Here is a 55,389-nt window from a genome sequence, read left to right as displayed (position 1 = left end):
CGCCATCCCCTTCCACGTCGTTACCGCCGTGGTGCACGTAGCCAGCACGGAGTCGCGTGACCGCAGGATCCGGTGTCCCTCCGACTCCCGGATGCTGCGGTCACGCGTGCGAGTGGACGCGGCCTACTGCTGCTGGGCCTTCTTCACGGCGCGCGCCGTGCGCCACAGCTCCGCACCGATCGCCACGACGAGGAAGAACGGCAGCACCCACGTGAATAGGGAACGGTAGATGAACCAGGAGGCGTAACCGCCGGCGGCCAGGGCCAGCAGCACCTGAATCAGCATCCGACGCCAGTTCACGTGACGCAGCACCTGCGAAGCAGTCAGCACGAGACAGCCCTCCATCGCATTTGCAGAGCGAACGTCGCCGCTGAAGGATAGTACGGCATGGTTATGACGACACACTGACCGTTGGCAGCAGCGTTTGAGAACGTCTGGTGGATCGACGTCGCCATTCCTCCAATTGCCGTCAAGCAGAACGCCGTTCCCAGGCCGCCTGAAACCACCTCGCAGATCACGGTGCTGAGCATCATGTAAGGGGTCTGCTGGGCAGCGGCGCGCACCTCGTCCCTGCTGTAGTGGTAGTAGACGGCCCACCCGAACGTGACGCTCGGGTCAGCAACGACGGGGTACGCGGTGTCGGCTGTGGTGTGGACCGTCTGCACGAGCGCCCCGTTCACGATGGAGTACGACGTCGGCACCGCTCGGCCCTTCGCGTCGAACGCCCACGGCTCGGCGACACGACCGAGCGTCGCCGTGGTCGTACCGACGGTAGAGTTCAGGTCCGCGCTGCCGTCTGGGCGAAGCACGGGGACGACACCGTTACCGAACTCATAGGTGAATCGGTGCGGTGCAGCGACGCTGCCGATGACTGTCTCGAGCCGCACGGTCCCATCGCCGAGAAGCTGGACAGCAGCTGCCTCACCTGCGGTGCTGCTGAACACGACGGTCCCGTCGTCAGCGAGGACGCCGGCGTCGAGCGCCAACTCCGGGGGTAGGGAGACTGCCAGAGATGGCTGTCCCGGTCCGGCGTTCGGCACCTTGACCCCGCCGGCGTCCTGCAACACGACCGGGGCGTGCGCGTCGCGCGGGACGCTCGCCGTGCGGGTACCGGCAGCCGCCACCATCCGATCCCCTGCCGCCGCCGCCTTGACCGGGACGCCCTGGTTCGGTGCCACCTTGGCGATCAACCCCGCCACGTGCTTGGCCTTGGTTGCGGGGTCCGGCGCGCTCGCGTTGGCGACGGTAGGCACGAGTGCCACCGCCGTGGCCACCGCCACCGTCATGATCGCGCGGGTACCGAACACTGCCCTACGTGGTCTCACACCTAGTTCCTCTTCCATGTCATTAGGCCGGACGACCCAAATGCGAGGCTACCGATGGAGGGCTGGGAGTGTGACCGGTTTGAGACTCTGGTCTATATGGCTATTACCGCTGCCGTGAGGCAGAGGTGTCATACCGTGATGGCTCGACCTTCGTCGGAGGTTGCACACCAATCCGGGACCCACGCGAGTTCCGTACGGCTGGCTAGCAGCCGAGCAGGGGGGCCTAGCCGTACGGCCAGGCCCCCCTGCCGCTACCTCTCGCCGCTCAGGTGGTGCGCTGGTAGGTGCGGAACGCGCGCGTCGCCACGCCCGTCAGCACCACGGCCAGCCCGGCGAGCAGCCCGAGGTGGACGAGCACCGTCCCGGCATCGGGGTGGCGGCTCAGCGCCTCCCGGCCCACGACGACCGCCCACTCGAACGGGTTGAACCGTGCCACGGTCGCCACCCAGCCGGCCGACAGCCGCGTGTCCATCAGCGCGGAGCTGAGGAACATCAGCGGGATTGTCAGCAGCTGCGAGAGGCCGATCAGCACCGTCTGGTCCCGCGCCAGCAGGGCCGCCGCGTTCGACAGCGCCGAGAACGCCGCCGTCAGCAGCGCCGCACCGAGCAGCAGCAGCAGGATGCCGCCGGCACCGCCGCCGAACCGCGCACCGCCCAGCCACGCCACCCCGAGCACCACGACGGTCTGCAGCACGGTGAGGACCGACTGGTAGACGAGCGTGGAGACCATCAGGGCCCCGCGGCTGGTGGGCGACGTCAGCAGCCGGTCCATCACCCCGCGGTCCATGTCCTGGATGTAGGCGGTGCCGGCCCAGGCGCTGCCGGACAGGGCCATCATCATGACGATCCCCGGCGTGAGGAACTCCAGGTAGGAGCCCCCGCCGGTGAAGCCGGGGATCTTCACGACGGACCGGAACAGCTGGCCGAACAGCAGCAGCCAGATCATCGGCTGCAGCAGGTTCATCAGCACGAACATCGGCACCCGCCGGGCCGCGCGCAGGTGCCGGGCGGTCAGCAGCAGGGTGTGGCGCAGGCCGGTGAACGGCGCACGTCGCGCCTCGACCGGCACGGCCGGCGACCGGCTGGTGGTCACGGCGCTCATGCCGCCACCTCCACGTCCGCACCGGCAGCTGAGTCGAAGCCGTGCCCGGTGTGGGACCGGTACACGTCGTCCAGGCTCGGCCGGGCGACGGTCGCCGAGGCGACCACCACCCCCGCAGACTCCAGCGCCGCGAGCGCCGACGGCAGCACCGCGGCGCCGTCCGCCGTCCGGACCCGCACCTGGCGCCCCTCGACGGTCACGTCCGCGCTGCCGGCCACGCGCCGCATCACCTCGGACGCCCGTGCGACGTCGGTGGTCTCCCGCAGCTCCACGGCGACCGCGTCCCCGTGCAGCCCCGCCTTCAGCTCGTCCGGCGTGCCGGACGCCACGACGCGACCCCGGTCCACGATCGTCAGCCGCCCGGCGAGGTGGTCGGCCTCGTCGAGGTAGTGGGTGGTCAGCAGCACGGTCATCCCCTCCGCGCCGGCCATCCGCTCGATCTCGGCCCACAGCTCGCTGCGCGCCTCCGGGTCGAGCCCGGTGGTCGGCTCGTCGAGGAACAGCACGCGCGGCCGGTGCATCAGACCGATGGCGACGTCGAGCTTGCGTGCCATGCCGCCCGAGTACGTCTTCACCTGACGGTCGGCGCTCGCGTCCAGCGAGAAGCGGCCGAGCAGCTCGGTCGCCCGGGCGCGCGCCGCCGAGCCGGTGAGGCCGTGCAGCCGACCCGCCAGCTCGAGGTTCTCCCGGCCGGTGTCCATCGGGTCCGACACCTGCTTCTGGGCGACGAACCCGATCAGCCGCCGTACCTGGTCGGGGTGCCGAGCGACGTCCGCACCGGCCACCAGAGCGGTGCCGGAGTCGGGCCGGGACAGGCTGGCGAGGATCTTGACCAGGGTGGACTTGCCGGCGCCGTTGGAGCCGAGCAGCCCGAACACGGTGCCGGGCTCGACGCCGAAGCTGACGCCGTCCAGGGCCGTGACCCGCGGCTTGCCGCGTCCGCCGGGGTACGTCTTGACCAGTGATCGCGCCTCCAGCGCGAGCGCTGCTCGTGGTGCAGCCATGGTGCTCCTCCTTGCGGTCGGAGCCGTCCCGTCGTGCCGTGCGGCGATACCATCGCGGCACGGCTCTGAGCAGACTGTTCGCACAGGTTTCAGTTCACGCTGGGACGACTCGGTGCCAGGTGGCTCGGATGTTGGCGCATCCGGGCCACCACTCTTCTGCGGTCCTCCGGCCAGGCGGCCGGAGGGTGGTGCACCCGGCGGTCACGTCGACCGTCGGGAGATCGCGGGTCACGGGGCGGGGCGGTGGCCCTCCCCTGGTTCGGCCTCGGGCGCGGCGGCGGTGTCGCCCGCGGTGAGGACCGGCGCCAGCTCGGCGGCCAGCTCCTGGTGCGACCGGCCCTGCGCCAGCTGGTCGTGCAGCTGGGCCCACAGCCCGAAGCCGCCCAGCTCGCGGCGCTCGATGCGACCGGCCAGCTGGGCGACGTAGTCGCGCTCGGCCCTGAGCATCGCGATCCGGTAGGTCAGCTCGACGACGAACAGCTCCGGCAGCCGGCTGACGACGTCGCCGGCCGCGAGCGCCTCACGCTCGGTGAGGTCGGCGTCCAGGCGGGCGAGCCGCTGCTGCAGCAGCCGAGCGGCGTCCGCCGGCGGCAGCATCGCGAGCAGCGAGAGGCCCGTCTCGAAGGCCGGGTACTCCTTGACCGGCTGCGCGATCAGCTCCCGCAACCACGCGTCGGTCTCCTGGCGGCCCGCCGGCGTGATCGCGTAGACGATCCGCTCCGGCCGGTTGCCCTCGCGCTCCGTGCGCTCGACCTCGATCAGATCCTTCTTCACCAGCTGCTGGATGACGGAGTACAGCGACCCGAAGTTGAGCCGGATGCTGTCCTCCTTGCCGCGCTCGCGCAGCGTGGTGGTGATCTCGTACGGGTACATCGGGCGCTCCCAGAGGCAGGCGAGCACCGCCAACGCCAACGGGTTCGACACGGGCCTGGCGGCCATCACTCACCTCCGGATACTCGCGCCAGAGTATTTGTGATCGGGTAGCGGCGCAAGACCCTCCGTGGGATTCCGCACGGAGAGGTCGACCCGGCCGATGAGAAGGACGCGACACCCGACGGGTGATCGACGGCCCGTCCCGCCCAGGAGTCACCATGACAGCGTCCGTCCTCCCTCTGCCGGCCTCGGCCTCCCCGGCGCGCAGCGGGTCCGCATCCGCAGCAGGCCTCTGGGCCGCCCCTGTCGTCGCCGTCGTCGGCGGCGTCGTGGCGCAGCTGCTCGAGCGTCCGGCGTCCTGGATCGCCCTCGCCGTGGGCGGCGTGCTCGCCCTCGCGCTGGCGTTCCGGTCCGCGGCCGTCGCACGCCGCTCCGTCGCCGCCCTGGAGGAGCTCGGCCGCGCCGGCACCGCCGGAGACTTCACGCGCGTGGCGGAGACGGACGGCACCGGCGTCACCAGGCTGGTGCGCGACGCGTTCAAGCGGCTGACGGACCCGATGAGCGCCATCACCCCGGAGATCTCGCTGCTGACGATCGCCGGCGAGGAGCTCGGCATCATCGGCCAGACCATCACCGAGGGCGCTCGCGGCACCAGCGAGCAGGCGAGCCGCATCGAGCGGTCGGCCCGCGAGGTGTCCACCAACGTCTCCACCGTCGCGGCCGCCACCGAGGAGCTGCGGACGTCGATCAGCGAGATCGCCAAGACCACGTCCAACGCCTCGCACGTCGCCCGTGAGGCCGTCGGCTCCGTCGCCGCCGCCTCGCAGACCATCACCGTGCTCGGCGAGTCCACCGCGCGCATCGGCGAGATCATCAAGGCGATCACCTCGATCGCCGGCCAGACGAACCTGCTCGCGCTGAACGCCACCATCGAGGCCGCGCGTGCCGGGGAGGCCGGCAAGGGGTTCTCCGTCGTCGCCGCCGAGGTGAAGAGCCTGGCGCAGGAGACGTCGAAGGCCACCGAGACGATCACCGACATGCTGAGCCGCATCCAGGCGGACTCCCACGAGGCCGTCACGGCGATGGCGGACGTCAGCCGGGTGATCGACGAGATCTGCGAGTCGCAGCTGACCATCTCCTCCGCCGTCGAGCAGCAGACAACCGTCACCCACGAGCTGAGCCAGACGGCCCAGGGCGTGTCCGACGAGGCCGAGGCGATCGCCGGTGCGATCGCGACCGTCGTCGACCTCGCCACGGTGAACGCGGACGCCGCGGCACGCAGCGCCGTCGCCGTCGGCGAGCTGACCCGGATGGGCACGGCGATGTCCCGGGAGACCAGCGGCCTGACGCTGACGACGGTCGAGGAGACCGGCTACTTCGACATCAGCTGGGACCGCACGCAGAACCGCCTGTCCGACGTCTGCGTCGGCATGTGGAGCAAGGCGACCTGCGACGACTACGTCCGCGTGCTGTCCGCCGCCTACCGCGAGAACCGCCCCGGCTGGACGTTCCTGGTGGACTTCAGCGCCCACCCGGCCCAGGCGGAGCAGGTGCAGCGCACCCACGAGGCGATGATGGCCGAGGCCGTGAAGAACGGGCTGACGTGGTGCGCGTTCATCGCCTCCAACCCGCTGGTCGCCATCCAGATGCAGCGGCTGTCGGCCAAGACGGGCTTCCCGGTGACCTATGTCGCCACCCGCGAGGAGGCACTGGCCGTCCTGGCCCAGCACTAGGCCGCCTGGCGACGACCCCGCGCGGGCGGGACACGGCCGCCGAGATCGAGCAGGTATGGAGAAGCCGCAGCCGAACCCGTGTCCGTAGGTTGACGCCATGACCGACACGAAGAAGACGAGCGGGTTCACCGCCGAGGAGCGCGCGGCGATGCGTCAGCGCGCCAAGGAGCTCAAGGCGCAGCAGTCCGCCGCGGAGTCGCTGCAGGCGGTCGTCGACCGGATCGCGGCCCTCGAGGAGCCGGACCGGACCAACGCCGAGCGCATCCACGCGATCGCACTGGAGGTCGCACCCTGGCTGCAGCCCCGGCTGTTCTACGGCAGCCCCGCCTACGCGAACGCGGAGGGCAAGGTGCTGTTCTTCTACCAGGAGCGCGCCAAGTTCAAGGTCCGCTACGGCAACCTGGGCTTCTTCGACGGCGCGCAGCTCGACGACGGCTCGATGTGGCCGACGGCGTTCGCGATCACCGAGCTGTCCGCCGCCGACGAGGCGCGGGTCGCGGAGCTGGTGCGGAGGGCGACGGGCCAGTCGGCCTGACGGCCCCGCACGACGCACGAACCGCGGACACAGGAGAGGCGCAGCACCGCGCGGGTGCTGCGCCTCTCGTCTGTGCGCCCGAAGGGACTCGAACCCCCAACCTTCTGATCCGTAGTCAGATGCTCTATCCGTTGAGCTACGGGCGCCCGGCCCGCGAACGGGCCACAGGAGAGGTTACAGGCAGAACGGCGATGCGCCCAAACCGCGGCGGGGCCGTCGTCGGGCGTCGGGGACACCCGTCGCGGACGCCCGTCCCCGACGTCACCGCACCGCGCTACTCCTTCGTCGCCCCGCCCGTCGTGTTCATCATCCGGCGCTGGAACACGAAGAACAGCACGGCCACCGGGATGGTCATGAGGGTCGCCGCGGCGAGCTTGATCGGGAACTGGGATCCGGCGCTCAGCGCCCCGGACGCCAGCTGCGCGGTGCCCTTGGTCAGGGTGAACAGCCGGGGGCTCTGGGTGGAGACGATCATCTGCGGCAGCTCGTTCCAGGAAGCCTGGAACGAGAGGATGAACAGGGTGATCAGCGCCGAGCGGGACATCGGCAGCACCACCGACCAGAACCGGCGGAACACCCCCGCACCGTCGATCCGCGCCGCCTCCTCCACCGACGGGGAGACCGACTCGAAGAAGTTGCGCATGATGAACACCCCGGCGGCGTCCGCCAGCATCGGCAGGATCATCCCGGGGTAGGTGTCGTAGATCCCCAGCTGCTTGATGACCAGGAACTTGGGGATCAGCAGCACGACGCCCGGCACCGCCATGACGGCCACCAGCCCGGCGAACACGGCGTTGCGCCCCCGGAACGGCAGCCGGGACAGCGCGTAGCCGGCCATCGAGTCGAACAGCACCCGCCCGGCGGTGACCAGCACCGTGACGATCACCGTGTTGGTCAGCCACAGCGGCAGGTCGGACTGGAACAGCCGCTGGTAGGCCGCCGTCGTGAACGTCTTCGGGATCAGCGAGACGGGGTTGTTGGCCGCGTCCTGGTCCGTCTTGAAGGAGTTGGCCAGGGAGACGACGAACGGGAACACGTACACCAGCGCGATCCCGACGAGCACCGCGTACCGGCCGGTGACTCCCAGCGGCGACCGGCGCCGCCGCATCCGGGTGCGCACCACCGGCCGGGTCACCGGCGCCTGAACCGCTGCCTCAGCCATGGGACCGGCTCCGCCGTGGCGTCCGCTCCCGCAGCGCCAGCCGCTGCAGCACGGTGAACAGCACGATGATCGCGAACAGGATGAACGCGATCGCCGCGCCCCGGCCCCACGCGTTGTTGATGAACGACTGGCTGTAGGACAGGTAGGCCGGCGTCAACGTCGTGTTGGCCGGACCGCCCTTGGAGCCCACGTAGATCTGGTCGAACAGCTGCCACGTGCCGATCAGCCCCAGCGTCACCACGGTGAACGTGGTGGGCCGCAGCATCGGCAGGGTCACGTACCAGAACCGCTTCCACGGCCCGGCGCCGTCCATCACGGCCGCCTCGTCGATCTCCTCGGCGATCTGCTGCAGCGCCGCGAGGTAGATCAGCATGAACGTGCCCGACGTGGTGAAGATGGCCATCACGATGAAGACGAGCATCGCGGGGCTCGGCCCCGCCACCCAGTCGAACCAGGTCAGCCCCAGGAACCCGTTCCCGGCGGGCGCGTGCACGCCGACCGCCTGCAGCAGCAGCTGCACCACGCCCCGCGTCTCGGTGAACCACCCCGGTCCCGTCCCGCCCAGCCAGCCGATCACCGCGTTCACGGTCCCGGAGGCGGAGAACAGGAACAGGAAGATCACGGTGATCGCCACCGACGAGGTCACGGACGGGAAGTAGTAGGCGGTGCGGAACGCGCCCTGCCCGGCGATCCGCCGGTTCACCAGCACGGCGAGCAGCAGCGACACCGCCGTCTGGATCGGCACCACGAGCAGCACGTACCAGGCGTTGTTGCGCAGCGACGTGCCGAAGTCCGACTGCGCGAGCCCGGGCTTGGCGAGCAGCGCCGCGTAGTTGGCGCCGCCGACGAACTTCACGGTGGACGAGAAGGGGCTGCCCAGCCCGCTCCAGCTCGAGACCGACACCCACGCGGCCATCGCGATCGGCAGCACCAGGAACAGGCCCAGGATCACCAGCACCGGGGCGGTGAACAGCCAGCCGGCCACCCCGTCGCGGCCCCGGATGCCGGGACCGCGACGGGTGGCCGACCTGGCCGGCGCGGACGTCGTGCCCGCCGCGCGCGCCATGACGGTCTCCATGCCGGTCTGCCTCAGGACAGGCCGGGCAGCGCCTGGAGGTTGGTCTGCACCTTGTCCAGGATCTGCTTGGGGTCGGTGCTGGACAGCCCGTCGAGCTGGGAGTCGAAGTTCTTGATCACGTCGCTGATGCCCGCGACGCTCGGGATCGACTTCGACGAGGCGGCGCTGTCGAGGAAGGCCGTCTGCTCGGGGAACTGCTGCTTCCACTGGTCGGCGATCGACTGCACGCTCGGCATCACGCCGAACGCCTTGGCGAAGCCGAGCTGCTGGTCCGGCTGGGTCAGGTAGGTGACCAGGTCGAGCGCGCCGCCCTTGTTCTTCGACTGGGACGCCATGCCCCAGCCGCCGTCGTACTGGATGGTGCCCTCGCCCTTGGGGCCGGCGGGCAGCTTGACCACCTTGTACTTGACCGAGGAGTAGTCCTTGGTCATCGCGCCGGAGATCCAGTTGCCCTCGATGGTCATCGCGGCCTTCTGGGTGCCGAACGCCTCCCCGCCCCAGCCCGCACCGAGCTGCGACGCGTACTTCATCGCACCCTCGGACAGCAGCTTCTTGGCGTAGGTCAGCCCCTGCACGTTCGCGTCCGAGCTCGCCGCGGCCTTGCCGTTGTCGTCCACCAGCCAGCCGCCGGCCTCGGCCATGAACACACCGAGCCGCTCGAACTGCCCGGACACCGCGAGGCCCACGTGCTGCGGCGTCGTCAGCTTCTGCGCGACCTGCTCCAGCTGGTCCCAGGTGGTCGGGTAGTCCTTGTCCGTCAGCCCGGCGGCGGTCCACATGTCCGTGTTGATCACCAGGGCGAGCGTGGAGAAGTCCTTGGGCGCGGCGTACTCCTTGCCGTTCACCGTGAACGCCTTGACCAGGGACGGGTAGAAGGAGTCCTTGTTCTTCAGCTGCGTGACGTACGGCTCCAGGGAGCCGTTGCTCGCGTACGTCGCCACGGAGTCGTTGGTGACGTAGAAGAGGTCCGGCGGGTTGCCGCCGGCGAAGCCCTGCGACAGCTGCTGGCCCAGGTCGGAGGCGACGTTGACGGTCGCCTGCGTGCCGGACTGCTTGGACCACGCGGCCACGGCGTCCTTGACGGCGTTGGTCTCCGCGTCGCCCGACGTGCCGATCAGGATGGTGAGCGGCTGGTGGTTGTCGGACGACACGGCGGACGACGAGGCCGAGGCGGCCGGTGAGCCGAAGCCGCCGCCGCTGCTGCAGGCGGCGAGGGTGGCGGTGGCCGTCAGTGCGGCACCCGCGGCGAGGAGCGCTCTCCTGGTGATCTTCATCGATGTGCCTCTCTAGCGCGTCGGATGGTGGACGGGTCAGGGGTGGGCGGCTGGCGCCGGCACGGAGCTCTCGCGGACGACGAGCGTCGGCACCAGCAGGCCGGAGTCGGCCGGGTCGCTGGGCCGCCCGTCGAGCTGGGACAGCACGCTGTCCAGCGCCCAGCGGGCCGCCTGCTCCAGCGGCTGCCGCACGGAGGTGATGCCGAGGGCGGCGGCCGTCGGGCTGTCGTCGAACCCGACGACGGCGGCCCGCGCCCCCGCGGCCTGCACGGCGCCCCAGGCGCCGACGGCGAGCGAGTCGGAGGCGCAGACGAACGCCGTCGCGCCCGCCTCGAGCAGCCGCCGCGCGGCCTCCGCACCGGACCGGATGCCGTCCGGCTGCGCCGAGTCCAGGCCGTGCCGGTGCCGCGTCGGCACGCCGGCGGCGCTCATCGACTGCTCCCAGCCGCGGCGCCGCTCGTCACCGGTCCCCGAGCCGGCGGGCCAGCCGACGAAGGCGATCTCCGTGTGACCCAGGCTGCGCAGGTGCTCGGTCGCCTGGCCGGTGCCGGCGGCGCCGTCGACGTCGGTCCACGCGTGCTGCGACTGCTTCCCGGACGCCTGTCGCGCCCACGGCCGGCCGAAGACGGCGTACGGCACGTGCCGCTCGGTCAGCCACCGGTACCGCGCGTCGTGCGCGTGGGTGCCGACCAGGACGAACGCGTCGACGCTGCGCGCCCGGGTCAGCCGCTCGAACTGGCGCAGCTCGGCCTCGTCGGAGTCGGCGGTGTAGAGCATCACGCGGTGGTCGTGGGCCTCCGCATCGCTGGTCAGCGAGTGCAGGAAGGTGTCGAGCACCAGGCCGCTGATGCCGTCCAGCACCGGGTCGAGGCGGTAGGCCAGCACGCCCGAGCGGGCGGTGCGCATCTGCCGGGCGGCGGCGCTGCGGACGTAGCCGGTCTCCTCGATGGACGCGAGCACGCGCTTGAGGGTGTCCGGCTGGAGGCGCTCGGGGCTGTTGAGGGCGTTGGAGACGGTCTGCCGCGAGACGCCGGCGTGGGCGGCGACGCTCGAGACGGTCGGACGACGCCCGTCGCTGCTGGCGCCGTCGCCCCCGTCACGACGGATGTCGCTCGTCCCGGTGCGCGCGTCGCTGTCGGACCGGCTGTCCGGCGCCATCGCCAGCTCCTCTCCATCAAGGGCCTTGCCAGGAGCTTTGATCGATCAACTAGGATCGCGACTGCGATTTGATTGATCAAATGCCCGGCGTGAGACACAGAGTCGGCCATCGAGTTCGTACTGTCAAGCGATGCCCGACGGGGAGCCTGAACCATGAGCGAGCACCTGCAGCCCTTCCTGCACGACCTCGAGCTCGTGTTCCGCGCGCCCACCCAGGCGTGGTCGGCGCCCGACGGCCAGCTCCGGCCCTCGGCACCCGGTCGGGCCACCGTGCAGGGGGTGCTGCACTCCGACGTCCGGGTGCTCAGCGAGGCGGTGCTGACGGTCGACGGGGTCGAGGCGGAACCGGCCGGCACCGTCCGCGACGGCGGGTCGGTGACGTTCGTCGGCCTCCCCCGGCACGTCGACCAGCCCGGGGCGGACCCCACGGTGCGCCTGCTCCGCACCCGCGGCGCGGAGCCGGGGTCGGTGTCCGAGACCCTCGAGCTGCGGTGCGCCACCGCCGAGCCGACCACGGCACGGCTGACCCTGACGCTGTCGTCGGACATGGCCCCCATGGAGGCCATCAAGTCGGGCACCACCGCCGACGCCGTGCCCGCGGCGCGCACGCCGTCCGGGCTCGTCTGGACGGCGGACGCCGTCACGGCCGAGGTCGAGGCCGAGGGCGCCGACGTCGACCTCGAGGACCCCGCTCGTCCCGTGCTGCGGTGGACGCTCACCGCGGCAGCCGACCGGCCGGCCCGCGTCACCTGGCGGCTGGTGGTGCACGACGGGATCGCGGTGGTGACGGGGGTGCGGACACCGTCGCCGCTGGCGATCCCGACGACAGCGGCGTCGACCACGCCGCCGCTCCCGTCGTCGCCCGCACGCGACCTGCGACCCCGCCGGTTCCTCGACCAGTCCCTCGCCGACCTCGACGGCTTGCGCATGGCCCTGCCGTCGCTGCCGGACCAGGAGTTCCTCGCCGCCGGCGCGCCCTGGTTCTTCACGCTGTTCGGCCGCGACTCCCTGTGGGCGGCTCGGTTCCTGCTCCCGCTCGGCACCGGGCTGGCCGAGGGCACGCTCACCGTGCTGGCGTCCCTGCAGGGCACCACCGACGACCCGGCCTCCCAGGAGGAGCCCGGCAAGATCCTGCACGAGCTGCGCCGCGCCGCGCTGACCCTGCCGTCGGACGGCCTGGCGCTGCCGCCCGTCTACTACGGCACCGTCGACGCCACCCCGCTGTGGGTGTGCGTGCTGCACGACGCCTGGCGCGCCGGCATGCCGACCGACGCCGTCCGACGCCTGCTCCCCCACGCCGAGCGCGCGCTGGCGTGGACCGTGGCCGGTGTCCGCGCCGGCTACCTCGCCTACCAGGACCCCACCGGCCACGGGCTGACCAACCAGGGCTGGAAGGACTCCGGCGACTCCATCCAGTTCCGCGACGGCCGGCTGGCGGAGGGCCCGATCGAGCTGTGCGAGGTCCAGGGCTACGCGTACGAGGCGCTGGTGCACGGCGCGGACCTGTTCGAGACCCTCGGGCACCCGGGGGTGGAGGCCGAGGACACCACGCCGGCCGGGCTGCGCGCCGCGGCCGCCGACCTCGCCGAGCGGTTCCGTCGCGACTTCTGGCTGGAGGACCAGCACGGTCCGTACGTCGCCATCGCGCTGGACGGTAGCGGCGCACCCGTGGACACCGTCACGTCGAACATGGGCCACCTGCCGGGCACCGGACTGCTGCGCGCCGACGAGGAGGACGCGGTCGCCCGGCGACTGGTGCACCCGGAGCTCAGCTCCGGCTTCGGTCTGCGGACGATGGCCACGTCGAGCACCGGCTACTGGCCGCTGAAGTACCACGGTGGGTCCGTCTGGGCGCACGACACGGCGATCGCCATCCGGGGCCTGCTCGTCTCGGGCCACCGCGCCCAGGCACAGCTGCTGGCCGAGGGCCTGCTGCGCGCCGCGGAGTCGTTCGACTTCCGCATCCCCGAGCTGTACTCCGGCGACCCGGCCACCGGTCCCACCCCGCACGCCCTGCCCTACCCGGCAGCCTGCCGACCGCAGGCGTGGTCCGCGGCGTCCGCGGTGGTGGTGGCCCAAGCGCTCGGGCTCCTGTAGGCGCGGCGGACGCGCGGCCCAGCGCGCCTCAGACGCGGGCGGCGACCGCCGGCACGATCGCGTTGTGCTCGTCCAGCACGACGACCCGCGGCACGTGCCGGTGCGCGTCCTCGTCGCTCATCGAGCCGTACGCCACGATGATCACGCGGTCGCCGACCTCCACCAGGTGCGCCGCCGCGCCGTTGATCTGGATGTCCCGGCCACCCCGCGGTCCCGGGATCGCGTAGGTGGTCAGCCGGGCGCCGTTGGTGATGTCCAGCACGTCCACCTGCTGGTTCGGCAGGAGGTCGGCCGCCTCCATCAGCTCCTCGTCGACGGTGATGGAGCCGACGTACTCGAGGTCGGCCTGCGTCACCGTGGCGCGGTGGAGCTTGGACAGCATCATCGGCCGCTGCAACGTGCTCATGAGGCGCGATCCTAGGCGCGCCACCTGACGACACCCTGGGACGGCCGGGTCCCGAGTGCACGGAGCGGGTCCCCCGACCATGGCGCGATGCGCGCGTGGCGAGCGTCGGTCTGTGCCCGTCGCGAGTCGTCACCGGCGATGGTGACCCCGTGATACCGGGCGAAAACCCCGGTCCCGGTGGCGTCGCAGGCGTCGTCGCCCACCATGGAGCAGATGGAGGACGACGACGATGCACGCGAGCTGCTTCGCGTCACGCCGGCGGAGATCCGCGCCGCGCGGCAGGCGTGGCTCGATGCCCGGGACTCCGACGACGACGTACCGCAGAGCCGTGTGCACATGCTCTTCGAGTACTACCGGTTCCTCATCAGCGTCGAGGCCCGGCAGATCGCCGACGGCCTGCACGACGCCGGCGGCCAGACGTCCTAGGGCCGGCCGGCTGCGAGACGGCCTCTCGTGCTTACGCTGAGGGGCATGGTGGTCCGGGTCAGCGGGGTGCGGCAGCCGAGCGTCTGGGCGAACGTCGTGAGCGAGGACGCTCCCGCGCTTCGCAGGTGGCTGCTGGGGCTCGGTTTCACCGAGGACCTGCTGATCCCCGGTGAACGTGACGGCTCGATCCACCACTGCCAGCTGGACTGGCCCGAGGGCGGTCGGGTGCTGCTGTCCAGCACGGACGAACGGCCGACGCCGTGCCGCCCGGGCACCGGCTGGTTGCACGTGGTGACGGCCGATCCCGACGCCGTGCTGGCGCGTGCGCAGGCCGCCGGGGCGACCGTGGTGCACAGCCTCGTCGACCAGGTCGACTACCCGTCGCGGGACTTCACGGTGGCCGACCCTGACGGCAACTACTGGACGTTCGCCACGTTCGGGGGCTGATCCGGCTGGGACGAAGGCGTGAGGACGCCGCTGACGAGGATCGGGGCCGGGTGCATCTGCACCTCGGCCCCGATTTTCGTCGTCAGGGTGCCTCGACCTTCGTCGAGATCCCCAGAGCAGAGCGGAGACGGTGGGATTTGAACCCACGGAAGGGGAGACCCCTTCACGGCCTTAGCAGGGCCGCGCACTAGACCTGGCTATGCGACGTCTCCAAGACGGTGGACAGGCTACAGGTGCCCTCGTCGTGCACCAAAGCGGCGGCGCGCCTCAGTGCTCGAAGCCCCACTCCCGGTCGGTGAGCATCCGGGCGATCGCGAGCCCGACGGCGAGCGCGGTGACGATCAGCGCGGCCGAGACGCCGTAGCCGAGGGCCTGCATCGTGTCGCCGTTGCTGATGTAGTACACCGCCCGGTAGGCCGGCACGCCGGGCACCATGATCGTCACGGCGGGGACGTACACGGTGATCCGCGGCACGTTCATCCGCGGGGCGATCCAGGCCGCGAGCAGGCCGATCAGGCAGGCGGCGACCGCGGCGGCGGCCTGCGGCGGCCAGTTCGCCAGCGTCACGGCGGCGATCCGCAGCGTGTTGGGGATCATCGCGACGAGCGCGGCGACCACCGCCATCCGCCACGGGGAGTTGAACATGAGCGCGAAGCCGAGCACACCGACAGCGGACGCCAGCACCCGCAGCGCCATCAGCACCGGCAGGCCCATCGCCATCGCGCGCGGCGGGTCGGGGCTGAGCCCGACGATGATCGACACGCCCCACACCGCGAAGGCGGCCGAGACGAAGATCATCAGCGCCCACGTCAGCCGGGCCACCCCTGCAGAGAAGTCCAGCTTGGCCAGGTCCAGCGCGCCCGTGACCAGGGGGAACCCCGGCACCAGGAACAGCGCCGCCGCCACGTACCCCGCCTCGTGCACGCCGCCGGTCAGCGCCGCCCAGTGCAGCAGCTGCACGAACCACAGGTACACGACGCTGGACAGCGCCGCCGCCAGCATGGTCACGCCGAACTGGTTGAAGCCGCGGTGCAGCAGCACCCGACGCAGCCCCTGCCCCACCCCGGCGCCGAGGAACGCACCGATGATCTCGATGGGGCCCGCGTTGTTGAGGAAGGCGAACGCCGCGCACGCGAGCGCCGCCCACAGGGCGTTGAGGACCACCGGGTACAGCGGGGGCTTCGCCGCGATCCGGTCGACCTCGGCGGTGACGTCCTCGATGGTCACCTTGCCGCGCGCCTCGAGCCGCTGCGCCATCCGCTCGAGCTCGGCCAGCCGGTCCGTGTTGACCCCGAGGGAGCGGACCTCGGCGACCTCGGTGCGGAACGAGCGACCGCGGTGCGACGTCGTCGTGATCTCGGTCAGCGTGACGTGGGCCTCGTGGCGGTCGACGTCGAGGGCGTGGGCGACGCGGGCCATCGAGGCCTTCACCCGGTAGGAGCCGGTCCCGGCGGACAGGCTGAGCTTGCCGACCCGCAGCACGACGCCGGAACGCCGGATCAGGTCGAGCTCGTCGTCGTCTGGCTCGGTGGGCACGGCACCATGATGACGGCCGTCATCGGCGCCCCACGGGACGTCTGGCCCGGCCCGCCCGCCTGTCAGGCGGTCTCCAGCGCCCGCTGCAGGCGTTCGAGCGTCCGCGCGTCCGGCGTCATGCCGAGACAGGTGAGCGCCACCGCCAGCTCGCCACGGCTGACGGGCCTGACGGCCGTCGCCCGCACGAGGCTCGCGGCGCGCTGCACCGCGTCGGCCGAGGCAGAGGGCGGCCGCAGTGCGTGCCGACCGTCCCGCTGCATGCACCGGACCGTAGCGGGCCGGTGCCCGTTCCGTCACGTTCGGGGGATTCCTCCCGTCCGGGCGTACGGACCACCGTCCCGACCGGGCCTGGCGGACAGCCCACGCCAGTAATCTCTGCCGAGGGTCGGCAGCCCACCGCCACCGCCCGAACCCCACCCACGTCGGAGGCGCACGTGCACCACCACGGACCCGCGGAGCCGGCCCACCACCACCACGGCTCCCCCACCGGTGACCCGCAGCGTATCGCCGCGGTGTGGCCGTGGGTGCGCGACCAGCTGGCGCCCACCACCGGCCCGGTGCTCGAGGTGGGCTGCGGGCCCATCGGCGGGTTCGTCCCCGCGCTGCTCGCCGGGGGTCGGGACGCGCTGGGCGTCGACCCGGTGGCCCCGGACGGCCCCGCGTACCGGCAGGTCACCGTCGAGGACGTCACGCCCGACGGCTCGTTCGGCGCGGTGGTGGCGAGCACGTCGCTGCACCACGTGCGCGACCTGGACGCCCTGGCCGAGCGCCTCGCCGGCCTGCTGCGGCCCGGCGGTCGCGTGGTGGTGGTCGAGTGGGCGTGGGAGCGCATCGACGCCGCGACCGTGCAGTGGTGCTTCGAGCGGCTGCCGGAGCGGTCGGAGGACAGCTGGCTCGGTCGGCAGCGGACGGCCTGGCAGGAGAGCGGTCTGCCGTGGGACGAGCACGTGCGGCAGTGGGCCGTCGCGGAGGACCTGCAGCCCGGCGCCGGCGTCGGCCGGGCGCTGGCGAGCCGGTTCCGCACGCTCGTCGACGAGGACGCGCCGTACTTCTACCCGTACCTGACGGTCGACGAGGACGCCGAGCGGGCCGCGGCGGCCGCCGGCGAGATCCAGCTGGTCGGGGTCCGGTGGGTCGGCGTGCTGGACGACCGGGGGCTCTGAGGGCGAGGTGGCCGGGATGGGCGTCAGGGGGCGGCGCGGCGTGACACGCGCCTCCGTGGGGCGTGCGGTGGCGATCGTCGCGGTCGCCGCCCTGCTGGTGCTCAGCGCCGCCCAGGGCGAGGGCGCGGTGCTGGCGCCGACGTGGGGCACGTCCGCCGAGGCCGCCGCCACGGTCCCCGCCGGTCCCGTCAGCTGCCACGACGGCGCGATGCAGATCGTGGCGCACGAGGACGACGACCTGCTGTTCCTCAGCCCGGACCTGCTGCACGACGTCCAGTCGGGTCGGTGCGTGCGCACGGTCGTCGTCACCGCGGGAGACGCCGCGCAGGGGACGGCGTACTGGAAGTCGCGGGAGCGCGGCAGCCAGGCGGCGTACGCCGAGATGGCCGGCGTACGGGACGCGTGGACGACGACGGACGCCGGCGTGCCGGGGCACCCGATCCCCCTGCTCACGCTCACCGCCGACCCGCGCGTCTCGATCGCCTTCCTGCGGCTGCCCGACGGCAACCGGCGCGGGACCGGCATGCGGGTGCACGACCACGAGAGCCTGATGCGCCTCTGGCAGGGACTGATCCCGACGATCACGGCCGTCGACGGCTCGTCGACCTACACCGCCGACACACTGACCGCCACGTTGACCGCACTGGTGAACGCCTTCGCGCCGACCACCGTCCGCACGCAGGACTGGACCATCCCCTTCCAGACCGGCGACAACGCCGACCACACCGCCACCGCGTTGTTCGTGCGGTCGGCCGACCACGCCGTCACCTCGGCGCACGTGCTGCTCTCCTACGGCGGCTACCCGATCTGGACCCGACCCACCGTGGTCCACGGCGCCGACCTGCGGGACAAGACCGCCGCGTTCGTCGCCTACGCGCACCACGACCCCCTCATGTGCCTCGAGCCGTGGTGCGCGGACTCCGTGGTGGCGGCGCTGCGGCTCAGCCGCCAGTACGTGGTGGCCTCGCAGACGACCGTCGGCCCCGGAGCCGGCTGAGCCCGCTCCGCGAACGGTCGCCGGACCAGTGCCACGGGTGGCCCGTCTAGGCTGCTCCCCTGGGACCGAGGCGCCACGCGCCCGCACGACGCACGGTCGACGGTCCCGGACGCGAACCCGCTCGGACGGAGGCCCATGCTCGACGTCGTCTTCCGCCGGCACCACCGACGGACGAACCTCGTCGTGGCGGCCGGTCTGGCGCTTGCCGTCGCCGGCACGCTGACGGCGTGCGGCTCGGTCGCGAAGAAGCCGACGCAGCCCGCGGCCGCCGTCAGCACCCCGCCCACCAGCACCGGCGACATCGCGGCGGCCATCCACCTGGCCGACCTGCAGAACGCCGAGCGACCGGACACCGTGTTCTCCGCCGGGGCGACGCCGACGTTCACGCTGGTGGACGGCAAGGCGAAGATCACGCCGCTGCACGGCGCGAATGCCAAGCAGTGGGCGCCCGGCAACTACCGGCTGGTGGTGCGGTGCATCGGCACGGGCACGCTGACCGTCGAGCTGCAGATCGGCGAGTACCTGACCTGGACGACGCTGCCGGCATGCAGCGCGACGTCGTCCCCCGGGGTCATGGGGCTGACGCTGCCGCGCCGCGGCACCGGGATGTCCGTGACGATCACGCCGAGCGTGGACACCCGCGCGGCGGTCGCCTACCAGGTCCGGCTGCTGCAGCCGACCGACTGACCGGTTCGGCGCCCGCTGTCCGGCCACCCGGGCGGTGGTGCGTGGCTCGTGGTTCGTGGCGGAGGGCAAGGGATTCGAACCCTTGGTGGGTTGCCCCACAACGGTTTTCAAGACCGTCGCCTTCGGCCGCTCAGCCAGCCCTCCAGGTGTGCCGGACGCTAGCAGACCCCTCGACGTGCTGAGGTAGGGCCGTGCCTTCGTGGATCTCCGACCTGTGGCGCACCGCCACGTCCCCGCAGCCCGCCCCGTCCACCTGGGTGGTGCTCGGCACTGCGGCAGCAGCCCTCCTCCTGCTCGGCGTCCCGTCGGCCTGGCGCGCCCTGCGTCACCTGGTGACGATCGTGCACGAGGCGGGTCACGCGACCGTCGCCGTGCTGGCGGGCCGCAAGCTGTCCGGCATCCGCGTGCACTCGGACACGTCGGGGCTGACGACGTCGCGAGGCGCCCCCCGTGGTCCGGGGATGGTGCTGACGCTGGCGGCCGGGTACCCCGCACCGGCGGTCCTGGGGGTGGGCGTGGCGGCCCTGGTCGCGCGCGGCTACGCCGTCGGCGCCCTGTGGCTGCTGCTGGTGCTGCTCGCCCTGGTGCTGGTGCAGATCCGCAACCTGTACGGGCTGTGGGCGGTGCTGGCGACCGCCGCGGTGCTGGTGGGCATCACGGGCTGGGCGCCGGTGACGTGGCAGGTCGCGGCCGGCCACCTGGCGGCCTGGGTGCTGCTGCTCGGCGCACCACGGGCGGTGCTCGAGGTCGCGTCGTCCCGACGAGGACGGCGGCACGACGGGTCCGACCCGGGACAGCTCGCGGTGCTGACGCACGTGCCGGGCGGCCTGTGGGTGCTGCTGTTCGGCGTGGTCACCGTGGGTGCGGCCGTGCTGGCGGGGCGGTGGCTGCTGGTCGGCAGCCATCTGATCGGCTGAGCCGACCAGGCCTCGACGAGGCCTCGACCAGGCCACGACCCGGACCGTCAGTCCGGCAGCCGGTGCTCCAGCAGCACGACGTCGCGCCACTGCCCCGCCATCGGGCCGTAGCTCATGCGACCCAGCCGGCTGCGGGTGCCCACCGTCCGGAAGCCCGCCGAGGCGTGCAGCGCGATGCTGGCGGTGTTCTCGGGGAACACGCCCGACTGCACGGTCCACACCCCGGCCGCCGCCGTCGACCGCAGCAGCCCGTCGAGCAGCGTCCGGCCCACACCGCGCCCGCGGGCGTCCGGGTGCACGTACACCGAGTGCTCCACGACGCCGGCGTACACGCACCGGTCGGACACCGGGCTCGCCGCGACCCAGCCGAGCACGGTGCCGTCGTCGTCCAGCGCCACCAGCCGGTGCTCCGCGAGCTTGCCCGCGTCGAACTTCTCCCACGTGGGCGGCTCGGACTCGAACGTGGCGTTGCCCGTGGCGATGCCCGCCGCGTAGATGTCCCGGACCTGCGGCCAGTGGTCGGCCGTGAGCGGCGCGAGCTGAACCTCGCTCATGCCCGCACCCCCGGCGTCAGCACGTCGGCGAGCGCGGCCAGCGCCTCCGGCACCACGGCGTAGTACGCCCAGGTGGAGCGCTTCTCGCGGGTGAGCACCCCGGCGTCGTGCAGCACCTTGAGGTGGTGCGAGACCGTCGGCTGCGACAGGCCGAGCGGCTCGGTCAGGTCGCACACGCAGGCCTCGCCGCCGGGGCTGGCGGCGAGCATCGAGACGAGCCGCAGTCGGGCCGGGTCGGCGAGCGCCTTCATGCGGTGCGACAGGGTGACGGCCTGCTCGGCGGTCAGCGGCGCCTGCATCAGCGGCTCGCAGCACGCGGCAGCGTCCGCCGGGGCGGGCTGGATGACGGGGAGCTGGACGACGGTCACGACGCCATGATGGCGCATATATCGACGTCTGTCACCATTGACACTGGTCGATGCTGGTGCCACCCTTCATCGCATCGACGTGCATCGATCAATGGAGACTGTGATGAGCCAGACGGATGCAGACGCCCTCCGCGCCGAGGTGCGGGCCCACTACGGACAGGCCGCGACGGAGGCGTCCACGTGCTGCTCCCCCGCCGCGTCGTCGTGCTGCTCGACGCTCGACGCCGGTCCGAGCCCCTTCTACGCCGCCGAGGAGCAGGCCCAGCTGCCGGTGGCGGCCGTCCGGGCGTCCCTCGGCTGCGGCAACCCGCTCGCGGTCGCCGACCTGCGGCCGGGTGACCGCGTGCTCGACCTGGGCTCCGGCGGTGGCATCGACGTGCTGCTCTCGGCGCGGCGGGTCGGGCCGACCGGCTACGTCTACGGCGTCGACATGACGCCCGAGATGCTCGCCCTCGCCCGCGCCAACGCCGCCGAGGCCGGCGCGAGCAACGTCGAGTTCCGGGCGGGCACCATCGAGGAGCTGCCCCTGCCCGACTCGGCCGTGGACGTCGTCATCTCCAACTGCGTCATCAACCTGTCCGTCGACAAGGCCGCGGTGCTCCGCGAGGCGTTCCGCGTGCTGTCGCCCGGCGGGCGGTTCGGGGTGTCCGACGTCGTCGTCGCCGAGGACCACCTGACGCCGGCCCAACGTGCCGAGCGCGGCAGCTACGCCGGCTGCGTCGCCGGCGCGCTGTCCCGCAGCGAGTACCTGGACGGGCTGACGGCCGCCGGGTTCGCGGACGCGACCGTCGAGTTCACCGACGAGGCGGCCGACGGCATGCACAACGCGGTGATCCGCGCCCGCAAGCCCGCCGCTCAGTAGGACGCCGGGGCGCCCGTGGGGTCCGCGCCGACCGACTGGACGGCCGGGCCCCCGAGCGCCTCGCCCTCCCATGCCCTGACCAGCCAGCCCTCGGCGGTGCTGCCCTCGAGCACCACCGCACCCGTGTTGCTCAGCGGCCGGGCCGCCGCGAAACCCGCGTCCACGTTCGCCGACCGACCCGCGACCCACACCCGGATCGCGGTGCCGTGGCTCACCGCGACGGCGCAGTCGGCACCCGAGGCCTCGATGGCCGCCACCGCCTCGTCGTACCGCGCGAAGAACTCCCGTCCCCCCGCCGCACCGGGCATCGCCGTGTCCAGCTGCCCGTCCGCCCACCCGAACGCGGTCCCCTGGTAACGCTCGACGCTGGGACGGTCGGACCGCAGCGTCAGGTCACCGGCGTCCACCTCGCGCAGCCCTGCCAGCACCGTCACCGGCAGGCCGCGGACCTGCGAGAGCGGCGCGACGGTGCGCTGGGTGCGGATCATCGTCGAGGCGAACAGCGCCGCGACCGACTCCTCCGCCAGCGCTGCCGCCAGTGCGGTGGCCTGCTGCGCACCCAGAGGCGTCAGCTCCGGCCCGGGCGTGGTGGTCTCCAGCTCGCCCCGCACGTTCGCGGCGATCTGGCCATGACGGACGAGGATGAGACGCAGCGGGATCACTCCAGACAGGTGGCGGCCGGACGATTTTCCCACAGCGGACGACGGGCACCTCCCGCCGACGGTCCCGGCCGGCGGTCCCGCCCGGCAGTACCGGCCGACTCAGCCGACCCGCTCCCACCACCGGTCCGGCCACCCCGGGGACACCACCACCAGCCCGTGCAGCACGCACACGCGCGCCAGGTCCGTGTCGTACGTCGCCACCGTCCGCACGTCCGGCTGCGCCAGCGCCGCGCCCAGGTGCAGCGCGACGAACGGCGGCAGCACGGCCGAGACCCGGGACGCCGCCTTGAGCGCCTGGTCGGAGAAGCGCACGACGTCGACCTGTTCCGCCGCCGCGTCCGCCTGGTCCCGGGCCGGCCGGCCGAGGAGCTGCGCGACCCGCTTCAGCTCCGTGACACCGAGCACCGACGTCACCAGCTCGCCCTGCCGGTCGGCGACGAACTGAGCCCACGCCGCACGCTCGGGCGCACCCTCGAGGAACCTGCTCAGCGCCGAACCGTCCACGTAGACCAGGTCCCGCGGCGGCCTCGGTCGCCCCACCCAGCCGTCCGCCTCGGCGGCCGTGCGCGGGCTCGGGATCACCGCACCATTCTCGTCCGGCACCAGACCGCCCCCGAACGACGACGGGTCACCCCTCGACGACGCGGCACCGCCGCCGGACGACGACGGCCGGCCCCCGGAGGGACCGGCCGTCATGGTCGTGCGAGGTACGTCGGGCGCTGCGTGCTCAGCGTGCCCGCAGGCGGGCCATCGCCAGCTGCACCAGGGCGATCAGCGCCTGCTTGGTCGCCGCCCGCGAGCGCGCGTCGGTGTACAGCACCGGCACGTGCGGCGGGATCGCCAGCGCCTCGCGCACGTCCTCCAGGGCGTGCTTGGCGACGCCGTCGAAGCAGTTGACACCCACGACGAACGGGATGCCACGGCTCTCGAAGTAGTCGACCGCCGGGAAGCACTGGTCGAGCCGGTCGGTGTCGACCAGCACCACGGCACCGATGGCGCCGCGGACCAGGTCGTCCCACATGAACAGGAAGCGGTCCTGCCCAGGGGTGCCGAAGAGGTACAGCCACAGGGAGCCCGGCAGCGCGATGCGGCCGAAGTCCATGGCGACCGTGGTGGTGGTCTTCCGGTCGGACACGCCACCGGCGTCGTCGACGCCGACGGAGTGCTCGGTCATCGCGGCCTCGGTGTTGAGGGGCTCGATGTCCGAGATGGACCCGATGAAGGTCGTCTTGCCGACGGCGAAGCCGCCCGCGACGACGATCTTGACGACGGTGGGTGCGGTGGACGCGGCCTGTCCCGTCGGAGCGGCGACGGCGGCGTCAGAGGGCGGAAATGCCATTGAGAACACTCTCCAGCACGCTCAGGGACAGGGCGGGGGACTCACCGGTGTTCACTTCCACCGGCTGCGAGGTGTGCACGCGGACGAACTGCTGGTCGGCGAGGTCGGACACGAGGATCCGGATCACGCCGAGCGGGAGGTGGAGCAGGGCGGACAGCTCTGCCACGGAGATGTAGCCGACCGACGCGTGGTGCAGGATCGCGCGCTTCTCGGGCGGCAGACCGGTGCCGGCGACGGCCCCGGGCATCTGCTCGACAAGGGCTTCCAGCGGCAGGTCGGACCGTGCCGACTTCACCCGGCCACCGGTGACGGCGTAGGGCCGTACCGTCCGGGCCTCGTACTCGAGGTGCTCTGCCATGGTCAGGCTCCGCTCAGGCGACGGGGGCGCGGGTAGCACCGTCGACGGGGAGCTGGCCGCGCATCTCCGAGATCAGCTGCGGCGTGAGCGTCGCCTCGGTACGGGAGACGAGCATCGCCATCTCGTAGCCGATCAGGCCCACGTCGCACGTGGAGTCTGCCACCACGGCCAGGACGGACCCGTTGGACACGCTCATCAGGAAGAGGAACAGGCTGTCCATCTCGACGATGGCCTGCCGCACCTCCCCGGCGTGCAGCTGGCGCGAGGCGCCACGGGTCAGGCTCGACATGCCCGAGACGATGGCCGCGAGCTGGTCGCCGCTGGTGCGGTCGAGCTGCTCGGACATCGCCATGAGCAGGCCGTCGGCCGACACCACCAACGTGTGGCGGGTGCCGGGCACGGTCCGGACGAAGTTGTCCAGGAGCCAGCCGAAGTTGGCTGCCTCGGTGCTGAGCGCGGTCACACTTCCTCCTTGATGGTGCAGTCGGGACGGACTGCTGTGCAGCCGACCCCCGGTGTGGTGCGGGGGACGTGGTGGGTGGGTCGAAGGTTCATCGGGCACCGTCCTGACCGGCGTCACGGCGACCGCGGGCGGTGCCGGACTGGAAGCTGGACAGTCGTGACCGCAGCTGGGCCGGGTCGCGCTCGGCTCCTGCGGCGGCGGTGTCGATCTCGGGTGCCTCGGGGATCGCCGTCGGCACGCGCTTGGTGAGGCGCTCGGCGGCGCCGGACACCACCTGCGGCCGGTAGGCCGACAGCTGGCTCAGCTCGGACAGAGCCTGCTCCTGGATGTCCGACCGCATCGCGAGCATCGCCGCGACGTCGTCGTCCAGGGCGCCGATCCGGGCGACCGGAGCGGGGTTCGGCTGCGGCACCGTGCCCGCCGAGTCACCGCGCGGCGCCCAGCCGGACGGTGCCCAGCTGTTCGACGCCGGCTCGGGTGCGCCCGACCACGCCGCCTGGCGCGTGTCGAGCACCGCGGGCATCAGCGGGGCAGGTGCGGCGGGTGCAGCCGGTGCCGGGTGCGGGGCCGGCGCGGCGGCCTGCGGCAGCGGGGCCGGTGCGGCGGGTGCCGGGGAGAACGTCGGCACCGGTGCCGCGAAGGCGGGAGCCTCGAAGCCGGGAGCTGGCGCGAACCCGGTCGCCTGCGGGGCCGGCGGGTTGACGGAGGGCTTGGCAGCCGCGCCGTCCGGGCCCCACACGGCGCTGCGGACCGGGGCGGCGGGGGCGGCTGCGACCGGCGCCGCCGGGACCACCGGCGTCTGACCCGTCTCCGGGGCGGGGCGCCGACGCCCGAACAGACCGCGCTTGCGAGGTGCTCGCTCGCGAGAGCGAGCCGGGGCTGCCGGGACCGGGGCGGCGTTGGTGGGGACCCAGGCGGCCTGCTGCTGCCAGGCGACCGAGGCCGGCTCGGCGGGTTCGGTCGGCTCGGGCTCCGGCTGGCCCGCGAACGGCGCGGGAGCTGCGAACGGCGTCGGGGCGGCGAACGGCGCGGGGGCGACGGGCGCCACCGCCTCCGCTGCCTCGATCGGCGAGAACAGCTGGGTAGGCGCCGACTCCTCCGGCTCGCCCTGCACCGGCGGCCAGCCGCCGAACACCGGGTCTGCGACGTCAGGCACCGCTGCACCGACGGGCTCCGGCAACGCACGGGCGACCGGCAACGGCTGCGGCTCGGCGTCGGGTGCGAGACCGACCACCGGCAGCGCGGCCTCGGCGGCCGGTGCCGATGCAGCCGGCGCCTGGTCGCTCCACGGCGACGACCACGTCGGCGGCTGCCAGGCCGGGGACTGCCAGGCCGGCTGGGGCCAGTCGCCCGCGGCCTCGTCGGACTGCTCGGTCGGGACCGGCGGCGCCCAGGCTGCGGGCGGCTCCGGCGCGGCCGGCACCGGGGCGCCGGGGAAACCGATCGGCTCGGGCACGACCGGGATGGTGCCGGTGGTCCACGCCCGGGCCTCGTCCATCGACCGACCGAACGGCAGGTACGCCGCCGGCTCGTCGAGCGGGGTCGTCTCGGTGGTGGGTGCCGTGGTGGGGGCCGACCAGCCGGCGAAGCCGCTGTACGAGGTGAAGGCCGCCGGCTCGGGCTCGAACGTCGGCACCTCCTCGGCGGGCGGTGCCCAGCCCGCGAGGTCGACCGCCGGTGCCGCCCAGCTCGGCATCGCCGGCTCGGTGACGGGCTCGGCGAGAGCCTGCGGCGCCGCCTCGACCACGTCGTGCTCGGACAGCGAGGTGGGGACCCACGCGGGCAGCTCGACAGGAACGGCGGGCTCGTCGGCGGCGACGTGCGGCTCGCCCGACGTCTCGGCCGGGCCGTCCGCGAAGGCGGGAGCGTCGGCGAAGGCGGGAGCGTCGGCGAAGGCGGGAGCGTCCTCGTACGCCGGCGCGTCGGCGAAGGCTGGGACGTCGCCGAAGGCCGGGGCGTCCGCGTAGACCGGGGCGGCCGGGTGGCCGGCGCCGTCCGCGTAGGCGGCGTAGTCGGCCGGCAGCAGGTCGTCGTCCGGCGCGAGCCCGGGCACCACCATCGGCTCCGGCTCGGGCGTCTCCGCCTCGATCGGCTCGGGCTCGAAGCTCGTCTGGGCGGGCCGCGGCTGGAAGAAGGCCGCCGCTGCCGGTGCCGCACCGTCACCGGCCCGGCGCAGTCCGGTCGGCGCCTGGTCGACGGGACGGGTCGCGCCGAGGTCCCCGCGTCCGCGGAAGCCGGAGAAGAGCCCCGTACGGACCCCGGCGTCGGGGGCCGGTGCCACCGGTGCGGCAGCCGCAGCGGCCACGCCGGCGGCAGCATCCGGGGACCACGCCGAGGTCGCGGCACGAGTACGGCTCGGCAGGCCGGAACCCGCCTGCGAGTCGACCACGGCAGGTGCCCAGTCGGGTGCGTCCCCGGACAGCGACGGCGAGAGCGTCGGGGTGGGCGCCTCGGGCAGGACGATGGCGTTCTCGTCGAACGTCTTGCGCGGGCGCTGCGGCAGCCCGCCGGATCGCTGGTCGGCGGCGGCGGGCGCGAGCGGCGCGGCCGGCGGCAGCGGTGCCGAGGCGGCCGCGGGCTGGGCGGCAGGGGTCCGCGTCGGCAGCGACGCCGGCGGTGCAGCAGGATCGACCCCCGCACGACGACGAGGCAGGCCGAGCGGCGTCGCGCCGTCCGTGAGGGCCGCGAGGTCCACCGGCTGCGCCTCGGGCGCCTCCTCGAGCTCGGGCACCGGTACCGACGGGATCGCCGGGCCGTAGCTGCCCAGCGACGACACCTCGGTCGACTGGAACAGCGTCGACGGGAAGCGGACCACGGTCTCGGTGCCGGTGGTGCCACGGCTGCTCTTGCGCAGCTCCACCTCGGCACCGAGGCGCTGCGCCAGCCGGCCGACGACGAAGAGGCCCAGGCGCTGGGCGCCCAGCGCGTCACCGGCGCCGACCGAACGGATCTTCTCGTTGGCGGCGTCCAGCTCGACCTCGCTCATGCCGAGGCCCTGGTCGATGATCCGGACCTCGACCTGGTCGCCCCGGACACCCGTGGCCACCACGATCGGCGTCTCGGGCTCGGAGAACACGGTGGCGTTCTCCAGCAGCTCCGCGAGCAGGTGCGCGGCCGGCAGGGCGTTGAACCCGAGCATGGCCGGGTCGGCGGTGAGCTCCAGCTCGACGCGGTCGTACTGCTCGATCTCGGACGAGGCGGTGCGGATGACGTCCGAGAGCGGCAGCGAGTCGCGCAGGCGGCGCCCGGAGTCGATGCCGGCGAGCACCAGCAGCGACTCCGCGTTGCGGCGCATGCGGGTGGCGAGGTGGTCGAGGCGGAAGAGGTTCGCCAGGGTGCTCGGGTCCTCCTCGGACCGCTCGAGCGAGTCGATGAACGACAGCTGCCGGTTGAGGAGCACCTGGTCGCGGCGGGCGACGTTGACGAACATCTCGGCGATGGACCCGCGCAACGCCGCCTGCTCCTGGGCGACCTGGACGGTGGTGGCGTTCACCGCGTTGAACGCGGCGGCCAGGCGGCCGACCTCGTCGGACGACGTCACGGGGATCTGCGGCAGCTCCAGCGAGGGGCTCTCACCGGGGACCTGCACCTGCTCGACCAGGCGCGGCAGCTCGTCACGCACGTCCGCGGCGGCCGCGGTCAGGCGACGCAGCGGCACGACGATGGTGCGGGAGACGACGACCGCGAAGAAGAAGGACAGCACGGCGGCGCCGATGGCGATGCCGACCGTGATGATGGCGCGCTGCGTCTGTGCGTCGATCGCCTTGGTGGCGACGTTGTGGCCGTCGCTCAGGACGTTGGTGCTGACGGCGCTGAGGCGTCCGGTCTGGTCGGTGACCGCCTTGGCGAACGCTCGGGGGTCGACCAGGGCGAACGCGGCGTTGGTGCCGATGCTGATCGTCGACCGCATCGTCATGAAGTCGGCGTTCGGGTCGGCGTAGCCGATCTCGATGCTCTTGACGCCCAGGCTGGCCACCTGGTCACGGGCCAAGCTCCGCTGGTTCTCGGTCTGCGTGCCCAGGTTGGCGAACTGGACGGAGGAGAGCGAGGAGACGGCCTGCTTGTTCATCAGCGTCAGGCCGGCGACGGCCTCCTGCACCAGGTCGTCCGCCGTCGAGGCGACGGCGGCCTGCGCCGAGAGGTACTTGGCGACGTCACGGTTGCCGATCGTCTCTGCCACGAGCTGGACCAGGGCGATCTGGCGGCTGGCCAGGCTCGCGTAGGCGCCCTGGATGATCTCGGGTCGCGCCTGGGTATCGACGTTCTGCCGCATGGCGGACAGGTCGTTGTCGAAGGACCGCTGCAGCTCGGTGAACTTGCCGACGATGTCCGGCGGGAACTCGGCGAGGTCGAGCTTCGCGGCGACCGGCTTGACGTCGGCGAGCGCCTTGTCGGTCGCGGCGCGGGCCGCCTTGATCTGGTCCGCGCTCCCGTTGGTGGTGGACACCACCCGCTCGGTCTGGAAGGCCTCGTTCAGCGGCTGGTACGCCTGCACCAGGTCGACGACTCCGCGGGTCGCGCGGTCGAGCCGCAGCTGCGTCAGGGCCGTCGCGGAGATGAACACGCCGGCGGCGAGGATGACGAGCATGGGCACGGCAAGAACCGCCAGAACCTTGGCGCGGATGCCAAGCCGTCGCAGCATGTCGTTCCCTTCCGACCCGGTGCCACGCACGCCTCAGCGCGTCGCGGTGACGTGGACCTCGTTCGGGTGCTATCGGCCGCAGTGGTGCGGACCATGAGGTCGCGGGGCGAGTTTGCCACGGACGTCACCCGCTCGGGGACACCCATTCGTCCGTTCCGGCGTAGTTTCACCGGGTGCGAGCGGTCGTGGTGCGTGCCCCCGGTGGACCGGAGCAGCTGCAGGTGGACCAGCTGCCGGACCCTGTGCCGGGTGCCGGTGAGCTGCTGGTCGAGGTCGCCGCAGCGGGTGTCAACCGCGCTGACGTGCTGCAACGGCAGGGTCACTACCCCCCTCCACCCGGGGCGCCGGACTGGCCGGGGATGGAGATCAGCGGCGTGGTGTCCGCCCTCGGACCGGGGACCTCGGGCTGGTCCGTCGGCGACCGCGTCGCCGCGCTGCTGGCCGGCGGCGGCTACGCCGAGCGTGCCGTCGCGACGGCGGCGCTGTGCCTGCCGGTGCCGGACGGCCTGGCGACCGCCGAGGCGGCCGCGCTGCCGGAGGCGCTGGCCACGGTGTGGTCGACGCTGCAGGCTGCCCGGTTCACGGACGGCGACACGGTGCTGGTGCGTGGCGGCTCGGGCGGTGTCGGGTCCGTCGCCGTGCAGGTCGCACGCGCGCTGGGGCACCGGGTGCTGGCCACGGCCGGCGGTCCCGAGCGCTGCGAACGCGTACGGGCGCTGGGTGCCGAGACCGTCGTCGACCACCGGCTGCCCGACGTCGCCGGCCGCGTGCTGGCCGCGACGGACGGCCGCGGCGTCGACGTGGTGCTCGACGTGCTCGGCGCCGGCGGCCTCGCGGAGAACCTCGCGATGCTGGCCGACGGTGGCCGCCTGGCCGTCATCGGGCTGCAGCAGGGGCGCCGTGCCGAGCTCGACCTCGGGCTGCTGCTCGAGCGCCGCGCCACCGTGCTGGGCACCACGTTGAGGTCCCGTCCCCTGGCGCAGAAGGCGGCGATCATGGCGGAGGTCCGGCAACGGCTGTGGCCGCTGGTGGCGGCCGGGGCGGTGCGGCCCGTCGTGCACACGCACGTCCCGTTCGCCCAGGCCGCGCACGCGCACCAGCTGATGGAGTCCGGCGCGGCGTTCGGCAAGATCCTGCTGGTGCCGTAGCAGGCGCGGGGCGCCCGCCGGGCGGCACAATGCCCACGTGAGCCAGGACGACGAGACGACCGTGGCGGACGACGACGAGACCACCACTGCCGCGCGCCCCGAACCCGACGAGGACCGCGACGAGCAGGTCGGTTCGCTCGTGGAGCAGCCGGCCAAGGTGATGCGGATCGGCACCATGATCAAGCAGCTGCTCGACGAGGTGCGCAGCGCCCCGCTCGACGACGCGGCGCGCAGCCGGCTCGCCGAGATCCACGAGCGGTCGCTGGCCGAGCTCGAGGAGGGACTGTCCCCCGAGCTGGTCGCCGAGCTGCACCGCATCACGCTGCCGTTCAGCGACGACGCACCGTCGGACGCCGAGCTTCGGATCGCGCAGGCCCAGCTGGTCGGCTGGCTCGAGGGTCTGTTCCACGGGATCCAGACGGCGCTGGTCGCGCAGCAGATGGCCGCGCAGGCACAGCTGACCGGGATGCGCCGCGCACTGCCGCCCGGCGTGCACCCGCAGCAGGCCGGACCCGGCGTCTTCGTCGTGCCGCGAGACCAGGACGACGACGGCGACACCTCCCGCTCCACCGGCCAGTACCTCTAGCCGGGGCGGTGCCCCGCCGGCCCGACGGCCGACGGGGCCGCGTCGTCACTTGAGCGTGACCACCTGGCTGGCCGGCGGCGCCTGGATGTCCACGGGCTGGCCCCAGCCGGAGAACGTCATCACCTGCTGCTCGCCCTGCACGTCCGACGTCATCTTGCGCACCAGGCCGTCGGCACCGAACCAGTACCGGTAGGTGATCTGGGCCGGCAGCGCCGCGCTCTCGTCGAACTGCTGCGAACGGACGGCTGCGCTGAGCTTCGTGGTGTCGACCACCACGTCGTACGCCTGCGTCGGGACGCCGTCCACCTGCTCGGTGCCGCCCACCGGCGTCAGCGAGACGATCGCGTCCTGGAACGCCGCCATCCCGTGGTTCGGGTTCACGGAGTCGAACACGCCCGCCATGCCGGCGAAGGGACCCTTCGGGTCCTTGGGGTCGCCCTTGACGAACTTGCCGCCCGTCAGCTCCCCGCCGCTGATGTACCAGGTGCCGGCCACCACGCGCAGGTCGATCGCCCCGGTGCTCGACGCGGTCATCTTCATGGCCATCTCGCTGGTCTTGTCGGGCAGCACGCGCAGAGCGCCGTCCGCGGTGATCGTCTGACCGTTGGTGGCGACCTGGAGGGTGAACGTGCAGCTCGTGGCCTTGGCGGCGGCCGCCTGCATCGCCTGGGCGAACGTCGCGGCGGTCAGGGTGTAGACCGCGGTCGGCGTCGGCGTCGGGGTCACGACCGCCTCCGAGGCAGCAGCGGCGGTGGCGGCGGCCTGCGGGGCCGACGAGCCGCAGCCGGCCAGGACCACCGCGATCGCGGCGACGGACGAACCCAGGACAAGTCGGCCGACAAGACGGCGCCGCAACGACATGTGAGCCCCCCGCTCAGGTGACGCCGGTACGTCGGCGCACGTCCCGGTGACGGCCGGGCGGCGCGATCATCGCAGCCTGTGCGCGGGCCGGGTGGCCGTTTCGAGGGCGAATCCCCCGGTCAGCCCAACCCCTCGTCCGCGGCCGCCTCGGTCCGGCTGCGTGCCGCGCGCACCACCGGCGGTTCGCGGCGGGCGGTCAGCGCGATCGCGCCGCAGACGAGGGCGAGGCCGACGAGGTCCACCGCGTGCGGCAGCTGGCGCAGCACCACGGCACCCACCACGGCGGCGCTGGCCGGCAGCAGCGCCAGCAGCACGGCGAACGTCGCCGCGCTGACCCGCCGCAGCACCACCTGCTCGATGCCGTACGGCACCACCGACGAGCACACCGCCACGGCGAGCACGGCCCCGGCGAGCCGCAGGTCGTGCAGCACGGGCCCGGCGGCAGCGGCGAACCCGGGTGCCAGCACCACCGCTCCCGTCGTCATCCCGACCGCCAGGCCCGACAGGCCCGACGCCTGACCGGCCACCCGCCGGCCCAGCACGATGTACCCGGCCCAGAAGGCCGCCGCCGCACCGATCGCCAGCAGCCCCACTCGGGCCGACCCGCCGGTGTGCAGCGACACCCCCGCGAGCAGCACCACGCCCACCGCCGCGACGGCGATCGCGGCACGCTCCCGCCAGCCGGACCCGGTCACGGCGGCCACCGCCACGGGCCCGACGAACTCGATCGCCACCGCCGTGCCCAGCGGCAGGTGCGCTATCGCCACGTAGAAGCTGACGTTCATCGCCGCGAGCACCACGCCGAACGCCGCGGTGGTCGCCAGCCGCCGGCGGTCCCACGGACCACGCCGCCACGGCCGCGCCCACCCCAGCAGCAGCACCGCCGAGACGGCGATCCGCAGCCACGCGACGGTGGCCGGTGGCAGCGCTCCGAACAGCCGCACGGCCACCGCCGCACCGAGGTACTGGGTCAGCCCCGAGAGCAGGAACAGCAGCGGGGCGGGCACGCGGGCCAGGCTATGCCTGCACCGCGCACCCGCCCCGTCGCGTCCGGGTCAGCCCTTGACCGACCCCGCGAGCAGCCCCCGCACGAAGTACCGCTGCAGGGCGAGGAACACGATCACCGGGACGACGATCGTCAGGAAGCCGGCCGGTGCCAGCAGCTCCAGGTGCGAGCCGTAGCTGCCGGTGAGGCTCTGCATCCGAGCGGTGACCGGTTGCAGCGCCGGGTTGGAGCCGCCGAAGGTCTTGGCCACCAGCAGGTCGTTCCACACCCAGAGGAACTGGAAGATGGAGAACGACGCGATCGCCGGCATCGAGAGTGGCAGCACGACCGACCGGAAGATGCGCAGGTGGGACGCACCGTCCACCCGCGCCGCCTCGATCAGGGACCCCGGCAGCTGCGCGATGAAGTTGTGCAGCAGGAACACCGCCAGGGGCAGCGAGAACATCGTGTGCGACAGCCAGATCTGGGCCAGCGTCCCGTTCACCCCGGGTGACGGCAGCACCGTGATGCCCGCGATCCGCAGGCCGTGCACGTAGTACTGCTGCAACGGCACCAGGGCCATCTGCAGCGGCACCACCTGCAGCGCGAAGAACGTGAAGAAGATCGCGTCGCTGCCCCGGAACCGCATCCAGGCCAGCGCGTAGCCGGCCATCGACGCGACGAAGATCGGGATGATCGTCGCCGGGATGGTGATCGCCAGGGAGTTCACCAGCGGGATGAACAGGCCGCCCTGCCCGGTGAGCACCTGCCGGTAGCCGTCGAGGCTGAAGCTGGGGTGGACGAAGAACATCCACCAGCCGCTGGTGGCGGCGTCCGACTTCGACCGGAACGAGTTGACGAACAACCCGAACGTCGGGATGGTCCACAGCACGCCGATCGCGATCGCGACGATCGACGCCGTCGGGCTGCTGAACGCCGTCCGGACGGCCCTGGTCGCCGCCGGACCGGTGAGGGGCTTCTTGACGTCGGTCGACGTCGTGCCGGTCGCGCTCATCGGGTCGGTGGTCGCGCTCATCGGATCTCACGCTCCCTGCGCAGCTGTCGGACGTTGTAGAGCACCAGCGGCAGGACGGCGAGGAACAGGATCACGGCCAGGGCGCTGCCGCGCGCGACCTGGCTGGTGACGAACATGTCGGCGTACATCTGACGGGCGAGCACGTCCGTCTTGAAGTTGCCGTTGTTGATGGTGAAGACGATGTCGAAGACCTTCAGCGTCGTGATCATCACCGTCGTCAGCACCACGACCAGGGTGTTGCGGATCATCGGGATCTGGATGGTGCGGAACAGCCGGAACCCCGAGGCACCGTCCATCCGCGCCGACTCGATCACCTCGTCGGGGATCGCCTTGAGGGCGGCGCCGAGCACCACCATCGCGAACCCCGCCTGGATCCAGATCATGATCACCATCTCGAGGAAGGTGTTCAGCGGCGGGGTGATCAACCAGTTGGGCGGGTTGTGCCAGCCCAGCTTGATGACGACCTGGCTCAGCAGGCCCGTCTGCGGCTGGGACGGCGTCACGTAGTTGTAGACGTAGGACCAGATGACCGCCGCACCGACGAACGAGATGGCGGTCGGCAGGAAGACCATCGTCTTGGGGATCGAGGCGTACTTCATGCGGTCGACGAGCAGCGCGACCAGCAGACCGACGCCCACCGCGACCGCCGGCACGATCACGAGCCAGAGCACCGTGCGCACGATGGTCTGCTGCGTGTACGGGTCGGTGAAGGCGAAGACGTAGTTCTTCAGGCCGACCTTCTTGGTCTTCTGCTGGCCGAGGAACTGCTGGTTGGTCAGGCTGTTGTTGATCGTCGTGATCGCCGGGATCACCAGCCCGAGGGCGACCAGGAACAGCGCCGGACCCAGGCAGATGATCACCGCCAGCGGCTTCTCCAGCCGACCGGTCGCCCGGCCGGCGACGAAGAAGACGATCGCGAGGATCGCGACGAAGCCGAGGACGGCCTCGACGGCGCCGAGCAGGGTGGTGGCCGCCTGGCCGGCCACGCTCGACGCCAATGAGACGTAGGTAGCGCTCACCACAGACCCCCTTGTCTGTCTCGCTGCGAACAGGGTGCCACGGTCGGGCAGAAAGGGTGCTCCGGCCCGCGGGACTCGCCCGCGGGCCGGAGCACCTCAGATGTCAAGCAGGTGGAACAGGGGGGGTCAGATCAGCTCGGCCAGGCCGCGTCGATCGCCTTGGCGACGTCCGCGGAGGACTTGCCGCTGCCGAACCAGTCGACCATCCCGGTCCACTCGGCACCGGCACCGACGGCCGCCGGCATGGCGTCCGAGGCGTCGAACCGGAACGTGGCGCTCGGGTCGGCGAGGTACTTGGCGGACAGCTGGTCGATCGGGTCGGTGTACAGGCTCTGGTCGACCTTCTCGTTCGCGGAGACCCAGCCCGGTGCGACCTTGATCCGGCTCTCAGCCCACTCCGGGCTGCTCAGGTAGTTCTGCACCGCCTGCACGGCCGGGTCGTCGGAGAACGCGGTCACGAACTCGCCGCCACCCTCGACGGGCGTCTTGATCGACGGGTCGACGGCCGGGAGCTTGAAGGCGAACACGTCGCCGTCAGGTCCGACCTTGGTGCCCTTCGGCCACTGCGCCTCGTAGAAGGACGCCTGCTGCAGCATGCCGCACTCGTTCTTCAGGATGGGCAGGCCGGCGTTCTGGAACGTGGTGGTGGCGATCGTCTTGACGTCACCCACGCCGCCGTTGACCCACTTCGGGTTCTGCAGCCAGTCGGTGATGACCTTCATCGCGTCCTGGATCTGCGGGTCGGAGAACTTGACCTTGTGGCTGATCCAGTCGTCGTAGACCTGGCCGCCGTACTTGCCGAGGACGACCTCCTCGAGCCAGTCGGTGGCCGGCCAGCCACTGGCGGTGCCGGAGCCGATGCCGCCGCACCACGGCTTCGCCGCGCCGGTCATCTTGCCGGCCATCTGGTCGGACAGCGACATCATGTCGGCCCACGTGGTCGGGACGGTGAAGCCGTTGTCCTTGAAGTACTTCGGCGAGTACCAGACCAGGGACTTCATGTTGGCGCTCATCGGAGCCGCGTAGAACTTGCCGTCGACCGAGCCGTAGCCCTTCCAGGCGGCGTTCCAGTTGTCCTCGTTCTTCACGGTCTGGGCCGGCGGGTCCTTCACGGCGCCCGTCGCCACCATCTGCGCGAGCAGACCGGGCTGCGGGATGATCGCGAGGTTCGGGGCGTTGCCGCCGTTGACCTTGACCGGCAGGTCGGACTCGAAGGTGTTGGAGCCCGTGTACTGGATGGTGATGCCGGTGCACTTGGAGAAGTCGGCCCACGACGAGTTCAGCGAGTCCGACTCGGGGCTGAGGATCGACCCGAACATCGTGACCGTCTTGCCGCTGTGACCGGCATAGGCCTGGTACTTCGCGCAGTCGCCGGTCAGGGCGGCTGCCGAGCCGCCTCCGCTGGAGCTGGACGTGCCGGACGAGCCGCCGCTGGAACACCCTGCGACGGTCGCCAGGGCCGCCACCCCTGCGGCGACGGCGGCGAATCGTGCGTTTCGCTTCATGTCTGTCCTTCCCGGTCACAACTTCGTTGATGCGACAGGTGGCTGGTGTCTGCAAACGCTTACAGACCGGCTTGATCTTGACATTCGCCGCCCGGGAGCCGTCAAGCACCCCGACGTCACGATTTCGTCACGTAGCGAGATGCACCACCGGAGCGGCGGTCGACGTGCGCACCACCAGCTGCGTCGGGAAGATCACCTGCTCGGGCGCCGGGGTGCCGGCGATCATGCCCAGGAGCAGCGTCGCGGCGGCGGTCCCCTGGTCCTCGGCGGACTGCGCCATCGTCGTCAGGCCGACGAGCTCGCCGAGGTCGTGGCCGTCGATGCCGATCACCGACAGGTCCTCCGGCACGCGCCGACCCAGCTCGCGGGCGGCGAGGATCGCACCCATCGCCATCTCGTCGGACGCCGCGAAGATCGCCGTCACGTCCGGACGCCGGGCCAGCAGCCGGCACGTCGACTCGCGGCCGCCCTCCACGTCGAAGTAGCCGTTCACCTCGAGCTCCGGGCTCGGCGCGGCACCCGCGCGCGTCATCGCCTCCTTCCACCCGGAGCGGCGGTCGATCGGCGGCGCCCACGGGGCGTTGTCCTGCGGCGACCCGGTGATGTGCCCGATGGTGCGGTGGCCCAGGCGCAGCAGGTGCTCGGTGGCCTCGGTGGCGGTGCGGAGGTCGTCCACCCGCACGGTCACCTGGCCGGGGGCGCCGGTGCCGATGAAGATCAGCGGATGGCCCAGGCCGACCAGGGCGGCGACCTCGTCGCGGTCCAGCGGCATGCCGACGACGATCACGCCGTCCACCCGCCGGCGCAGCACGTCGGGGTCCACCTGACGTCGGCGCAGGTCACGGGAGATCTCGAACGTGTACAGCAGCGCGTCGAAGCCCTGGGCGCGCAGCGCCCGCTCGGCGCCGTCGATCACGTTGGCGAAGAACCAGTGGTTCACCCACGGCGTCAGCAGGCCGATGGTGCGGGTCCGCCCCGAGGCGAGGCTGGCGGCCGACGGGGAGGCGACGTAGCCGAGCTCGCGGGCCACCTCACGGACCCGTTCCCGGGTTTCGGACGACACGTGCGGGAGGCCTCGCAGCGCGCGGGAGACGGTCGCCGTCGAGACACCGGCGGACCGCGCCACGTCCTCGATGCGCGCCACGGGGGCCGATTGTGCACCGCGGACCGGCGGTGGTCCACCGCGGCCAGGGTCGGCGCGGCGGCGGCCGGCCCCGGCCGGCCGTGCGGGAGCGCTCCCGCAAAACCGCAGGCCAGCGTGCCGGAGCGGGACGGTGGACCTGCGGCGCACCGGCCGTGAGCAGGGCGGATGCCGCCGGCGGTCAGTGCAGCAGCGACCGCAGCACCGGCAGCACCCCGTCGTCGTCGATGGTGCCCGTGACCTCGTCGGCCGCGGCGCGCACCCGCTCGTCGGCGTGGCCCATCGCGATGCCCCGGGCCGCCCACTCGAGCATCTCGGTGTCGTTGGAGCCGTCGCCGACCGCCATCGTCGCGAACGGCTGCACGCCGAGCTCGCGGCGGACCTGCTCCAGCGCGCTGGCCTTGGAGACGCCGCCCGGCGTCAGGTCGAGCCACGCGCTCCAGCCGACGGCGTAGGAGACCTCGTGCAGGCCGACCCGCTCGACGAGGGCGTGGAACTCGTCCGGCGTGCTGTCGGGGCTGCGGATCACCACCCGGCTGGCGGGTGCCGCGAGCAGCCGCTCGAACGGCACGACCTCGGTCTCGCCGCTCAGCTCCCCCGGCGGGAAGTCGGCACTGACCAGGAAGCCGACGCCGAGGTTCTCCACCGCGTACAGGGCGTCCGGCAGCTCGATCGCCAGGGCGCGCAGGGCCGGTGCCGGGTCGAAGGTGACCACCTGGTGCACCTCGTAGCCGTCGTCCAGGTCCGAGTCGAGGCGGGCGATGACCGCGCCGTTGGAGCACACCAGCCAGCCGTCCGTCAGGCCGAGCGCGGCGGCCGCCTGGGCGGCGCCCTGCAGCGAGCGACCGGTGGCGAGCACGACGTGGACCCCGGCCGCGACCAGGGCGGACACGGCGCTGCGGACACCGTCGGACACGACGCCGTCGTACGTCATGACGGTGCCGTCGACGTCGAGGGCGAGCAGGCCGACCCGGCCCGCGGTGCCGGTCATGCCGTCGCCGCCGGGTGCAGCACCTCCACGCCGCCCAGGTACGGGCGCAGGCCCTCCGGCACCCGGACCGACCCGTCCTCGAGCTGGTGGTTCTCCAGGATCGCGACGAGCCAGCGGGTGGTGGCCAGGGTGCCGTTCAGCGTGGCGACGGTGCGGACGGAACCGTCCGCCGTGCGCTCGCGGATGCCGAGGCGGCGGGCCTGGAACGTGGTGCAGTTCGAGGTGCTGGTCAGCTCGAGGTAGCGCTGCTGGCTGGGCAGCCACGCCTCGCAGTCGAACTTGCGGGCGGCCGACGAGCCGAGGTCGCCGGCGGCGGTGTCGATCACGCGGTAGGGAAGCTCGACGAGGCCGAGCATCTCCTTCTCCCAGCCGAGGATCCGCTGGTGCTCGTCGGCGGCGTCCTCGACCGTCGTGTAGCTGAACGCCTCGACCTTGTGGAACTGGTGCACCCGGATGATGCCCCGGGTGTCCTTGCCGTACGAGCCGGCCTCGCGGCGGTAGCAGGCGCTCCAGCCGGCGTACCGCTTGGGGCCGGCGGACAGGTCGAGGATCTCGCCGGAGTGGTAGCCGGCGAGCGCGACCTCGCTGGTGCCGACCAGGTACAGGTCGTCGGCCTCGAGGCGGTAGATCTCGTCGGCGTGGGCGCCGAGGAAGCCGGTGCCGGCCATGATCTCGGGCTTGACCAGGGTGGGCGTGATCACCGGGGTGAAGCCGGCGGCGAGCGCGCGGTCGACGGCGGCGTTCAGCAGGGCCAGCTCGAGGCGGGCGCCGATGCCGGTCAGGTAGTAGAACCGCGCGCCGGACACCTTGGAGCCGCGCTCGGTGTCGATCGCCTGCAGGCCCTCGCCGAGCTCGAGGTGGTCCCGGACGCGGAAGCCGTCGCCGTACTCGGCGGCGAAGTCGCGCGGCGTGCCCACGTGCTCGAGCACGACGTAGTCGTTCTCGCCGCCGGCCGGGACGCCGTCCGCCACCACGTTGCCGATGCGGCGGGCGAGCAGGTCCGCCTGCTTCTCGGCGGCCTCGGCATCCGACTGCCGCGCCTTCACCTCGTCGGCCAGCTGCCGCGCACGGGCCAGCAGGTGCTCCTTGTCGGCGCCGGTCGCCTTCGCGACGTCCTTGCCGAGGGACTTCTGCTCGGCGCGCAGCGTCTCGAACGCGGTCAGCGCCGAGCGCCGGCGCGCATCGGCGTCCAGGATCTCGTCCACCAGGTGGGGGTCGTCACCACGCGCGACCTGGCTGGCGCGCACCACATCGGGGTCCTCCCGCAGGAGCCGCAGATCGATCACGGCTGCCAGCCTATCGACCGGCCGGCACGGTCAGCTGCGGCGTGCCCGGTCCGCGAACGCCGTCCTCACCCGCCCCGGCCGCGCGACGTCGCAGGTGGATGCGTAGATTGCCGGACATGACATGGCACGACTGGCTGGGGCTGACCGCTGCTGTGCTCGCGCTCGTGGCCATCGTGCTGGCGGTGTGGGTGGCGCGCCGGCAGGCGAGCGGGCGGCTGGGCCACGGCGCCGCGAGCGCCGCACCGGCGGGGGCGGCCGGCGAGGTGCTGACGGGTCCGGACGACGAGGAGCGGCCGCTGGTCGCCTTCGTCGCCAACCCCTCCAAGCCGGACGTCGCCGCCCTGCGGACGCAGGTGGTGAAGGCCTGCTCGGAGCGGTACCTGCCCGAGCCGCTGTGGCTGGAGACCACCGTGGAGGACCCCGGGGTCGGGCAGGCGCGCGAGGCGGTGGAGCGCGGCGCGAAGCTCGTCGTGGCGGTCGGTGGTGACGGGACCGTGCGGGCGGTCGCCGAGGCGCTGGTGCACACCGACGTGCCCATGGCGCTGCTCCCCCTGGGCACGGGGAACCTGCTGGCGCGCAACCTCGACATCCCGGTGGGCGACCCGCCGGCTGCGATCGCGGCAGCGCTCGACGGCAAGGACCGGACCATCGACGTCGGCTGGATCGCCGTGCAGCGCTGGGCGGCCGCCGACGCCGAGGACCCGGACGAGGAGGTGACCGGGCCCGCCGCCGACCCCGACCCGGACCGCGAGCACATCTTCCTGGTGATCGGCGGGGTCGGGTTCGACGCCGCGATGGTGGCCAGCACCGACGACGCGCTCAAGGCGAAGGTCGGCTGGATCGCCTACTTCGTCGCCGGGGTGCAGCACCTGCACGGTCGGCGCAGCCGCGTCCGCGTGCGCCTCGACGGGCGGGCCTGGCAGGACCTGCGGCTGCGCAGCCTGCTGGTGGGCAACTGCGGCAAGCTGCCCGGCGGTCTGCAGCTGCTGCCCGACGCGATCCTCGACGACGGCTGGCTGGACATCGCGGCGATCGACACCCGCGGCGGGGTGGCCGGCTGGGCGCAGCTGCTCGGCGAGGTGGTGCTGCAGGGGTTCGGGCTGCGGAACCCGCTGCCTGCGCGGATCGGGCGGATCGACCACACCCGGGCACGGTCGGTGGAGATGCAGCTGTCCGGCGGGGAGCACGTGCAGCTGGACGGGGACGTCCTGGGGCGGGTGGCGCAGCTCGCGGCGCGGGTGGACCCGGGCGCGCTCGTCGTGCGGGTGCCCGCACCCGCGAGCTGATCCGGCGCGTCCCGAGGCGACGGACGGGCCGGGTCAGGACGTCGGCTCGTGGTCGGTGGCGACCTCGCGCCACTGCGCCAGCCAGCGGGCGGGCGGCAGCCCGGTGGCGGTGCGGAAGAACACCGAGAAGCTCGTCGCATCCGGGAAGCCCAGCTCGCGCGCGCAGCGGGCCGCGGTGAAGCCGTCGTGCGCGAGCAGGCGCTTGGCCTCGAGGACGACGCGCTCGGTCAGGTAGGCCTTGGCGGTGCTGCCCGTGGCGCGCTGGACGGCGCGCGAGAGCGTCCGTGGCGCGTACCCGAGCACGGATGCGTAGTGGCCGGCGTCCCGGTGCGTGCGGTAGCCCGCCTCGACGGTGTCCCGGAACAGCGCGAACAGCGAGCCGTCGGGCCCGGGGTCCCGGCCGGGCGGGTCCAGCCGCAGGAGGAGGGCCGACAGGAGGAGGGCGGCGAGCTCTGCCGGTCCGGCAGCGGCCTCGAGCTCGAGGTGGTCGAGCGCCGCGGTCAGCAGCGGCCAGTCCGGTCCGACCGTCCACGTCGGCGCCTGGTCCGGCGCTGCCGTGAGCCGGCGGGTGGCCGCGGTGAGGGGTGCGCTCGGGACGAACAGCACCAGACGGCCGGACAGCGCCTCGATGTCGTCCCAGCTGTGCACGGCACCTGGCGGGATCCAGACGGCCGAGCGGGGACCGAGCCGGTGCCGGCGGAAGTCGACGGTCACCGCGCCCTGGCCGTCGTCGACGACGGCGACGACGTGGAAGTCGGCCCGCTGGGTGCCGCCGGTGCTGAGCTCGCGGAGCCGGTCGAAGGTGATCAGCTCGACCGGGCGTGGGACCCCGCCGAGCGGCTGGTACGTCATCTGCTGCACGGCTTGCACGTGTCCAGTTTCCACCATCACGCGACTGGTTTGGCCGATGCTCGTCGGGCCTGCTGCCGGTGGGATAGGGCCATGAACAGCAACGCGATCCTCGCCGCGACCACCCGATCGTCGACCGACGCAACCTCCGCCGCCGGCAGCGCCCTGCCCACTTACGACCATCGTGCCGGTACCGGCCCGACCCTCGTCCTGCTGCACTACTGGGGCGGTTCGGCACGCACGTGGGACGGCGTCGTCGACCGGCTGCCGGGGCGCGACGTGCTGGCTCTCGACCTGCGCGGCTGGGGTCGCTCGCAGCACCTGCCGGGGCCGTACTCGCTGCACCAGCTGGCCGCGGACGTCCTCGGGGTGCTCGCGGAGGCGGGCGTCCGGGACCATGTGCTGGTCGGGCACTCGATGGGCGGCAAGGTGGCCCAGCTGGTCGCCGCCGGCCGTCCGGCCGGGCTGCAAGGTCTGGTGCTCGTGGCACCAGGGCCGGCCAGACCTGCCGCCGTCGTCACGCCGGAGTACCAGGCGCAGCTGGCGCACGCCTACGACACCGACGAGTCCGTCGCCGGGGCGCGCGACCACGTGCTGACCGGCACTCCCCTGCCGGATGAGCTCAAGGCGCAGGTGCTGGCCGACTCACGGGCCAGCGGCCCGGAGGCCCGCGACGAGTGGCCGCTGCGCGGCATCGCCGAGGACATCAGCGGGCTGACGGCGGCGATCGACGTGCCGACCCTGGTGGTCGGAGGCGAGGAGGACCAGGTGGAACCGGTCGAGGTGCTCCGCGACAACCTGCTGCCGTACGTGCCGGGTGCGCGCCTGGTGGTGCTGCCGTCCGGGCACCTGATCCCGCTGGAGGCGCCCGCCGAGCTGGCGCGGGTGATCGACGGGTTCGTACCGCTGCACCCGTAGCGCCGTGGGTCGGGCCGCCTGGCCGCCGCGCGGCGCGGTGCGTCAGGTGGCCTGGCCGGAGCGCAGGGCGCGGAGCCAGGTGCGGGCGTCGACGAACTCGGCGTCCGACGTGCCGGCGTGAACGGTCGGCGGCAGCGCGTCGGCGCGGGGGTAGGAACCGAGGAAGCGGACGTACGGGCAGCGTCGGCGCAGGCCCATGATCGCCTCGCCGACGCGCTCGTCGAGGATGTGGCCCTCGGCGTCGATCGAGAAGGAGTACCGGCCGAGCGCGTCGCCGATGGGACGGGACTCGATGCGGGACAGGTTCACGCCGCGCACGGCGAACTGCTCCAGCATCGCGAGCAGGGCACCCGCCTCGTTGTCCGGCAGGTGCACCACCAGGCTCGTCTTGTCGGCACCGGTCGGTGCGGGGACCTCGCCCGGGTGGCCCACGACGACGAACCGGGTGACCAGCGCGTCGTTGTCGGCCACCTGGTCGGCGAGGGCAGCCAGGCCGTAGGTCGCCACGGCGGCCGGCGGGACGAGCGCGGCGTCGAAGGCGAGCGGCGGGAGCGACGGGTCGGCGAGGCGCTCGGCGATGAGGGCCGCCGGCGCGGTGTTCGAGGTGGCCGGCACGTGGACGGCGTGCGGCAGGTGCTCCGCGAGCCAGCGGCGGCACTGCACCCAGGCGTGCGGGTGGGCGCTGATGCGGTGCACGTCGGCCAGCTGCCGGCCCGGCGCCGCGGCCAGCGTGAACTGGACGGGCACGAGGATCTCCCGCAGCACCACCAGCGGCTCGCCGGTGGCGAGGGCGTCCAGCGTGGCGGTGACGCCGCCCTCGACGGTGCTCTCGATGGCGACCACGGCGAAGTCGGCAGCACCCGCACGGACGGCGCCGATCGCCGAGCCGACGTCCGTCTGCGGCAGCAGCACGGCCTCGTCGGGCCGCACCACCTGCAGCAGCGCCTCCTCGGTGAACGTGCCGGCCGGTCCGAGGTAGGCGTACCGGGGGCGGTCGCTCATCGGTCCTCCTGGAGGCCGTCGGGGTGGAGACGGGGTGCGCCCGTAGGCTAGCCGGGTGCGTGCCCGCCGCGGTCCTCTGGTTCGGCGGGTGGTCGCGACGGGCCTGGTCACGGCGCTGCTCACCGGTCTGGTCGGCGTGCTCAGCGGGGCGGCCGGGGTCCACGACGGCGGCGGCGGCCCCGCGACGGTGGCAGGCTCGCTGACGGCTGCGGACACCGTCACCTCGGGCGGACGCGGCTCGGCTGGGACGACGGTCACGGCCGGCGCCGTGCCCGGTCCGGTGCTGCTGATCGGCACCAGCGGCGTGCGGTGGAGCGACGTGTCGGCCCAGGTGACACCGGCCCTGTGGCGGCTGTCCCGCACGGCCGGGCTGGCGGTGGCGAGCACGCGCGGCGTCGAGCCGACCGGGTGCCCGGTGGACGGGTGGCTGACCGTGTCGGCGGGCACCAAGGCGGCGGCGGCGCGAGCCGGCGGGACGTGCGCGGCTCTCGACGAGCCGGTCGACGGCGCGGTGCCGGGGTGGGCTGCCGACCGGACGGCGCTGGCGTCGCAGCAGTACGACGCGAAGGCCGGTGCGCTCGGTGAGGTGCTGCGCGGCGCCGGGGTGCCGGCGGTGGCGGTCGGTCCCGGTGCCGCGGTGGCGCTGGCCGGTGCGGACGGGCGGGTGGTCGGGCGGTACCAGGCGGTGCCGTCGTCGGCCCAGCAGGTGACCGCGGTGGTACGCGATGCGCTGGGGTCCGCTCGCGTCGTCGTGGTCGACGCCGGGACCGTGGGTGCCGGGTCTGCGGACGGCTCAGCCTCGACCGGGGCACGCTCGGCACAGCTGACCGCGGTCGACTCGGTGGTCGGTGCGGCGCTCGATGCCGCCGATCCGGGCACCACCGTGCTGGTCGCCTCGCTGACCGACTCCGGCAGCCCAGACCTGCAGCTGGTCGCCGCGGCGGGACCGGCTCCGGACGGCGGCCGGTACGACGGTGCCCTGCTCCGGTCCGGCGCGACGCGGCAGACGGGTCTGGTGCAGACGGCGGACGTCCCGGCCACCGTGCTGGCCGCGCTCGGCGCGCGGGACCGCGGCGCCGGGCTGGTCGGCTCGACGATCGGCCGCGCCTCCGGCCCCTCGACCGCCGACGCCCGGCTGGCACGCCTGCTCGACGTGCAGCGCGAGGCGCTGGCGATCACCCGCGTCTCCGGCACCTTCAACGCCGCGCTGCTGGTCCTGGTCGTGGCCTTCGTCGCCGTCGCCGGCCTGCTGCTGCGGGGCGGCGGGCGGCCGGCGCGGCCGGCGCGGCCGGTGCGCCAGACCCTGCAGGTGGCCGGCACGGTGGTGGCGCTGCTGCCCGTCTCGTCGTTCCTGGTCGCGCTGGTGCCGTGGTGGCGGGCCGGGGCGCCCGGCGCGGCGCTCGGTGCGGCGGCCCTCGGCTGGGCGGTGCTGCTGGCGGTGCCGGCACTGGCGGGTCCGTGGCGGCGCACCGTGCTGGGGACGGCTGCCGCGGTGGCGGCCGTGACGGCCGGGGTGCTGCTGGCCGACGCGCTGCTCGGCTCACCGCTGACCGTGGACACCCCGATGGGCGGGCACCGGCTGCTCGGCGCACGGTTCTACGGCTGGAGCAACCAGGCGTTCGCCCTGGCGGCGACGGCCGGGATGGTGCTCGCGGTGGTGGTCGCCGATCTGCTGGTGCGCCGGGGGCGGCGGTGGGCGGGCGTCGCGGCCGTCGCCGTGCTGGGCCTCGTGGTGGTCGTGGTGGACGGGACGCCGGGGCTCGGCAGCGACGCGGGCGGGCCGGTGGCGCTGCTGCTGATGTTCGGGCTGCTGGCCGTGGTGGTCAGCGGGCGGCGGGTCCAGTGGCGGACGGTGCTGCTGGTGGTGGGCGCCGGCGTGCTCGTCGTCGGGACCCTGATGGTGCTCGACTACCTGCGGCCGCCGGCGCAGCGGACCCACCTGGGCCGGTTCGTCGCGACCCTGCTGCAGGGCGGCCTGTGGACGGTGCTCGCCCGCAAGGAGTCCGCGAACCTGCACGTGCTGGGGGACTGGCGAGTGCTGGTGCTGCTGGTCGGTGCCGTGGCGCTGGGCTGGCTGGCGCTGGTCCGGCACGCGCGTCGGCGCGGGCGCCGGTTGCGGGACACGGACCTCGGGGGACTCGTCCCCCGCGTTCCGCTGCTGCGCGCCGGGCTCGCGGCGTGGGGAGCGGCGATGGTGGTCGGGTTCCTGATGAACGACTCCGGGATCATCATCCCCGCGACCGGGATCGCGCTCCTGGCGCCCCTGCTGCTCGCCGCCGTCGCGCGCCTGCGCGACGGCGACCGGGACGAGGACGGCCGGGACGTCAGAGCTGCGGACCCCGGGCCGGCCGCTTCGGGCTGAGCACCCCGCGCACCACCCCGGCCGCCGCTCGAGCCCGGCGGGAGCTGAGCGCGAGCTGGACGTCGCGGTACTGCGCCGCCCGGTGCAGCTGACCCTTCCAGTCCGCCCCCGACGGGCGGTGGCGCAGGTCGCACGGCACCTCGAGCACCCGGAACCCCTGCCGGAGCAGGTCGATGGTCATCCCCGTCTCGACGCCCCAGCCGTGGGCCAGCGGCGTCGCCGCCTCGAACGCCTCCCGCGTCAGGCAGCGCATGCCGGACAGGGGCTGCGTGGGCGTCCAGCCGGTGAGGGCCGCGATCCCGTGGCGCGCGGCGCCGGTGACGATGCCGTGCCCACCCGCGCCGGGCTGCGGCGGCAGCAGGGCGATCGTCAGGTCCGCCTCGCCGGACAGCACGGGCGGTACCAGGGGTGCGGCATGCACCGCGGACTCCGCCAGGTCGCCGTCGAGGAACAGCAGGAACCGCGGCGGCCGGTCCGGCGCGTCGCGCATCGCGACGACGGCGGCACCGGTCTCCATGGCGGCGGCCTTGCCGCGGTTGTGGGAGTGGCGCACGACGACGGCTCCGGCCTCCCGGGCGACGTGCTGGGTGGCGTCCTCCGAGCCGTCGTCGACCACCAGCACCAGGTCGACGCCCGGGATCGCCCGCGCCGAGCGCACGGTGGTGGCGATGCGCCGCGACTCGTCCTTGGCGGGGATGATCACCGCCACCCGCTGCCGGCGCGGCGGACGGCCGGCACCGAGCCGCACCGACTCGGCACGCGCCGGTCGGGAGGGCGCGGGGTTCGACGAGGGGGCGGGGTCGCCGGCAGGCTCGCCCTGGGGGTCGGTGACCACTGCCTGCGCGCGGGTGCTGTCGCCGGACCTGGTCACGTGACCAGCCTAACGAGAGCCCTCGGACCGCCGCCGGTCGAGGGCCACGTTCACCCGGACGGCCGCCTCGCGGAGAGCACCCCCGGGCAGCCGCGTCGTCAGCGCAGGGTCACCTGGCGCGCCACCAGGCCGGCGCGGGCACGGCGGGCGTCGGCATCCAGCGGGGAGTCGTCGGCCACGGCAGCGGCGAACCGCGGCGCGAACGCCGCGAGCGCGTCCTCGATCTCCTCGGCCTCGGTGCCGCGGGCGAGCTCCCACACCGGCACCACCAGGCCGGCCGCACGGAAGTAGCCGATGAACTTGGCGTCCTCGAAGCCCGACTCGCGGCGGCCGTGCAGGCGCGCCAGCCCGTCCAGCACCTGCTGCTCGTCGAGCGGCTGCACCCAGCGGAGGAACTCCTTGGCGCCCATCCGGCACCAGTAGGCCGACTCGACACCGGGCAGCTTGCGGGTGTCGATGATGCCGGAGTCGGCCTCCTCGAGAGCCGCCTCGACGTCCGGCGTGCGCTCCGCGGCGGGGTCCAGCCAGTACTCGAACGAGTCGAGCAGGGTCACCTCGAACGGCACGGACAGGTCCAGCACGTCCTGCAGGCGGGGCCCGGCCGTGGGCAGGCCGAGGTTCTCGATCGCCGTGCCGGGCTCGGCGTCCAGCGCGCGCAGCAGCGCCTCGGCGAGGTCGCGGCTGGCGTCGCCGGAGCTGCTGCGCGTCTGCAGCGCGAGCATCACGGTGCCGTCGGCACGGTGCAGGGCCGCCCACGCGTCCGGGAGGACGGTGGTGACGACGACGTCGCGCGCACCGTGCTCGGCGGTGGTCCGGACGGTCGCCGTCGCGGCCGGCACCAGCTCGCGCATCGCGACCCAGTCCGTCTCACCGGGCAGGTTCTCGAACGGTCGCAGCACGAAGGAGGTGGTCGTCTTGGCCATGGGGCACAACCTATCTGCCGGGTGCGCCGACCCCCGACGGTGGGAGAGGATCCCCCCATGGACCCGCGCGCCGGAACGCCTGCCCGCCCCGAGGACCTCATCGACGTGGACGCCCTGGTCGGGGCGTACTACGACCGGGTCCCGGACCTCGCCGATCCCGCCCAGAAGGTGGTGTTCGGCACCAGCGGGCACCGGGGCTCGTCCCTCGACGGGGCGTTCAACGAGGCGCACATCGTCGCGATCACCGCCGCGATCGTCGAGTACCGCCGCGGCCAGGGCACCGACGGCCCGCTGTTCATCGGGCGGGACACGCACGGGCTGTCCGAGCCGGCGTGGCGCTCGGCCCTCGAGGTGCTGGCGGCGGCCGGCGTCGAGGTGCGGGTCGACGCGCGCGACTCCTGGACCCCCACCCCGGCGGTGTCCCACGCGATCCTGCTGTTCAACGGCGCCGGCACGGCGGCCGGTGTCCGCACGCAGGGCCCCGGGCTGGCCGACGGCATCGTCGTGACCCCGTCGCACAACCCGCCCCGCGACGGCGGCTTCAAGTACAACCCGCCGCACGGCGGCCCGGCGGACTCCGACGCGACCGGCTGGATCGCCTCCCGCGCCAACGAGATCCTCGCGTCCGGGTGGCGGTCGGTGCCGCGCGTCAGCCTCGAGCAGGCGCTGGCCGCGGACACCACGCGCAAGCACGACTTCCTGTCCAGCTACGTGGACGACCTGGCCAACGTGATCGACCTCGAGGCGATCCGGAGCGCCGGGGTGCGGATCGGCGCCGACCCGCTCGGGGGAGCGTCCGTCGAGTACTGGGCGGCGATCGGCGAGCGGTACGGGCTGGACCTGACCGTGGTGAACCCGACGGTGGACCCGCGGTGGGCGTTCATGACGCTGGACTGGGACGGCAAGATCCGCATGGACTGCTCGTCGCCGTACGCCATGGCGTCCCTGGTCACGCGCATGAGCCCGACGGCGGGGATGGCCGCACCGTTCGACATCGCCACGGGCAACGACGCCGACTCGGACCGGCACGGGATCGTCACGCCGGACGCCGGGCTGATGAACCCCAACCACTACCTCGCGGTGATGGTCAGCTACCTGTACGGGGGCGGACGGCCCGGGTGGCCGGCCGGCACGGCCGTGGGCAAGACGGTGGTCTCGTCCTCCCTGATGGACCGCGTCGTGGCGGACCTGGGCCGGCGGCTGCTCGAGGTGCCGGTCGGGTTCAAGTGGTTCGTGCCCGGGCTGATCGACGGATCCGTCGGGTTCGGCGGCGAGGAGTCCGCCGGTGCGTCGTTCCTGCGGACGGACGGCACCGTGTGGACCACCGACAAGGACGGGATGGTCCCGGCGCTGCTCGCCTCGGAGATCCTGGCGACGACGGGCAGGTCGCCCAGCCAGCACCACGCCGACCTCGTCGGACGCTTCGGGCAGTCCTGGTACGCGCGCGTCGACGCCCCCGCGACCCGCGAGGAGAAGGCGACCCTCGCGGCGCTCTCCCCCGAGCAGGTGAGGGCGACGACGCTCGCCGGCCAGGACATCACCGACCGGTTGACGCGGGCGCCCGGGAACGACGCGGCGATCGGCGGCCTCAAGGTGACGACCAAGGACGCGTGGTTCGCGGCCCGGCCGTCGGGGACCGAGGACGTCTACAAGATCTACGCGGAGTCGTTCGTGTCCGCCGAGCACCTGGCGCAGGTGCAGGCCGAGGCGAAGGACGTGGTGTCGGCGGCGCTGGCGGGCTGAGCGGGCGCGCCCGGCTGACGCGCGAGGGCCCGGACCGCCGTCGAGCGGCCGGGCCTTCGTCGTCGGCGCTGTCGGCGCCGGCTGACAGACTGGCGGCATGCTCACCCCGTACCGCGACGTCCTGTCGCGCCCGGGGGCGCTGACCTTCTCCGCCGCGGCGGCCGTCGCGCGGCTGCCGATGTCGATGGTGGGCATCGGCGTGGTGCTGGCGGTCAGCTCGCTGTACGGGTCCTACACGCTGGCCGGTGCGGTGTCCGCGACGTACATCGTCGCCCAGGCCGTCGCCGCACCGGTGCTCGGCGGGTGGGTGGACCGCTTCGGGCAGTCGCGGGTGATGCGTCCGGCGACCGTGCTGGCCGGGGGCGGGATGCTGCTGCTCGCGGCAGCGTCCGCGATGCGGGCACCCGCGGGGTGGCTGTTCGGGGCAGCCGTGCTGATCGGCGCCGGCAGCGGCTCGTTCGGGTCGCTGGTGCGCGCGCGGTGGACCTGGGTGCTGGCCGGCGACGGGCGGGCGGTGCACACCGCCTACTCGCTGGAGTCCGCGCTGGACGAGCTGGTGTTCGTGGTCGGTCCGGTGACGGTGACGATGCTGGCGACGGCCGTCCGGCCGGAGGCCGGGCTGGTGGTGGCGGCCCTCGGCGTGGTGGGCGGCGGGCTGTGGTTCTGCGCGCAGCGCGCCACCGAGCCGCCCGCCGTGCGGCGAACCGAGGGCCGGGCGCGCGGCACGGTGCTGCGGCTGCCGGCGATGGCGGTGCTCGCCGTGGTGTTCGTGCCGATGGGCGGGCTGTTCGGCGCCACCGAGGTGGCGACCGTCGCCTTCGCCGACGAGCACGGCAACAAGGGCGCCGCCGGGTTCGTGCTGGCGACGTTCGCCCTCGGGTCGCTGCTGGCGGGGCTGCTGTACGGCGCGCGGGCGTGGGCGGCACCGCTGCACCGACGCTTCGCGGGGGCCGTCGCCGCGCTGGCGGTCGGCGTGTGCCTGTTCGTCCTGGTCGACAGCCTGTGGGCGCTGGCCGCGGTGATGTTCGCCGTCGGGTTCACCATCTCCCCGTCGATCATCACCGGCAACGGCCTGGTGCAGGCGCACGTGCCGCCGGGACGGCTGACGGAGGGGCTGACGTGGGTCGGCACCGCGCTGAACGTCGGGGTGTCGATCGCGTCGTCGCTCGCCGGGGCGCAGGTGGACGCCGGCGGCGCCCGCGCCGCCTACCTGGTGGTGGTGGCGTGCGGCGGGGCGGTCCTCGTCGCGACGGTGCTCGCGCTTCGCGTCCTGCGCGCGGGCACGCCCGAACCCCCGGGGGCCTGAGGCGCTGCCGGGATCAGCCGTCCGACCGCATGCCGAACGACATGTGCCCGCCGAGGTAGCCGCTGGCGCTGGCGGCCCCGCCCGCGGCCAGCGCGGCGACCACGCCGAGCCCGTGGTTCCCGCGCCGGCGAGCCATCCAGGACAGGCCGTACAGGGCCGCGGCGACCCCGTTCAGGCCGGCGTGCACCACACCGACCCGGCGCGTCCGGTCGCCGCTGTTCTCCCAGTCGGCCAGGCCGGCCGCGATGGTCGGTCCGGTGGCGAGCAGCCCGAGCCCGATCAACCGCCGGGCGGCCGGGCGGGCCGACGGGCCGCCCACCAGGTCGAGCACGGTGGCGGACATCCACAGGCCGAGCGGCACGTCGGTCAGCAGCGGGTGCAGCTTGTGGCCGATCGGGTCGCCGCGCAGCACCGAGGCGCGGGTGTCGCTGCCCACCACGGCGCGGGCGACGGGTGCCAGCTGGTCCACCACGCCGTCGAGGCGCTCGTCGTGCTCGAGACCCGCTGCCATGCGTGCAGCCGCGGTCTCGCTGGTCAGGTGGCCGCTGGAGTGCGAGGAGGTCATGGTCGGCTCCGGTGGTCGGCGGGACGAGCAGGACGTCCAGCATCACGCGGGGCCACCGAGCCCGCACGGCGAGCCCTAGGCTGACCGGCCGTGAGCACGGGCACCCAGGACCGGTCCACGGCGCCCGAGGACGTCGTCCCCGGCGCCGAGCAGCACGACGACGATCTCGCCGCCCTGCGTGGCGCCCTCGCGCCGCTGGGCCACGCCGCCCGGGCCGAGCGGCTGACCGGCGGCATGTTCGCCACCACGTTCCTGGTGACGTTCGACGACGGCAGCGAGGCGGTGGTCAAGACCGCGCCGACCCACCAGGACCGCCTGCTGACCTACGAGCACGACCTGGTCCGCAGCGAGGCGCTGGTGTACCGGTTGCTCGCGGACGTCCCGGGCGTGCCGGTGCCGCGGGTGCTGCTCGAGGACTTCTCCCGGTCCGTGTGGCCCGGCGACCTGGTCGCGGCGAGCCGCCTGGGTGGCACGCCGTGGGGCGAGTGCGGGCTGGGGTCGGTGGACGACGATCCCCGTGCCGCCCGCGCGCAGCACGAGCTCGGTGCGCTGATGGGACGGCTGCACGCGGTGACCGGTCCGGTGTTCGGGTACGTCGGCGAGGCGTCCCCGCTGCGGGCCGGCACCTGGGCAGAGGCGTTCGGGCTGATGGTCGAGGCTGCGCTCGGCGACGCCCAGCGGTGGGCGGTCCCGGTCCCGGCCGACGAGGTCCGGGCGACGCTGGCTCGGCACCGGCCGACGCTGGACCAGGTGCGCACCCCGGTGCTGGTGCACACGGACCTGTGGCCGGGGAACCTGTTCCTCGACCCGGCGACCGGTGCGCTGGTCGGGGTGATCGACCCCGAGCGGGCCCTGTGGGGCGACCCGGCGTTCGAGCTGGTCGGCGCCGACCAGCTGGGCCGCGGCCCCGTGCCGGCCGGCCTGCTCGCCGGCTACTCCTCGGTCGCCGAGGCACCGGACCTCGGCGACCAGGCCGTCCGCGCCCGGATCGAGCTGTACCGGCTCTACTTCGCGCTGATCATGCGGGTGGAGCTGGTGCCGCGTGCGTACACCGGCGACTGGGTGGACGGCCACCGCGCCACGCTCGAGACGAACCTGCGCGCGGCCCTCGACTCGCTCGCCTGAACCGACCGGGGAGTGGGGTCGTCCTGCCTCCTGCTCCCGGAGCCGACGACGAGGCGCGGGCGCCGGCTCAGGGCTGCGGGTCCAGCGCGTCGTACCGCCAGAACCGCGGCTGGCCGACGACGAGCAGCCACAGCACCACCAGGCACGCCGCCCCGCCGATCACCGCCGCCCCGCCCTCGCCGATCCGGGACGACACCGCCCCGAGCCCCAGCTCACCGAGCCGCGGGCCGCCCGCGACCACCACGGTGAACACGCCCTGCAGGCGCCCGCGCATGTCGTCCGGCGTGGCGGTCTGCAGGATCGTCTGGCGGAACACCGCGCTGGTGTTGTCGGCCGCACCGGCCACCGCGAGCGCCACCAGCACCGCCAGCAGCGCGCCCCACACCAGCTGCGCCGGGTTGTGCGGACCGACGTGCACCAGCACCAGCCCGAACGCCACGATCGACAGTCCCCACACCGTGATGGACCAGACGATGGTCTGGCCCTGCCACCGGACGCGGGCGAGCCCTCCGGACAGCAGCCCGGACAGCACGGCGCCGACGGCGACGGCGGCGGTCAGGGCACCCGTCGTCGTCGCCCCGCCGCCCAGGTACACCACGCCGATCGCCGGGAACAGCACGCGGGGGGACGAGAACACCATCGCCGCGAGGTCCACCAGGAACGTCATGCGGACGTTCGGCTGGGTGCCCAGGTAGCGCAGCCCGTCGAGCACCGAGCCGAGCCCGGCCCGGTGCCGGCCGTTGGCCGACCGCTCGGGCGGCACGGGCGGCAGCCGGTAGAGCGCCGCGAGCGCGAACGTGAACAGCACCGCATCGGTGCCGTAGGCCAGCCCGTACCCGCCGAGGGCCACCATGCCGGCGCCGACCAGCGGGCCGACGGTCAGCGCGATGTTCCAGCCCAGCGTCTGCCAGGCGTTGGCCGCGGGCATGTGCCGGGGCTCGAGCAGCCGCGGGATGATCGCGCCGCGCGCCGGGGAGTTGACCGCACCGGCGCCGGACTCGAGCGCGACCAGCGCGTAGAGGATGCCGACGGACGTGCTGTGCGCGACGGCCTGCACGACGAGCCCGAGCACCGCCACCCACGCGACCGCCGAGGCGACCAGCGCGACCGTGCGGCGGTCGGCGTGGTCGGCGATCGCCCCGCCGTACAGCCCGAACACCACCAGCGGCACCAGCGCGAACAGACCCAGCACGCCGACCGCGAACGTCGACCGGGTCAGGTGGTACACCTGCAGGCCGACGGCCACCACGGTCAGCTGCCCGCCGAGGTTCGACACCGACAGCCCGAGCCACAGCCGCCGGAACGCCGGGCTGACGCGCAGAGGTGTGGCGTCGAGCAGCAGGCGGGGCACCCGCAGATGGTAGGCAACCCCGCCCGCTGACCAGGACGTCGGCTCGTGCCGAGGGCGGGCAGCCCGTCTGCCGTCGCCGTCGCGAGCTCCCGAGGGCCGGCGGGGCCGGCGCAGCGAGCCGGTCCAGGCCGGGCACCCCTTTCGACGTGTACGCCCGGTGTACGTACACGAGGCGTACACGTCGAAACCCATGCCCGGTCGGCTCGGCCGCGAGCTGCGGGCACGGCCCGTACTGCCGGGGCTAGGCGGCTCCTCCGGGGAGGCGACCCCGCGGGTCTGCGAGGTCGACCCGTCGGTCTGGGAGACGGATGCGTGCCGCCCTGGGGTGGACCCGGTAGCTCTCGGTCAGCTGGCCGAGGTGCCGAACACCGAGCCGAGCAGGTAGGTGACCGCGGCGGCGCCGTAGCCGATCGCGAGCTGCCGCAGCGCCCGCTTCACCGGCGAGGCGCCGGACAGCACGCCCACCACCGAGCCGGTACCCAGCAGCGCGATGCCGACCAGTCCGGCCGACCACAGCACCGCCGCGAGCCCCGTGGCACCCAGCAGGTACGGCATGACGGGGATCGCGGCGCCGACGGAGAAGAAGCAGAAGCTCGCGCCCGCGGCGCCCCAGGCGGTGCCGATGGTCTCGTGCTCGTCCGTCGGTGGTGCCGGGGTCTGGCCCGAGACGGGCGGCAGGGGCTCGTCATCACCGGGCAGTGCCGTGGACGACCGGAGCAGCGACGCGTCGAGCGCCTGCTGCTCGCGGTACCGGTCCAACGAGCCGAGCACCACGGCCGCCCGGTCGGCCGCCGCCGTCGCGTCCAGCCCACGCGCCCGGTACACCAGCGCGAGCTCGTTGGCGTCGACGTCGAGCATCGGCAGCGCCTCCCCCGCGGCCGCCGCCGGCCGGGACGCCTCGAGCAGCTCGCGCTGCGAGCGGACCGAGACGTACTCCCCCGCGCCCATCGACAGGGCGCCGGCCAGCAGGCCCGTCAGGCCGCCGAGCAGCACGGTGCCGGCCGGCACCCCGCTGGCGCCGATGCCGAGCACCAGCGCCAGGTTGCTCACCAGCCCGTCGTTGGCGCCGAACACGGCGGCCCGGAACCGGCCGGAGATCGCGTTGCGGCCGCGCGTGGCCAGGCCGCGGATCACCTCGACGTGGATCCGCTCGTCCGCCGCCATCGTCGGCGTCGCGTCGGCGTCCGCGTCCGCCGCCCACCGCATCTCGGCGCGCTGCGCCAGCGCCAGGGTGAACACCGAACCGAACCGCCGGGCCAGCAGTCCCAGCGTGCGGGTGCGCCAGTCGCCGCGCTGCGGCCGGCCGACGTCGTCCCCGAGCAGCATCAGCCAGTGCGCCTCGTGGCGCCGCTCGGCCTCCGC

53 protein-coding genes and 3 tRNA genes (1 of these 56 running past the window's edge) are annotated in these 55,389 nt (G+C 73.4%); 18 read left to right on the top strand and 38 right to left on the bottom strand.

Translation table 11 applies throughout. The features are described from left to right. Window positions 1-123: 123 nt before the first annotated feature. The 5 genes from ACFQTY_RS02335 to ACFQTY_RS02315 all read right to left on the bottom strand — a co-directional run bounded on the left by ACFQTY_RS02335 (window position 124) and on the right by ACFQTY_RS02315 (window position 4,370). Window positions 124-330: a hypothetical protein gene (locus ACFQTY_RS02335; protein WP_378096721.1), complete on the bottom strand. Its 207-nt coding sequence runs from the start codon at window positions 328-330 to the stop codon at window positions 124-126. After that, window positions 324-1,286, bottom strand: coding sequence for a hypothetical protein (locus ACFQTY_RS02330; RefSeq protein ID WP_378096718.1), 963 nt, complete (start codon window positions 1,284-1,286; stop codon window positions 324-326). Before ACFQTY_RS02330 ends, ACFQTY_RS02335 begins: the two co-directional genes overlap by 7 nt. Before the next feature lie 304 nt (window positions 1,287-1,590). Continuing rightward, a complete protein-coding gene (locus tag ACFQTY_RS02325) occupies window positions 1,591-2,427 on the bottom strand; it encodes an ABC transporter permease (RefSeq protein WP_378096715.1) in 837 nt (278 codons plus the stop codon). Next, window positions 2,424-3,431 (bottom strand): ATP-binding cassette domain-containing protein, encoded by a 1,008-nt coding sequence (locus ACFQTY_RS02320; protein ID WP_378096712.1) that lies wholly within the window; start codon window positions 3,429-3,431, stop codon window positions 2,424-2,426. Before ACFQTY_RS02320 ends, ACFQTY_RS02325 begins: the two co-directional genes overlap by 4 nt. A gap of 228 nt (window positions 3,432-3,659) precedes the next feature. Beyond that, window positions 3,660-4,370, bottom strand: coding sequence for a PadR family transcriptional regulator (locus ACFQTY_RS02315; protein WP_378096708.1), 711 nt, complete (start codon window positions 4,368-4,370; stop codon window positions 3,660-3,662). A gap of 152 nt (window positions 4,371-4,522) precedes the next feature. On the opposite strand from ACFQTY_RS02315, the gene ACFQTY_RS02310 reads away from it, so the two are divergent. Further along, window positions 4,523-6,037: a methyl-accepting chemotaxis protein gene (locus ACFQTY_RS02310; protein WP_378096705.1), complete on the top strand. Its 1,515-nt coding sequence runs from the start codon at window positions 4,523-4,525 to the stop codon at window positions 6,035-6,037. A 97-nt stretch (window positions 6,038-6,134) separates the two neighbouring features. Beyond that, complete coding sequence (locus ACFQTY_RS02305) at window positions 6,135-6,572, top strand: hypothetical protein (RefSeq protein ID WP_378096701.1); 438 nt, start codon at window positions 6,135-6,137, stop codon at window positions 6,570-6,572. 73 nt (window positions 6,573-6,645) lie between these two features. On the opposite strand, the gene ACFQTY_RS02300 is transcribed toward ACFQTY_RS02305, so the two are convergent. From ACFQTY_RS02300 to ACFQTY_RS02280, 5 genes are all read right to left on the bottom strand, one after another. Beyond that, a tRNA-Arg gene (locus ACFQTY_RS02300) sits at window positions 6,646-6,718 on the bottom strand. Between the two features lie 128 nt (window positions 6,719-6,846). Continuing rightward, on the bottom strand, window positions 6,847-7,734 hold the full coding sequence (locus tag ACFQTY_RS02295; RefSeq protein ID WP_378096698.1) for a carbohydrate ABC transporter permease: 888 nt from the start codon (window positions 7,732-7,734) through the stop codon (window positions 6,847-6,849). Beyond that, window positions 7,727-8,812, bottom strand: a complete 1,086-nt coding sequence (locus ACFQTY_RS02290; protein ID WP_378096695.1) for a carbohydrate ABC transporter permease — start codon at window positions 8,810-8,812, stop codon at window positions 7,727-7,729. The genes ACFQTY_RS02295 and ACFQTY_RS02290 overlap by 8 nt, the downstream gene beginning before the upstream one ends. Window positions 8,813-8,823: 11 nt before the next feature. Further along, window positions 8,824-10,086, bottom strand: a complete 1,263-nt coding sequence (locus tag ACFQTY_RS02285) for an extracellular solute-binding protein (protein ID WP_378096692.1) — start codon at window positions 10,084-10,086, stop codon at window positions 8,824-8,826. 36 nt (window positions 10,087-10,122) lie between these two features. Then, a complete protein-coding gene (locus tag ACFQTY_RS02280) occupies window positions 10,123-11,244 on the bottom strand; it encodes a LacI family DNA-binding transcriptional regulator (protein ID WP_378096689.1) in 1,122 nt (373 codons plus the stop codon). A 153-nt stretch (window positions 11,245-11,397) separates the two neighbouring features. Between ACFQTY_RS02280 and ACFQTY_RS02275 the strand changes: the two genes are divergently transcribed. Next, window positions 11,398-13,341: a glycogen debranching N-terminal domain-containing protein gene (locus ACFQTY_RS02275; RefSeq protein ID WP_378096686.1), complete on the top strand. Its 1,944-nt coding sequence runs from the start codon at window positions 11,398-11,400 to the stop codon at window positions 13,339-13,341. Between the two features lie 28 nt (window positions 13,342-13,369). On the opposite strand, the gene panD is transcribed toward ACFQTY_RS02275, so the two are convergent. Continuing rightward, entirely contained in the window at window positions 13,370-13,747 is a 378-nt protein-coding gene (gene panD / locus ACFQTY_RS02270; RefSeq protein WP_378096683.1) for an aspartate 1-decarboxylase, read from the bottom strand. Window positions 13,748-13,960: 213 nt separating this feature from the next. Between panD and ACFQTY_RS02265 the strand changes: the two genes are divergently transcribed. Continuing rightward, window positions 13,961-14,173 (top strand): hypothetical protein, encoded by a 213-nt coding sequence (locus ACFQTY_RS02265; RefSeq protein ID WP_378096680.1) that lies wholly within the window; start codon window positions 13,961-13,963, stop codon window positions 14,171-14,173. Window positions 14,174-14,218: 45 nt separating this feature from the next. Next, a complete protein-coding gene (locus ACFQTY_RS02260; RefSeq protein WP_378096677.1) occupies window positions 14,219-14,620 on the top strand; it encodes a VOC family protein in 402 nt (133 codons plus the stop codon). Between the two features lie 122 nt (window positions 14,621-14,742). On the opposite strand, the gene ACFQTY_RS02255 is transcribed toward ACFQTY_RS02260, so the two are convergent. The 3 genes from ACFQTY_RS02255 to ACFQTY_RS02245 all read right to left on the bottom strand — a co-directional run bounded on the left by ACFQTY_RS02255 (window position 14,743) and on the right by ACFQTY_RS02245 (window position 16,416). After that, a tRNA-Ser gene (locus ACFQTY_RS02255) sits at window positions 14,743-14,832 on the bottom strand. Window positions 14,833-14,887: 55 nt separating this feature from the next. Next, a complete protein-coding gene (locus ACFQTY_RS02250; RefSeq protein ID WP_378096674.1) occupies window positions 14,888-16,156 on the bottom strand; it encodes a threonine/serine exporter ThrE family protein in 1,269 nt (422 codons plus the stop codon). 62 nt (window positions 16,157-16,218) lie between these two features. Further along, on the bottom strand, window positions 16,219-16,416 hold the full coding sequence (locus tag ACFQTY_RS02245; protein ID WP_291758492.1) for a hypothetical protein: 198 nt from the start codon (window positions 16,414-16,416) through the stop codon (window positions 16,219-16,221). Between the two features lie 174 nt (window positions 16,417-16,590). Here ACFQTY_RS02245 and ACFQTY_RS02240 point away from each other — a divergent pair, with 174 nt between their 5' ends. The 3 genes from ACFQTY_RS02240 to ACFQTY_RS02230 all read left to right on the top strand — a co-directional run bounded on the left by ACFQTY_RS02240 (window position 16,591) and on the right by ACFQTY_RS02230 (window position 19,003). Continuing rightward, window positions 16,591-17,319 (top strand): class I SAM-dependent methyltransferase, encoded by a 729-nt coding sequence (locus tag ACFQTY_RS02240; RefSeq protein ID WP_378096669.1) that lies wholly within the window; start codon window positions 16,591-16,593, stop codon window positions 17,317-17,319. 16 nt (window positions 17,320-17,335) lie between these two features. Beyond that, window positions 17,336-18,316 carry a PIG-L family deacetylase gene (locus ACFQTY_RS02235; RefSeq protein ID WP_378096665.1) on the top strand — a complete coding sequence of 327 codons (981 nt, stop codon included), beginning with the start codon at window positions 17,336-17,338 and terminating at the stop codon, window positions 18,314-18,316. A gap of 135 nt (window positions 18,317-18,451) precedes the next feature. Then, a complete protein-coding gene (locus tag ACFQTY_RS02230; protein ID WP_378096662.1) occupies window positions 18,452-19,003 on the top strand; it encodes a hypothetical protein in 552 nt (183 codons plus the stop codon). Between the two features lie 56 nt (window positions 19,004-19,059). On the opposite strand, the gene ACFQTY_RS02225 is transcribed toward ACFQTY_RS02230, so the two are convergent. Next, window positions 19,060-19,147: transfer RNA gene (locus tag ACFQTY_RS02225), tRNA-Ser, on the bottom strand. 47 nt (window positions 19,148-19,194) lie between these two features. On the opposite strand from ACFQTY_RS02225, the gene ACFQTY_RS02220 reads away from it, so the two are divergent. Next, complete coding sequence (locus ACFQTY_RS02220; RefSeq protein WP_378096659.1) at window positions 19,195-19,920, top strand: M50 family metallopeptidase; 726 nt, start codon at window positions 19,195-19,197, stop codon at window positions 19,918-19,920. Window positions 19,921-19,967: 47 nt separating this feature from the next. On the opposite strand, the gene ACFQTY_RS02215 is transcribed toward ACFQTY_RS02220, so the two are convergent. Then, window positions 19,968-20,474, bottom strand: coding sequence for a GNAT family N-acetyltransferase (locus tag ACFQTY_RS02215; RefSeq protein ID WP_378096656.1), 507 nt, complete (start codon window positions 20,472-20,474; stop codon window positions 19,968-19,970). After that, window positions 20,471-20,860 carry a metalloregulator ArsR/SmtB family transcription factor gene (locus ACFQTY_RS02210; protein ID WP_378096653.1) on the bottom strand — a complete coding sequence of 130 codons (390 nt, stop codon included), beginning with the start codon at window positions 20,858-20,860 and terminating at the stop codon, window positions 20,471-20,473. The genes ACFQTY_RS02215 and ACFQTY_RS02210 overlap by 4 nt, the downstream gene beginning before the upstream one ends. 85 nt (window positions 20,861-20,945) lie before the next feature. Between ACFQTY_RS02210 and arsM the strand changes: the two genes are divergently transcribed. Further along, window positions 20,946-21,704 carry an arsenite methyltransferase gene (gene arsM / locus ACFQTY_RS02205; protein WP_378096650.1) on the top strand — a complete coding sequence of 253 codons (759 nt, stop codon included), beginning with the start codon at window positions 20,946-20,948 and terminating at the stop codon, window positions 21,702-21,704. Here the strand turns inward: arsM and ACFQTY_RS02200 are convergent. The 6 genes from ACFQTY_RS02200 to ACFQTY_RS02175 all read right to left on the bottom strand — a co-directional run bounded on the left by ACFQTY_RS02200 (window position 21,698) and on the right by ACFQTY_RS02175 (window position 29,168). Further along, window positions 21,698-22,366 carry a histidine phosphatase family protein gene (locus ACFQTY_RS02200; RefSeq protein WP_378096646.1) on the bottom strand — a complete coding sequence of 223 codons (669 nt, stop codon included), beginning with the start codon at window positions 22,364-22,366 and terminating at the stop codon, window positions 21,698-21,700. The two genes, arsM and ACFQTY_RS02200, sit on opposite strands and share 7 nt — an antisense overlap. Before the next feature lie 99 nt (window positions 22,367-22,465). Beyond that, entirely contained in the window at window positions 22,466-22,948 is a 483-nt protein-coding gene (locus ACFQTY_RS02195; protein WP_378096643.1) for a type II toxin-antitoxin system VapC family toxin, read from the bottom strand. Window positions 22,949-23,093: 145 nt separating this feature from the next. After that, window positions 23,094-23,705 (bottom strand): ATP/GTP-binding protein, encoded by a 612-nt coding sequence (locus ACFQTY_RS02190; protein WP_263731194.1) that lies wholly within the window; start codon window positions 23,703-23,705, stop codon window positions 23,094-23,096. Continuing rightward, complete coding sequence (locus tag ACFQTY_RS02185; protein ID WP_263731193.1) at window positions 23,686-24,063, bottom strand: DUF742 domain-containing protein; 378 nt, start codon at window positions 24,061-24,063, stop codon at window positions 23,686-23,688. The genes ACFQTY_RS02190 and ACFQTY_RS02185 overlap by 20 nt, the downstream gene beginning before the upstream one ends. Window positions 24,064-24,076: 13 nt before the next feature. Beyond that, window positions 24,077-24,526, bottom strand: coding sequence for a roadblock/LC7 domain-containing protein (locus tag ACFQTY_RS02180; RefSeq protein WP_291759706.1), 450 nt, complete (start codon window positions 24,524-24,526; stop codon window positions 24,077-24,079). 88 nt (window positions 24,527-24,614) lie between these two features. Beyond that, a complete protein-coding gene (locus tag ACFQTY_RS02175) occupies window positions 24,615-29,168 on the bottom strand; it encodes an ATP-binding protein (protein ID WP_378096637.1) in 4,554 nt (1,517 codons plus the stop codon). Window positions 29,169-29,341: 173 nt separating this feature from the next. Here ACFQTY_RS02175 and ACFQTY_RS02170 point away from each other — a divergent pair, with 173 nt between their 5' ends. Then, on the top strand, window positions 29,342-30,316 hold the full coding sequence (locus ACFQTY_RS02170; RefSeq protein ID WP_378096634.1) for an NAD(P)H-quinone oxidoreductase: 975 nt from the start codon (window positions 29,342-29,344) through the stop codon (window positions 30,314-30,316). Between the two features lie 37 nt (window positions 30,317-30,353). Beyond that, entirely contained in the window at window positions 30,354-30,902 is a 549-nt protein-coding gene (locus ACFQTY_RS02165; RefSeq protein ID WP_378096631.1) for a bacterial proteasome activator family protein, read from the top strand. Window positions 30,903-30,947: 45 nt separating this feature from the next. Here the strand turns inward: ACFQTY_RS02165 and ACFQTY_RS02160 are convergent, their stop codons facing one another. The 8 genes from ACFQTY_RS02160 to serS form a co-directional block, all read right to left on the bottom strand. After that, window positions 30,948-31,763 (bottom strand): hypothetical protein, encoded by an 816-nt coding sequence (locus ACFQTY_RS02160; RefSeq protein ID WP_378096628.1) that lies wholly within the window; start codon window positions 31,761-31,763, stop codon window positions 30,948-30,950. A gap of 119 nt (window positions 31,764-31,882) precedes the next feature. Continuing rightward, entirely contained in the window at window positions 31,883-32,770 is an 888-nt protein-coding gene (locus ACFQTY_RS02155) for a DMT family transporter (RefSeq protein WP_378096625.1), read from the bottom strand. A 48-nt stretch (window positions 32,771-32,818) separates the two neighbouring features. Further along, on the bottom strand, window positions 32,819-33,784 hold the full coding sequence (locus ACFQTY_RS02150; RefSeq protein ID WP_378096622.1) for a carbohydrate ABC transporter permease: 966 nt from the start codon (window positions 33,782-33,784) through the stop codon (window positions 32,819-32,821). Then, the gene (locus tag ACFQTY_RS02145) at window positions 33,781-34,803 is read right to left on the bottom strand and encodes a carbohydrate ABC transporter permease (protein WP_378096619.1); all 1,023 of its coding nucleotides are present in this window, start codon (window positions 34,801-34,803) and stop codon (window positions 33,781-33,783) included. Before ACFQTY_RS02145 ends, ACFQTY_RS02150 begins: the two co-directional genes overlap by 4 nt. A 131-nt stretch (window positions 34,804-34,934) precedes the next feature. Continuing rightward, on the bottom strand, window positions 34,935-36,308 hold the full coding sequence (locus tag ACFQTY_RS02140) for an ABC transporter substrate-binding protein (RefSeq protein ID WP_378096616.1): 1,374 nt from the start codon (window positions 36,306-36,308) through the stop codon (window positions 34,935-34,937). Between the two features lie 127 nt (window positions 36,309-36,435). Then, on the bottom strand, window positions 36,436-37,452 hold the full coding sequence (locus ACFQTY_RS02135) for a LacI family DNA-binding transcriptional regulator (protein WP_378096613.1): 1,017 nt from the start codon (window positions 37,450-37,452) through the stop codon (window positions 36,436-36,438). A 178-nt stretch (window positions 37,453-37,630) separates the two neighbouring features. Beyond that, a complete protein-coding gene (locus ACFQTY_RS02130) occupies window positions 37,631-38,440 on the bottom strand; it encodes an HAD family hydrolase (protein WP_291759730.1) in 810 nt (269 codons plus the stop codon). Further along, on the bottom strand, window positions 38,437-39,726 hold the full coding sequence (gene serS / locus ACFQTY_RS02125; RefSeq protein ID WP_337973869.1) for a serine--tRNA ligase: 1,290 nt from the start codon (window positions 39,724-39,726) through the stop codon (window positions 38,437-38,439). Before serS ends, ACFQTY_RS02130 begins: the two co-directional genes overlap by 4 nt. A 116-nt stretch (window positions 39,727-39,842) precedes the next feature. On the opposite strand from serS, the gene ACFQTY_RS02120 reads away from it, so the two are divergent. Continuing rightward, window positions 39,843-41,012, top strand: coding sequence for a diacylglycerol/lipid kinase family protein (locus tag ACFQTY_RS02120; RefSeq protein WP_378096609.1), 1,170 nt, complete (start codon window positions 39,843-39,845; stop codon window positions 41,010-41,012). A 33-nt stretch (window positions 41,013-41,045) separates the two neighbouring features. Here the strand turns inward: ACFQTY_RS02120 and ACFQTY_RS02115 are convergent, their stop codons facing one another. Beyond that, on the bottom strand, window positions 41,046-41,882 hold the full coding sequence (locus ACFQTY_RS02115) for an AraC family transcriptional regulator (protein WP_378096606.1): 837 nt from the start codon (window positions 41,880-41,882) through the stop codon (window positions 41,046-41,048). Window positions 41,883-41,954: 72 nt separating this feature from the next. Here ACFQTY_RS02115 and ACFQTY_RS02110 point away from each other — a divergent pair, with 72 nt between their 5' ends. Further along, on the top strand, window positions 41,955-42,779 hold the full coding sequence (locus tag ACFQTY_RS02110) for an alpha/beta fold hydrolase (RefSeq protein ID WP_378096603.1): 825 nt from the start codon (window positions 41,955-41,957) through the stop codon (window positions 42,777-42,779). A gap of 42 nt (window positions 42,780-42,821) precedes the next feature. Here the strand turns inward: ACFQTY_RS02110 and pheA are convergent, their stop codons facing one another. Continuing rightward, window positions 42,822-43,781: a prephenate dehydratase gene (pheA, locus tag ACFQTY_RS02105; protein WP_378096600.1), complete on the bottom strand. Its 960-nt coding sequence runs from the start codon at window positions 43,779-43,781 to the stop codon at window positions 42,822-42,824. A gap of 55 nt (window positions 43,782-43,836) precedes the next feature. On the opposite strand from pheA, the gene ACFQTY_RS02100 reads away from it, so the two are divergent. Beyond that, on the top strand, window positions 43,837-46,143 hold the full coding sequence (locus ACFQTY_RS02100) for a hypothetical protein (RefSeq protein ID WP_378096597.1): 2,307 nt from the start codon (window positions 43,837-43,839) through the stop codon (window positions 46,141-46,143). Here ACFQTY_RS02100 and ACFQTY_RS02095 read toward each other — a convergent pair. Together ACFQTY_RS02095 and ACFQTY_RS02090 are read right to left on the bottom strand one after the other, a co-directional pair. Then, on the bottom strand, window positions 46,106-47,014 hold the full coding sequence (locus tag ACFQTY_RS02095) for a glycosyltransferase family 2 protein (protein WP_378096594.1): 909 nt from the start codon (window positions 47,012-47,014) through the stop codon (window positions 46,106-46,108). The genes ACFQTY_RS02100 and ACFQTY_RS02095 overlap by 38 nt on opposite strands. A gap of 98 nt (window positions 47,015-47,112) precedes the next feature. After that, window positions 47,113-47,937 (bottom strand): DUF5926 family protein, encoded by an 825-nt coding sequence (locus ACFQTY_RS02090; RefSeq protein ID WP_291759749.1) that lies wholly within the window; start codon window positions 47,935-47,937, stop codon window positions 47,113-47,115. 57 nt (window positions 47,938-47,994) lie between these two features. Between ACFQTY_RS02090 and pgm the strand changes: the two genes are divergently transcribed. Then, entirely contained in the window at window positions 47,995-49,680 is a 1,686-nt protein-coding gene (gene pgm, locus ACFQTY_RS02085; protein ID WP_378096591.1) for a phosphoglucomutase (alpha-D-glucose-1,6-bisphosphate-dependent), read from the top strand. Window positions 49,681-49,777: 97 nt separating this feature from the next. Beyond that, on the top strand, window positions 49,778-50,986 hold the full coding sequence (locus tag ACFQTY_RS02080; protein WP_378096588.1) for an MFS transporter: 1,209 nt from the start codon (window positions 49,778-49,780) through the stop codon (window positions 50,984-50,986). 13 nt (window positions 50,987-50,999) lie between these two features. On the opposite strand, the gene ACFQTY_RS02075 is transcribed toward ACFQTY_RS02080, so the two are convergent. Then, window positions 51,000-51,551 (bottom strand): DUF2231 domain-containing protein, encoded by a 552-nt coding sequence (locus tag ACFQTY_RS02075; protein WP_378096585.1) that lies wholly within the window; start codon window positions 51,549-51,551, stop codon window positions 51,000-51,002. A 90-nt stretch (window positions 51,552-51,641) separates the two neighbouring features. Between ACFQTY_RS02075 and ACFQTY_RS02070 the strand changes: the two genes are divergently transcribed. Next, window positions 51,642-52,676 carry a phosphotransferase family protein gene (locus ACFQTY_RS02070; protein ID WP_378096582.1) on the top strand — a complete coding sequence of 345 codons (1,035 nt, stop codon included), beginning with the start codon at window positions 51,642-51,644 and terminating at the stop codon, window positions 52,674-52,676. Between the two features lie 67 nt (window positions 52,677-52,743). On the opposite strand, the gene ACFQTY_RS02065 is transcribed toward ACFQTY_RS02070, so the two are convergent. Beyond that, window positions 52,744-54,027, bottom strand: coding sequence for an MFS transporter (locus ACFQTY_RS02065; protein WP_378096578.1), 1,284 nt, complete (start codon window positions 54,025-54,027; stop codon window positions 52,744-52,746). Between the two features lie 345 nt (window positions 54,028-54,372). After that, window positions 54,373-55,389, bottom strand: the 3' portion of a protein-coding gene (locus ACFQTY_RS02060; protein WP_378096575.1) for a VIT1/CCC1 family protein. It continues 156 nt past the right edge of the window; only the last 1,017 of its 1,173 coding nucleotides appear in the window; its start codon lies off the right edge, out of view — the gene reads right to left on this strand; its stop codon occupies window positions 54,373-54,375.

This window comes from Cellulomonas sp. T2.31MG-18 (assembly GCF_964266755.1).
Lineage (GTDB): Bacteria > Actinomycetota > Actinomycetes > Actinomycetales > Cellulomonadaceae > Cellulomonas.
The sequence above is the reverse complement of the archived record's forward strand: the minus strand, read 5'-3'. Positions and strand labels throughout refer to the sequence as shown.

Bases quoted from the DNA above. Each gene is read 5' to 3' on its own strand.
- ACFQTY_RS02330 (WP_378096718.1), bottom strand. From the start codon at position 1,286: ATGACGGTGGCGGTGGCCACGGCGGTGGCACTCGTGCCTACCGTCGCC.
- ACFQTY_RS02325 (WP_378096715.1), bottom strand. From the start codon at position 2,427: ATGAGCGCCGTGACCACCAGCCGGTCGCCGGCCGTGCCGGTCGAGGCG.
- ACFQTY_RS02320 (WP_378096712.1), bottom strand. From the start codon at position 3,431: ATGGCTGCACCACGAGCAGCGCTCGCGCTGGAGGCGCGATCACTGGTC.
- ACFQTY_RS02315 (WP_378096708.1), bottom strand. From the start codon at position 4,370: ATGGCCGCCAGGCCCGTGTCGAACCCGTTGGCGTTGGCGGTGCTCGCC.
- ACFQTY_RS02310 (WP_378096705.1), top strand. From the start codon at position 4,523: ATGACAGCGTCCGTCCTCCCTCTGCCGGCCTCGGCCTCCCCGGCGCGC.
- ACFQTY_RS02305 (WP_378096701.1), top strand. From the start codon at position 6,135: ATGACCGACACGAAGAAGACGAGCGGGTTCACCGCCGAGGAGCGCGCG.
- ACFQTY_RS02295 (WP_378096698.1), bottom strand. From the start codon at position 7,734: ATGGCTGAGGCAGCGGTTCAGGCGCCGGTGACCCGGCCGGTGGTGCGC.
- ACFQTY_RS02290 (WP_378096695.1), bottom strand. From the start codon at position 8,812: ATGGAGACCGTCATGGCGCGCGCGGCGGGCACGACGTCCGCGCCGGCC.
- ACFQTY_RS02285 (WP_378096692.1), bottom strand. From the start codon at position 10,086: ATGAAGATCACCAGGAGAGCGCTCCTCGCCGCGGGTGCCGCACTGACG.
- ACFQTY_RS02280 (WP_378096689.1), bottom strand. From the start codon at position 11,244: ATGGCGCCGGACAGCCGGTCCGACAGCGACGCGCGCACCGGGACGAGC.
- ACFQTY_RS02275 (WP_378096686.1), top strand. From the start codon at position 11,398: ATGAGCGAGCACCTGCAGCCCTTCCTGCACGACCTCGAGCTCGTGTTC.
- panD (WP_378096683.1), bottom strand. From the start codon at position 13,747: ATGAGCACGTTGCAGCGGCCGATGATGCTGTCCAAGCTCCACCGCGCC.
- ACFQTY_RS02265 (WP_378096680.1), top strand. From the start codon at position 13,961: ATGGAGGACGACGACGATGCACGCGAGCTGCTTCGCGTCACGCCGGCG.
- ACFQTY_RS02260 (WP_378096677.1), top strand. From the start codon at position 14,219: ATGGTGGTCCGGGTCAGCGGGGTGCGGCAGCCGAGCGTCTGGGCGAAC.
- ACFQTY_RS02245 (WP_291758492.1), bottom strand. From the start codon at position 16,416: ATGCAGCGGGACGGTCGGCACGCACTGCGGCCGCCCTCTGCCTCGGCC.
- ACFQTY_RS02235 (WP_378096665.1), top strand. From the start codon at position 17,336: ATGGGCGTCAGGGGGCGGCGCGGCGTGACACGCGCCTCCGTGGGGCGT.
- ACFQTY_RS02230 (WP_378096662.1), top strand. From the start codon at position 18,452: ATGCTCGACGTCGTCTTCCGCCGGCACCACCGACGGACGAACCTCGTC.
- ACFQTY_RS02215 (WP_378096656.1), bottom strand. From the start codon at position 20,474: ATGAGCGAGGTTCAGCTCGCGCCGCTCACGGCCGACCACTGGCCGCAG.
- ACFQTY_RS02210 (WP_378096653.1), bottom strand. From the start codon at position 20,860: ATGCGCCATCATGGCGTCGTGACCGTCGTCCAGCTCCCCGTCATCCAG.
- arsM (WP_378096650.1), top strand. From the start codon at position 20,946: ATGAGCCAGACGGATGCAGACGCCCTCCGCGCCGAGGTGCGGGCCCAC.
- ACFQTY_RS02190 (WP_263731194.1), bottom strand. From the start codon at position 23,705: ATGGCATTTCCGCCCTCTGACGCCGCCGTCGCCGCTCCGACGGGACAG.
- ACFQTY_RS02185 (WP_263731193.1), bottom strand. From the start codon at position 24,063: ATGGCAGAGCACCTCGAGTACGAGGCCCGGACGGTACGGCCCTACGCC.
- ACFQTY_RS02175 (WP_378096637.1), bottom strand. From the start codon at position 29,168: ATGCTGCGACGGCTTGGCATCCGCGCCAAGGTTCTGGCGGTTCTTGCC.
- ACFQTY_RS02160 (WP_378096628.1), bottom strand. From the start codon at position 31,763: ATGTCGTTGCGGCGCCGTCTTGTCGGCCGACTTGTCCTGGGTTCGTCC.
- ACFQTY_RS02150 (WP_378096622.1), bottom strand. From the start codon at position 33,784: ATGAGCGCGACCACCGACCCGATGAGCGCGACCGGCACGACGTCGACC.
- ACFQTY_RS02140 (WP_378096616.1), bottom strand. From the start codon at position 36,308: ATGAAGCGAAACGCACGATTCGCCGCCGTCGCCGCAGGGGTGGCGGCC.
- ACFQTY_RS02130 (WP_291759730.1), bottom strand. From the start codon at position 38,440: ATGACCGGCACCGCGGGCCGGGTCGGCCTGCTCGCCCTCGACGTCGAC.
- ACFQTY_RS02120 (WP_378096609.1), top strand. From the start codon at position 39,843: ATGACATGGCACGACTGGCTGGGGCTGACCGCTGCTGTGCTCGCGCTC.
- ACFQTY_RS02110 (WP_378096603.1), top strand. From the start codon at position 41,955: ATGAACAGCAACGCGATCCTCGCCGCGACCACCCGATCGTCGACCGAC.
- pheA (WP_378096600.1), bottom strand. From the start codon at position 43,781: ATGAGCGACCGCCCCCGGTACGCCTACCTCGGACCGGCCGGCACGTTC.
- ACFQTY_RS02090 (WP_291759749.1), bottom strand. From the start codon at position 47,937: ATGGCCAAGACGACCACCTCCTTCGTGCTGCGACCGTTCGAGAACCTG.
- pgm (WP_378096591.1), top strand. From the start codon at position 47,995: ATGGACCCGCGCGCCGGAACGCCTGCCCGCCCCGAGGACCTCATCGAC.
- ACFQTY_RS02080 (WP_378096588.1), top strand. From the start codon at position 49,778: ATGCTCACCCCGTACCGCGACGTCCTGTCGCGCCCGGGGGCGCTGACC.
- ACFQTY_RS02075 (WP_378096585.1), bottom strand. From the start codon at position 51,551: ATGACCTCCTCGCACTCCAGCGGCCACCTGACCAGCGAGACCGCGGCT.